This is a genomic window from Streptomyces sp. NPDC052301, from assembly GCF_044593395.1.
Classification (GTDB): Bacteria; Actinomycetota; Actinomycetes; order Streptomycetales; family Streptomycetaceae; genus Streptomyces.
Genome location: NZ_JBIUBE010000008.1, coordinates 384,482 through 438,812 on the forward strand (window position 1 = coordinate 384,482; position 54,331 = coordinate 438,812).

A 54,331-nucleotide genomic window follows, 5' to 3' on the forward strand; every position below is an offset into this window, starting at 1 on the left:
GGCGTCGGTGTGTTTCAGCAGGAACCCGGACGCGCCGGCCCGCAGCGCCCCGAACACGTACTCGTCCAGGTCGAAGGTGGTCAGCACGAGCACGTCCGCGAGCCGCTCCGCGACGATCTGCCGGGTCGCCGACACCCCGTCCAGACGCGGCATCTGAACATCCATCAGCACCAGGTCCGGCCTCAGCTCGCGCACCAGCTCGACGGCCCGCACACCGTCCTCCGCCTCGCCCACCACCTCGATGTCGGGCGCACTGCGCAGGATCAGGACCAGTCCGGCGCGCACGGCGGACTGGTCCTCGGCGACCAGGACACGGATCACAGGGCATCTCCTTCGGTTCCGGTGAGGGGAAGCGTGGCGCGAACGCTCCACAGGCCGGCAACGGGCCCGGCCGTGAAGTCACCGCCGAGCAGCGCCACGCGCTCCCGCATCCCGGCGAGCCCGGAGCCCGAGCCGGGGGCGCGCGGGGCGTCGCCGGGCAGGTAGGGGCTGGTGACCTGGACGTGCAGGGTGTCTTCGGCCTGCCGCAGACGTACCCGCACGGCCCCCGGCGCCGCGTGCTTGAGCGCGTTCGTCAGCGACTCCTGCACGATCCGGTAGGCGGCCAGCCCGACCGGCTCGGGCATGGGACCGTGGTCGGCGTCGAGGCGGACGGCCAGGCCGTTGGTGCGGGCACCCTCGACCAGGGCGCTCAGGCCGTCGAGGGTGGGCGTGGCGGTCGGTTCCAGATCGCCGCTGCTGTCCCGCAGGATTCCGATGAGCCGTCGCATCTCGGCCAGCCCCGCCACGCTGTTCTCCCGGATCACGGTCAGGGCGTCCCGCGAGGTCCGGGGATCGTCGATCGACAGCGCGGCCGTGGAGTGGATGGCGATCGCCGAGAGGTGGTTGGCGACCATGTCGTGCAACTCCCTCGCCATGCGCGCCCGTTCGGCAGTGACGGCTTGCGTCCGGTCGATCTCGGCCAGCAGCGCGGTCTGTTCGGCGCGCAGCCGGGCGGCCTCGGCGGCGTCACGATGGTCCCGCACCACCCAGCCGGTCGCGGCGGGCGCCAGCGCGACGACACCGATGCCCACACCGATCAGCAGCGCCGCCGGGTCGCGCCAGAGTGCGGCCGGTACGACACCGCCGAGCACCGTCAGCAGTCCGGTGATCCACGGGATGCGGCGGGCGGAGGCCGGGGTGCCGTACAGGACGGCCGCGTACATGAGGTCGGTGTACAGCACCACGGTGGCGATGTTGCCGACCGTCACCGTGTCCGCGGTCAGCGCGAGCGTGCCGACCAGCAGTGCGAAGCGGGGCCGGGTGCGGCGCAGCGGCTCGCACGCGGCCGTCACCGCCAGCGGCACCAAGGGAGCCCAGTTCGCCGCGCACAGCACCACGGGGGCCGAGGGGGCGCGCGGGTGGAGGCCGAGCGCCCACAGCAGCACCCCGCCGAGCAGTCCGCCCACGGCGATGCGTATGTCGTCACGGTGCGGGCGGGGGAGCGCGAGAGCCATTCCCCCATCCAACACGCCCTCCGCGCGGCCCGCGTGCTCCCCGGGCACGGTCCGGGACTGCACCTTTCGTTTACCGCGGACTCGCCCGCGCCGACGACGCCCCGCGCGCCGGCCGTCGCGAGCCTTGAGGGACGAGCGAGGGGAGCGAACCGTGATCGTCGGACTGGTCGTCGCCTGCGAGGTGGCGTTTTGGGTGCTGCTGGCGGCCGGACTGGCCTTCCGGTACGCCCTGCGGATGCCGCGCACCGGGCTGGCGCTGCTGCTGTGCGAGCCGCTGCTGGAGGCCGTGCTCCTCGTCGTGACCGCGGTCGACCTGAGGAACGGCGCGCAGCCGGACTGGCGGCACGGCCTGGCCGCCGTCTACATCGGCTTCACCGTCGGCCTCGGGCCCTCCACGATCAAGTGGGCGGACGCCTGGACGGCCCACCGCTTCGCCGGCGGCCCGCCGCCCCCGAAGCCCCCGAAGTACGGCGCCGCCCGTACCGTCCACGAGTGGAAGGTTGCCGCTCGCTGGATACTGGCCTGCGCGGTCGGCACCGCGCTGCTCCAGGCCGCCGTCTGGTACGCCGACGGCAGCCGGAGCACCGAGCCCCTGCGCGCCTGGCAGCTGCGACTGCTGGCGGTGCTCGGCATCAACGTGGTCATCGCGCTCAGCTACACGCTGTTCCCGAAACGGCAGCCGGCCGAGCGGCGCTGACGCCGGTCACCGCACTGCTGTGACGGCGGACTCGGCGCCCGCGGCCGCGAAAGCGAGCCGGCACCCGTGGCCCGGTCGGGCGGGGAGCGGTCGTACCCTGACCGGACGACGAGGAGGGGTGCATGGGTGACACGGCAGGTCCCGGAGCGGTCCTGATCGTCGACGACGACGACGCGATCCGCCGGGCCCTCGCCCGCGGGCTGCGCCTGAACGGCTTCGCCGTCCGTACCGCGGCCGACGGGCCCGAGGCGCTCGCCGCGATCGAACAGGCGCCACCGGACGTCCTGGTGCTCGACGTGTCGATGCCCGGCATGAGCGGCATCCAGGTGTGCACCCGGCTGCGCGCGGCGGGCCAGGACATGCCCGTCCTGATGCTCTCCGCGCTCGACGAGACCGCCGACCGGATCGCCGGGCTCCAGGCGGGCGGTGACGACTACCTGGTCAAGCCGTTCGCCCTGCAGGAACTGGTGCTGCGGCTGCACGCACTGCTGCGCCGCCGGCCCCCGGCGGAGCGGGCGGCGCTGCGGGTGGCGGGCCTGGTCATCGACCCGGCGGCCCGCACCGCCGAACGCGACGGCCATCCCCTGGAGTTGACCCGCCGCGAGTTCGAACTCCTCGAGACGCTCGCCCGCAACGCCGGACTGGTCCTCACCCGGGACCAGCTCCTGGAGCGGGTGTGGGGCTACGACGTCGACGTGCGCACCGACGCCGTCGACACCTTCGTCAGCTATCTGCGGCGCAAGCTCGAGGCGGACGGGCGCAGCCGGCTGATCCACACCGTGCGTGGAGTCGGCTTCGTGCTCAGGCAGACGCGGGAGACGCCATGAGACTCTCCACCCGCATCGGCCTCGCTGTCGGCTGCACCGTCCCGCTGCTGGTCCTGGCCGCCGGATGGCTGCTGCTCCACCTGGTCGCCCGCGACCTGCGCCACTCCGAGGACCAGCAGCTCCGGCAGCGTGCCACGGCCGTCGCCCCGGACGCCCGCTCCCTGCTGCGGGCCTCGCAGAACGGCCACCCCAAGGTCGCCGACACTCGAGAACGCCGCCTGTTCAGCGCGGCCCTCGATGTCGGCGTACGCGTCGTCGCACCCGGCGGGACCTTCAGCGGCGGTCCGCAGCCCGGCCCCTCGGTGGCCCTGCCCGCGGGCACCGCCGGGCCCGTCACCGTCGGCGACGGCGCCCGCAGTTGGCGGGCCCTGGCCCGGCCGGTCCGGGGCAGCACCGCCTCCGGCACACTGTGGATCTTCTCCCCCGACACCGCCGACCGCGCCCGGATCGGCCTCGTGCGCCGCCGTGTGCTGCTCACCGCCCTGCTTGCCGCACCCCTGTCCGGACTGCTCGCCTGGGGCCTGGCCGCCGGTACCAGCGCACCCCTGCGCCGCCTCACCCGCCGCACCGCCGGCCTCGACCCGCGCATCAGCAGCGCCCGGCTCGACCACCGGCCGACCGGGGTGACGGAGGTCGACGAACTGGCGGTGACGCTGCGGACCGTCCTCGCCCGCTACGACGAACAGGCGGCCCGCACCGCCGAGGCCCTGGACACCGCCCGCTCCTTCTCCTCGGCAGCCGCGCACGAACTGCGCACCCCCCTGATGAGCATGGGCACCAACCTCGACATCCTGGCCGGCCACCCCGGTCTGCCCGAATCCGACCGCACCGAGGTCCTCGCCGACCTCCGGCACGAGCACGCCCGGCTGCTGGGCCTGCTGGTGATGCTGCGCGAACTGGGACGCGGAGACCTGGTGGAGACGGAGGCGCTGCGCACCGTCGACCTGGCCGAGGTGGCCGAGGCGGCCGTCGCCGAGGCCCGCCGCCGTACTCCGGACGCGGAGTTCACCCTGGACACCGAGCCCGGCCGCACCGTGCACGGCTGGGAGCCGGGCCTCAGACTCCTGCTGGACAACCTGCTCGGCAACGCGTCGACCCACGGCCGGGATCCGCGCGGCCGGGCCCGGGTGGCGGTCGGGGTGCACTCCGCTGGGGACCAGGTCGTGGTCACCGTGACCGACGGGGGGCCCGGTGTACCCGCCGATGCCCGCGAGCGGATCTTCGAGCGGTTCCGGCGGGGCTCGGACAGCGCCGGTTCCGGGCTCGGCCTCACCCTGGTCGCCCAGCAGGCGGCGCTGCACCGGGGGAGCGTCACGGTCACGGACAGCCCGGGCGGGCCCGGCGCGCGCTTCGAGGTACGGCTGCCCTCGGTCGGCGGGGAGCTGCCCGGCGGACGGAACTGGCTGATCGGGACAGCCGGGACGAACCGGTCACAGGGTTTCCCCAAAGACTCTTCCTAGCCTCCGTCCAGGAACCGACCGAGGGAAACGGAGAGAGTCATGAACGGACGACGAGGTACGCGCACCCTGCTCGCCGGGGTCGCCGTGGCGGCCGTACTGGCGGGCGGTACCGGGGCCGCGGCGGCCGACAGCACCCCGAAGCCGACACCCACCTCGGACGGGGCGCAGGCGCTGTGCAAGCGGGTGCCCAAGCTGGACCGCCGGATCGGACGGGCCCTGAAGCGGCTGGACGCGGGGGCCGGGACCCGCGGCTCGGTGGCCCGGCTGCAGCAGCGCGTGGACAACGCGAAGAAGGCGGGCCACACCCAGATAGCCACCTACCTCCAGGACCGGCTGGACTTCCGCAAGTCCCTGGTGACCACCCTCAAGCAGCGGCAGACGGACCTGACGGCCGTCAAGAGCTGGTGCCAGGACAACGACGGCGGGAAGGCGGCGAGCTGATGCAGCCACGGCGGCACGGACCGCTGCTCGCGGTCCCGGCGGCGGCGCTGCTCGTCGCCCTCACCGCGGGCTGCGCCCACCCCCAGGGTGCCGCCCCGAAGGCCACGTCCGGCACCGGCGCCTCGGGCGCGGCGCAGTCCGCCGGGCCCTCGGGACTCGCGGAGATGCGGAAGAAGGTGGACGCGGCCGAGTCCGCGGCCGCGGCGGCCGACCGGGACGCGTCGAGCGACGCGGACCGGTGACCGACGTGGACCGGTGCCCGCGGCGGGGAGCGTCGCTCAGCGCTCCCCGCCCGGCACCCACAGCACGTCCCCGACCTCCTTGTTCGCCGTGCGGGCCAGGATGAACAGCAGGTCCGACAGGCGGTTCAGATAGGTCGCGGTCAGGGGGTTCATCGTGTCGCCGTGGGCCTCCAGGGCCGCCCAGGTCGAGCGCTCGGCCCGCCGTGCGACCGTGCAGGCCTGGTGGAGCAGGGCCGCGCCCGCGGTGCCGCCGGGCAGGATGAAGGACCGCAGCTTCTCCAGCCGCTCGTTGAAGCGGTCGCAGTCCGCCTCCAGCTTGTCGATGTAGAACTGCTCCACCCTGAGCGGCGGGAACTCCGGGTTCTCCACCACCGGAGTGGACAGATCCGCACCCACGTCGAACAGGTCGTTCTGGACCCGGGTGAGGACCTTCACGACGTCCTCGTCCAGGCCCCCCAGCGCGATCGCGGTGCCGATCACCGCGTTGGCCTCGTTGGCGTCCGCGTAGGCGGAGATCCTGAGGTCCGTCTTGGGTACCCGGCTCATGTCGCCGAGGTTGGTGGTGCCCTTGTCGCCGGTCCTGGTGTAGATGCGCGTCAGATTGACCATGTGACCAGCGTAGTTACGCCCCGGCCCGGCGGAACACGCGTGTGCCCACTGTCACGGTGAGTCCCGCGAGAGCGAGGGCGACGAGGACGCCGTAGAGCATGTGCGCCGTGGCGTACCGGCCGACGTACGCGTCCCGCACCGCGTCCACCAGGTAGCGGAACGGCACGAAGTGCGAGAGCACGTCCAGCCAGCCCGGTGCGAGGCTCATCGGGAGCATCAGCCCGGACAGCAGCATCGACGGCATCGACACCATGTTGATCAGCGGTCCGAACTCCTGCGGGGTGCGCACCCGCATCCCGACCGCGTACGACAGCGAGGCCAGGGAGAGGGTGAGCAGGGCGACGAAGGCGAACCCGATCAGGATGCCGCCGACCGGTGCGCGCAGCCCCATCACCAGCGCGGCCAGCACCAGCAGCACCGCCTGGAAGACGAACACCGTGGCGTCGCGCAGCACCCGGCCGAGCAGCAGGGCGAGCCGGCTGACCGGGGTCACCCGCATCCGCTCCAGCACCCCCTGCCCGTTCTCGACGATGATGGTGAACCCGGCGAACAGTGCCCCGAACAGGCCGAGTTGCAGCAGCAGGCCGGGCACCAGCACCTGCCAGGAGCTGCCCCCGCCGCCCAGCGGCAGGCCGGTGAGCAGGGGGCCGAACAGGACCAGGTAGAGCAGGGGCGTCAGCACCCCGAAGAGCAGGGCGAAGCGGGAGCGCAGCGACTGGCGCAGGTAGCGGCCGTAGACGAGGCCCGTGTCGTGAAGAAGCATCTGTCGTCCGTGTCCTGAGTGTCTTATACGGCTACGGGGGCGGAGTCGGCCGGGGCCGGCCCGCGTCCGGTGACGGCGAGGAAGGTGTCCTGGAGCGTGGCGTCGAGCGAGCCGCCGTACGCCAGCTTCAGCGCGCCCGGCGTGCCCTCGGCGGCGACCGTGCCGCGGTCGACGATCACCAGGCGGTCGGCGAGGGCGTCGGCCTCGTCCAGGTAGTGGGTGGTCAGGAAGACCGTGGTGCCGTGCTCGTCGCGCAGCCGGCGGACCAGTGTCCACAGGTCGGCACGGCTGCCGGGGTCGAGGCCGGTCGTCGGCTCGTCCAGGAACAGCACCTTCGGGCGGTGGGTGAGCGCCATCGCGATGTCGAGCCGGCGCCGCTGGCCACCGGAGAGGCCGCCGGTCCTGCGGTCGAGCAGACCGGCGAGATCCAGCTCGACGGCCAGCTCCTCGGCGCGCCGGACCGCCTCGGCCTTCGACAGGCGGTACATCCGGCCCTGGGTGACCAGTTCCTCCCGCACGGTGATCTGCGGATCGACCCCGCCGGACTGGGCGACGTACCCGCTCACCGCGCGCACGCCCGCCGGGTCCGTCGCCAGATCGTGCCCGGCGACGGTGGCCGCGCCGCCGGTCGGCGTCAGCAGGGTGGTGAGCATCCGCAGGGTGGTCGTCTTGCCGGCGCCGTTGGGTCCGAGGAAGCCGAGGATCTCGCCTTCCCGGACCCGGAGGTCGATCCCGCGCACGGCCTCGGCGGGCCCGGTTTTCGTCTGGAAGGTGCGGGCGAGTCCTGCCGCACTGATGACTGCTGCCATGCCGACCAGAAAAGCAGAGTCCCTGAAATTTTGCAACGACCCCAAGTTTTCATCGGCCACAGCGAAGATAGGATGGGGGCATGGCAGAGGGGCTCAGGGAACGGAAGAAGCGGCAGACCCGGCAGTACATCTCGGATGTCGCCACGGGGCTGTTCCTGGAGCGTGGCTTCGAGGCGGTGACGGTCGCGGAGATCGCCGAGGCGGCGAACGTCTCCGTCAACACCGTCTACAACTACTTCCCGGCCAAGGAGGACCTCTTCTTCGACCGCTCGGCCGGCGTCGTCGACCGCCTCGCCCGCTGGGTCCGGGGCCGCCCCTCGGGGGAGTCCGCCGCCGCCGCGGTCCTGCGCGAACTGCGCGAGGAGGTCACGGCCGTCTCCCCGCGGGTCGGCCTGATGCCCGGCTACGCCCGGTTCCATCAGGTCATCGAGGAGACCCCCGCCCTGCGCTCCCGCCTGTGGGCCCTCGCCCAGGAGGCCCAGGCCAACCTGGAACAGGCGCTGCGCGAGGAGACCGGAGCGGAGGAGACCGACAACCTGCCCCACCTGATGGCCGGTCAGCTCGGCTGGGTGCACGGCACGGTCATGACCGTCATCGCCCGCGAGATGGTCAAGGGCCGCGATCCGGGCGAGGTCTCCCGCGAGGTGCTCGCCCTGCTGGACGACATCGAGGACCTGCTGAGCGAGCGGGTCCTCGGCTATGCGGTGCGCACGGGCTAGCGGAGGGCTCCGCTGCGGACGGCGGTGACGAACGACGCCCACGAACTGTTCGCGATGAGCAGGACAGGGCCAGAGGGGGTCTTGCTGTCACGGACGGGGACGGCGGTGGGGACGGTGTCGCAGACCTCGACACAATCCCCGCCGCTCGTGTTGCTGTAGCTGCTCTTGCGCCACGTCACGCCGCTCAGGTCGATGGCTCGCATGGCACTTCCTCCAACGTCCGCAGGATGAACTTCCGCGACTCGGCAGGGCTCAGCGCGAGGTCGCGCATCGCATCGTACCTACGCTGCAACTCCTCAACTGGGGCGCTGTCCTCCACCAGTTCACCACGCAGGTCGTTCTCGGTGTAGGCCACTGTCCGGCCGTCCGTCAGCCGCAAGAACTTCACGGCGGTGTTCATCAGACCATGGGGCCCGGCGCTGAACGGCAGCACCTGGAGGGTGATGTTCGGGCGCTCGGACGCCTCCACCAAGTGCTCCAACTGCTCACGCCACGCTCCCGTGTCGCGCAGCGCCGTGCGCAGCACCGCCTCGGAGAGGATGACGCGGAACAGCGGAGGGTGCTCGGCCTCCAGCAGCTGACGCCGCCCGAGGCGCGCCTCGACCTGCTGGTCCAGCTCATCCTCCTTGATCCAGCCTGCCGCGAGCGCCTCGCGGGCGTACCCGGCCGTCTGGAGCAGGCCCGGCGGCGCGCTCACCGAGTAGTGCCACAGGCTCACCGCCTCGGACTCCAGGACCATGTACCGCCGGTACTGCTCCTTGAACTGCGTGGGATCCCCCACGGCCAGCTCCCACATCGCCAGCAGCAGTCCAGGCGTGCCGTAGTACCGGTCCAGCGCCTCGGCGACCTCGGGGCTGCCCGAAGTCTCCCCGCTCTCCAGTTTCCTGAAGAGGGAGGGATCCCAGCCCACGGCGTCGGCCAGCGCACGCAGGCTCAACCCATGGGAGGTGCGCAGCCGGCGCAGCTCCTCCGCGTACCGCCGCCGCGGCTCCTGGCTGCGTCCCGTGACCACCCTTCGCGCCGGCATGGCTCCCCCTCCAGGGTCGATGTGTAGCGGAGTGGACACGCAGCGTATCGGGGCCGTCATGGGCGCCGCAGGCCCTCGAGGGTGGCGCGCGCGTAACGGGCGAGGGACAGGCAGCGGGCCCGGCTCTGGCCGGTGACGTACGGGATCGTTTCCGCAAGGTCCAGGCCGCACAGTTCGTCCAGGACCACGACGTCCCTCTCGTCGGGGTCCAGGCGGGCGATGGCGTCCAGGCGGTTCACCAGGTCGGGCAGGACGACGACGTGGCCCGGGACGCTCTCGTGGGCGTCGCCGGAGGAGAAGGCCGCGGTGCGCAGGTCCGGGTAGCCGTCGCGGTGGTTCGCGCGGACCAGTACGCGGGAGCGCAGCAGGTGCCAGGCGTGGCGCCGGAGGTTCTCGCCGCCGGCCGCGGTCTCCCAGGACAGCCACAGCAGGTCGAAGGTCTCGTCGACCGCGCCGCGGGCGTCTTCGCCGGCCGGCAGGAAGGTGCGCGCGTAGGCGTGGTAGGCGGCGCGCACGTTCTCCCTGAAGGCCCGGAGGGCGACGGGCGGTGTCTCGGGTTCCCGGGCGACCTGCTGGATGTGGTGCCGGATCCAGCCGGGCTCCTTGTCCGCCTCGCACGCCGCCGCGATCCACAGGTGGAGCAACGGCTGGACCGGCAGCCCGAGTACGCGGATCACGCTGAAGGTGATCTCCCAGGGCTGGTAGTACCCGTTGCCGCGCAGGAGTTCGCTGATCCGGGTCTTGGAGTAACCGGAGCGGACCGCGAGGTCGTCCAGCGTGAGGCCCCGGAGGCGGACGGCCTCGCGCACCGGCTCCAGCCAGGCCCGGTGCGTGAGCCCGGCGGACTCGGAGATCGGACCCGGCTTGCGGCCCCGCCGGCCGACGGTCCGCGGGGCGAGCGGCCGGCCGACGCCGACGGCCCGGGTCATCGCGGCGGCTCCTCACCGCCGGTGCCGGTCGGGGCGGGGCCGTCGGGCGTGCGGGAGCCGTCGGACCCGGTGAGCGCCTGGACGATCTGCTGCACGAGCAGGCCCAGGGACGGGATCAGGGTGGCCATGGCCGCGACCTGTCCCAGCACGGTCATCACCGTGCTCCACGTGAGGACCGTCACCAGGACGGCGACGGTCACCACCTTCTTACTCGTCATCTCACATCGATTCCGTGAGCAGAGAAACTCCAACTTCCGTCCTGAGGAGCGGTGTTAAGGCCCCATCAGGACGGGACGTCAGGATGACCCGGCCACGGCTCGCCACGCCACGTGATCACGGTGTTACGGAACAATGGGCGCAAAGAGCCAGGGCTCGCTACCCCGCGCCATCCCGTGAGCGGGGCGCGAGCCGCCGCCGGGTCAACCCATTGGGGGAAAAAGGGACTACACGGACACCGGCCGAACGGCGCCGGAAAGGCGCCCAATTGGGTGGCCGTTACCGCTGCCGGTGTGATGTCCGTCAGATGAGACGTGACGCGCGTTACTTACCGCTCACACAGCCGCTCCGGAGCGCTATGGTCCGCCGAAGAAGCAGACTTGGAGAGCGTTCAAGGGAGTCGTCAGTGGCACGGAAGCTGGCCGTCATCGGCGCCGGTCTCATGGGGTCCGGTATCGCTCAGGTCGCCGCGCAGGCGGGCTGGGACGTCGTCCTGCGGGACGTCACCGACGAGGCACTGAGGCGTGGCACCGACGGCATCAAGGCGTCGTACGACAAGTTCGTGGGCAAGGGGAAGCTGGCGGCCGACGACGCCGAGGCCGCCCTCGCTCGCATCACCGCGACCACCGACCTGGACGCCGCCGCCGACGCCGACATCGTCGTCGAGGCGGTCTTCGAGAAGCTGGAGGTCAAGCACGAGATCTTCCGCACGCTCGACAAGATCGTGCGCGAGGACACCGTGCTCGCCTCCAACACCTCCGCCATCCCGATCACCAAGATCGCGGCGGCCACCGAGCACCCCGAGCGGGTCGTCGGTGTGCACTTCTTCTCGCCGGTACCGATGATGCAGCTCGTCGAGCTGGTCCGCGGCTACAAGACCAGCGACGAAACCCTCGCCACCGCGCGGGCGTTCGCCGAGTCCGTCGGCAAGACCTGCATCGTCGTCAACCGGGACGTCGCGGGCTTCGTGACCACCCGCCTCATCTCCGCCCTCGTGGTGGAGGCGACCAAGCTGTACGAGTCCGGCGTCGCCACGGCCGAGGACATCGACCTCGCCTGCAAGCTGGGCTTCGGCCACGCCATGGGCCCGCTCGCCACCGCCGACCTGACCGGCGTGGACATCCTGCTGCACGCCACCGGCAACATCTACACCGAGTCCCAGGACGAGAAGTTCGCCCCGCCGGAGCTGATGCGCCGGATGGTGGACGCCGGTGACATCGGCCGCAAGAGCGGGCAGGGCTTCTACACGTACTGAGAACCACCCGTACGTACATACGCCGGACATTCACCCCGGGGGTATCACTCTCAGGGGTGAATTCGGTATCGGTTCGCTTACAAGCAGCAACCGCACCGGCACTCACACAGTCAGACGTTGCACAGCACCGTCACGGAGTACGCCAACCGCACTCAACGGGGAGCGCATATGTACATCAGGGGCGACCAAGCCGAGCTGGTCGTCGGGGGCCGCCTCGACGTCCGCAGCGCGGCGGACGCCCGTACGGCCCTGCACTCGGCCGTCGACACCGGAGTCGGCGACCTGGTGCTCGACCTGTCCGAACTGGACTCCTGGGACGCCACCGGACTCGGTGTGATCATGGGGGCCCACCGGCGGGCCGGCCGCTGCGGTCGCCGTCTGGTGCTGCGCGGCGTCCCGCCGCAGATGCAGCGCCTGCTGGTGGCCACCCGGCTGCACCGCATCCTCGCCATCGAGGGCGGCATCGGAGTGGAGTCCCTCCCCAGGGTGTGACGCCCGGGCGGGACGCCGGGGTGCAACGCCGCGATCAGGTGTGAACCGGGCGACGGGGGAGACCCGGGCGCAGCCGTCGTACCGCCCGTGGAGGGCAATCCTCACCGGACTGTGACGTCTCGGGCCGCACGGCACCCCACCCTGTCGGAGATACTGAGCGAAGGTTTAGGGTTCGGTCGCCCGCTGCCTCGCAACCCTCGAGAGCGGGCCCGGACCAGAAGCGACAGCGCGGTGTGCGACAAGGCCGGGAGGGGCCGGAACATGGGCACACGACGCTTTTGGGGGGCTTGAACCTATGGACCCGATCAACCCGGGACCCGAGGAGCACGGCCAGGCGCACAGCCGCCGCCCGCCCCGGGAATCCCTGACCTCCGACTTCGGCCACGCCGCGCCCGCGGTCGCCCGCACGGCGCAGCTCGTCTCCGACGACCTCCTGCTGACGGTCAATCCCGTGGACGGCAGCGAGATAGAGCTCTGCCCGCCGGCCGAGCGTCCGGGCAGGCCCCGTAAGCGCACCGCGGCCGAGCGCGCCGGCACCGAGCGGGCCGCCCGGCCGCCCGTGCCGCCCGGCCCCGCCCAGCCGGCGCCGTCCCTGCTGGAACGCCAGGACGAACGCGAGCGCCTGGTCCGGCTGCTGGCCCGGGGCCGCTCCGTGCGGCTGACCGGTCCCGGCGGGTCCGGCCGCACCGCCCTGCTCGACCTGGTCGCCGAGGACTGCCTGGACCTCGCCCCCGACGGCGTGGTGCGCCTGAGCGGCTTCCACCGGACCGTGGGCGACGTGCTGCACGACCTCTTCCACGCCGTCCACGACGCCCCGCACCACCGCCCGGGACGGGACGAACTGCTCGGCCGCGTCGGGGAGATCGGCGCGGTCGTCGTCCTGGACGACCTCGAGTTCGGCGGCGCCGCCCTGGACGAGCTGCTCGACGCCACCCCCGAGTGCGCCTTCCTGCTCGCCGTCACCCCGGACGTCCCCGCGCCCTCCGCCGACGCGGACGTGGAGGAGGTCTTCCTCGGCGGCCTCGACCGGGCGGCCGGCGTGGAGATCCTGGAGCGGACCGTAGGCCGGGTCCTGACCGAGGAGGAGGCCAACTGGGCCGGCGACCTGTGGTTCGAGTCCGAGGGGCTGCCGCTCAGGTTCGTCCAGGCCGGTGCCCTGCTGCGGCAGCGCGACGAGCTGCGGGCCGGTGCCGGGGCGGTGGACGAGTACGGCGTCTTCGAGGACGTACGGCCGCCCGTCGAGCTGCCCGTCGACTCCGTGGACGAGGTGCCGCTGCCCTCCCTCGGTGAGGCCGCCGCGCCCGCCCCGCTGCTCGCCTCCCGGCTCAGCGGCTCCGCCCGGGCCACCCTGCGCTTCGCGGTCGCCCTCGGTGGCGAGGTGCCGCACCAGGCGCATCTGCCCGCGCTCGTCGGCGACACCCACGCGGACGCCGCCCTCGGCGAGCTGGCGGGCTGTGGACTGGTCTCCCCGGTCGGCTCCCGCTACCGGCTCGCGGCCGGTGTCCTGGCGCAGCTGGAGGCCGCGGGGTACGCCGACGACGCCGAGGACCAGGCCCGTACCGCCGGCCGGCACTACGCCTGGTGGGCCGGTCATCCCTCGGTCACCCCGGAGCGGGTGTGCGCGGAGGCCGACGCGGTACTGGCCGCGCTCACCGGCATCCTCCCCGGGACGGTGCCGCCGGTCGAGGGCGAGGAGGCCGACGCGGTACGGCTGGCCCGTACGGCCGCGCCCGCGTTCGCCGCGGGGCTGAACTGGGGCGCCTGGGAACGGTGCCTGCGCTTCGGTGCGGAGGCCGCGCGCCTGGCCGGCGAAGTGCATGAACAGGCCTATTTCCACCACGAGTTGGGTGTCCTCGCGCTGTGCGGCGGACAGCTCGACCGGGCCCGGGCCGAGTTGGAGGCGTCCATCGGACTGCGCGGAGCCCTCGCCGACAAGCGGGGCACCGTCGCCGGACGCCGCGCCCTGGCGCTGGTCGCCGACCGCGCGGGCGAGGTGCCCGGGCCGCCCGCGACGGCGGGGGAGGAGCTGCCGGAGGTACGGCACGAGGAGTCGGCCCCGCCGCCGTACGCGCCGCTCGGCGAGAGCGTCGTCACCCAGGTGGTCCCCGCGGCCGCACAGCGGGTCGGGTTCCGCCGGCTGGCCCGCCGGAACATGGTGGCGGCCGGCTCGGGGGCGCTGCTGGCCGCCGTTCTGGGCACGGTCGTCACGCTCGGCATGACGTCCCAGGAGAACGCGGACCGGAACCCGGCGAGCAAGGTCGACGTCAACCCGTCGGCGAGCCAGGGCACGGACGACGGCAGTCTGGGGGCGGACCCGAAGAAGGACACGGGCGGGAACGGCACCGGCTCGGGCAGGGTCGTCCCCGCTGCGACCGGCCCGGGGCCCGACGGCACCTACGGCACGACGGACGACCCGACCCCGCCGGCCACCGCGGGGCCTTCCGCCGGCCCGAGCGGCACGAAGCACCCGGGTGGTGGGCACACGTCGCCGGCCCCGTCCGGATCGAAGCCCACGAAGCCGACGAAGTCGCCGTCCCCGACGCCGTCCAAGTCGCCGTCGTCGAGCCCGTCGTCCGACCCCTCGCCGTCCCCGGACCCGTCGTCCAGCTCCCCGTCGTCCGGAACGTCCTCGTCCCCGGCCACGACGGACACGGCGAGCGGCCCGGCGTCCTCCAGCAGCTCCGCGGCGGCACCGCAGAGCAGCGGAGCGGGGTCACCGCAGAGCAGCGGGGCGGGGTCACCGGGCACCCCCGGCACGCTGATGTGACGGCCCCCTGACAGCAGGTCGCCCCGCTCGAAGCAGTGCCGAGCGGGGCGCCGAAGCGATGGGGAAGGCTCAGAACAGGCGCAGCTTGTCGTCCTCGATGCCGCGCAGCGCGTCGTAGTCCAGGACCTGGCAGTTGATGCCCCGGTCCGTGGCGAGGACGCGGGCCTGGGGCTTGATCTCCTGGGCCGCGAAGACGCCGCGGACCGGGGCCAGGTGCGGGTCTCGGTTCAACAGCTCCAGGTAGCGGGTGAGTTGCTCGACGCCGTCGATCTCGCCCCGGCGCTTGATCTCGACCGCCACCGTCCCGCCGTCGGCGTCCCGGCACAGGATGTCCACCGGCCCGATCGCGGTCATGTACTCGCGGCGGATGAGGGTGTATCCGTCGCCGAGCGTCTCGATGCGGTCGGCGAGCAGCTCCTGGAGGTGCGCTTCCACGCCGTCCTTGATCAGCCCGGGATCCACGCCCAGTTCGTGCGAGGAGTCGTGGAGGATCTCCTCCATCGTGATGATCAGTTTCTCGCCCGCTTTGTTGACGACGGTCCAGACGCCCTCGTCCTCGCCCGTGCCCTCCTTCAGCGTGCAGGGCGGAGACATCCAGTTGAGGGGCTTGTAGGCCCGGTCGTCGGCGTGGATGGAGACGCTGCCGTCCGCCTTGACCAGGATCAGGCGCGGCGCCGAGGGCAGGTGGGCGGTGAGCCGGCCGGCGTAGTCGACCGAGCATCGGGCAATGACGAGACGCATGGTCGGCAACGCTACTCGACGCGCCGCGGTGCGCGCGATTCGCCCGTCCCGCTCCCCGGGGATCGCCCCAATTGTCCCTGGAAACTCTTGTTCATCCCTGGCCGATTGTGGGCGTAACGGGACCGTTCCATATACGCATTCTGCTGGTGTGGTCACCGACCGTTGCCTACCGTAGAGAACGGGAGGTTGCGGTCCCTGTACGGAGCGTGTTCGAAATCGCGAACTCCCCTATCTGTCCGGCAACCCCTGCTCTTCGGGGGTGCGAGAGGAGAACCCATGTCGCTCGACGTCTCACCGGCCCTACTCGAACAGGCCGAGCGAGGCGAGGTCGACGAAGCAGCATTCGTCGACTGCGTCCGGACCTCCCTGCCCTACGCATGGGAGATGATCAGCTCCCTGGTGGCCCAGCTGAAGGTCGACGGCGGCCCCTTCGCCGACAACCAGACGCCTCCGCCCGACGAGCAGGCACGTGGTCAGCTGCTGCGTGCGCTGGCGAGTGACGCCATCCGCGGCGCGCTGCAGCGGCACTTCGGCGTGCGGCTGGCCTTCCAGAACTGCCACCGGGTGGCGGTGTTCCCGCCGGACGCCTCGGTGGACGAGACGTTGGCCCGCTTCACGTCGGTGCGCAGTCAGTTGCTGAACCAGTCGCCGGAGCTCCGGGACTGCTGACGCGCTGCCCGTCGGTGCTGCCGATGAGCCGCTTGCTTGCCGCTCCACCCGGGGGAGGTGCATCCAGTACTGGGGCGGCAAGCCCCTCAGGCGGCTTGCCGCCGCGGCGGATCAACACACCTGGGGCAGTACCTCCGCGCCCAGGCGCCGCAGGTTCTCCTCCGTGGCGGCGAGATCGCCCGAGCCCTCCGTGAGCAGGGCGAAGCGGGTGATGCCGGTGCGCTCGGAGGTGGCCGCGAGCCGGTCGGCCGCCAGTCGCGGGGTGCCGACCGGGTGCAGCCCGCAGAGCAGTTCGGTGTAGGCGTGCGGGTCGCGCATCGACCGCGTCCGGCCGTCGACCGTCACATGGGCCTCCAGGCCCTGTTTGAACCAGCCCGGCATCGCCTTCATCAGGGTCTCCACCGCGTCCGTGCGCCGGTCGGCGAGCTGGCAGACCCCGGCCGAGACATGGGCGGCGCCCACGATCTCCTCGGCCGGCCGGCCCGCCGCGCGGGCGTGCCGCCGCCACAGGGCGACCATCTCGGCCTTCTCCTCGTCCCCGACATGCATCCCGAGCAGCATCGGCAGCCCGCGCTCGGCGGCCAGCCGCACGCTCGCCGGGGAGGTGCAGGCGACGACGACCTCGGGTCCCGGGGCGTCCGTCAGCGCCTCCGACGGGCGGGGTACGACGGGCACTTCGCGGAACGAGAACCGCTCGCCGTCGGCGGCCACGGACGGCTCGCGCAGCCAGCGCAGCAGCAGATCGAGTGACTCCGGGAATCCGTGTTCGTAAGCCTCCAGTCCCGCGCCGAACACCTCCAGGTCCACCCACGGCCCGCCGCGCCCCACACCCAGCGTGAACCGCCCGCCGCTCGTCAGGTGCAGCAGCGCGGCCTGCTCGCCGAGGGCGACCGGGTGCGCCGTGGGCAGTACGCTGACCGCCGTACCCACCCGGAGGCGGCGGGTGCGGCCGAGCAGAAGGGCGGCCAGGGTGACCGCCGACGGACAGGTGCCGTACGGCACGAAGTGGTGCTCGGCCAGCCACGCCGAGTCCAGTCCGGCCTCCTCGGCGACCTCGGCCGAGCGGACCGCCCGGTGCAGGGCCTCCGCGGGGCCCTGGCCCGGGAACTGGGCGGCCAGCACAAAACTTCCTAGGTACATCGCATTTCCTGCTTCCTCGGCTCCGACCCGGAGCTCCCCCACCCCGCATAACCGTCTGACACGTGCCCAGGACACGGCCTGGCGGAGAGATTTGCGGATTGTCTGCAGAATGGGGCGCCCTCGAGGGCGACTTGTGCGGGTTGGTTCCCTACGCCTACCCCTCCCGGCGGCGCGTAGGCTGGAAGCAGCCCGTGCTCCCTGTAGAGACCCGAGAGGTGCCCCGTGTCCCCGCGCCGCAACCGACCGAAGGCAGCCGGATCGTCGGACCGGAGCGCCGAGGCCGATCGTGCCGGCCGGTACGGTGGCTGGCAGTCGACCGAGGCCTGGCAGGGCGAGGAGTGGAGCGTGCGCCACGTCGCCGGGGCAAGCGCGCAGGGCAAGACCTACCGCTGCCCGGGCTGCGACCAGATGATCCCCTCCGGTGTCCCGCACGTGGTGGCCTGGCCGGAGCACGCGGGCGTCGACGACCGCCGGCACTGGCACAAGGCGTGCTGGAACGCGAAGGACCGCCGCACCACGCGGGTGCAGCGGTCCCGTAACGCGCCGAGGTTCTGAGCGGCCGCCGAGCGGCTACACGTCCCGCTTCTGCAGGAGCGCGAAGGCACCGGCGTACGCGGCGGCCGTCAGGCCGAGCATGATCCACAGCGGGTCCCAGCCCGTGGGGCCGGAGTGGGAGAGCGTGTTGTCGTAGAAGACGCTCATCTGGCTCGGGATGGAGTACTCCAGCAGCCACTCCCGCACCTTCGACAGCGACTCCGAGGCCATGAACAGGGCGATCACCAGCGGGGCCAGCACCGCGCCGATCATGATGGTGATGGCGCCCGCGGAGTGCCGGATGATCGAGCCGATGACCAGCGAGAACAGTCCGAGCAGCGCGATGTAGAGGCTGATCCCGACGGTCGCCTTCATCCACTCGCCGCCCGACGGTGTCTCGGCGCCGCCGACCCCGTCCAGCATGGACACCTGGACCATGGCCACCAGGCCGGACGTGACCAGCGTGACCGCGAAGGCCAGCGCGAAGAACACGATCGACTTGGCGGCGAGCACCCGCGCCCGGCTCGGGCACGCGGTCATCGTGGTACGGATCATGCCGGTGCCGTACTCGGAGGCCGTGGTGAGCACGCCGAGCGTGATGATGCACATGCTGCCGAGGAGCAGGCCGAAGAAGCCGAGCTGGAGCGGGGTCTGGCCGGACATGCTCTCCGAGGAGCTGTGGGCCTTGACCACCGAGCTGGCGAGCAGGCCGATGCCGAAGACCAGGAACACGAACACGCCGAGGGTCCACATCGTCGACCGCACCGACTTGATCTTCGTCCACTCGGAGGCCAGCGCGTGCCCGAGGTGGGTGCGCACGACCGGGATCGGCGAGGTGTAGCCGGGGTACGAACCGCCGGGCGCCGCCTGCCAGTCGGGCGCGGCCGGTGCCTGCGGCATCGGGGGCTGGTGGGTGCTCATCGGGCGTCCTCGGGCTTGGTCAGGTCGGCGGGGGCGGAAGTGGCGGCCGGGGCCGGGGGAGCGGCGGCGGGCGCGTGCTGCGGGGCGGCCGGAGCCGCCGGTGCCTGCGGAGCAGGGGCAGCCTGCGGGGCGGCGGGAGCCTGCTGGGCGTACGGGTTGGCGGCGCCCGGCGCGGCGTGCGCACCCGGAGCCGCAGGGGCACCGGAGGCGGCCTGGGCGCCGTACGGGCCTGCCTGCGGGGCACCGCCGTACGGCCCCGCGGGCGCCTGCGGCATCGCGAACGGCTGCCCGCCCTGCTGGGGCGGCGGCGGGGCGTACCAGCCGGGCTGGCCCTGACCGGGCACCGGCACGGGCGGCTGGGCGCCGGCCGGCAGCGGCAGCTGCAGGCCCGCCTTCTGGTCGACGGTGGAGCGGTAGTCGACGGCGCCCTGCGTCATCCGCATGTACGCCTCCTCCAGCGAGGCCTGGTGCGGCGACAGCTCCCACAGCCGGATGCCCGCGTCGTGCGCGAGGTCGCTGATGCGGGGCAGCGGCAGCCCGGTCACCCGCAGCGCGCCGTCCTGCTCCGGCAGGACGTGACCGCCCGCCTCGGTGAGCGCGGAGGACAGCTTCTCGCGCAGCTGCGGCTCGGTCTCCGGGACGCGCACGCGCGCGAAGTCGGCGGAGTTGGCCGAGATGAAGTCCTTCACGCTCATGTCGGCGAGCAGCTGGCCGCGCCCGATGACGATGAGGTGGTCGGCGGTCAGCGCCATCTCGCTCATCAGGTGCGAGGAGACGAAGACCGTACGGCCCTCGGCCGCGAGCGCCCTCATCAGGTTGCGGACCCAGAGGATGCCCTCGGGGTCGAGACCGTTGACCGGCTCGTCGAACAGCAGCACCTGCGGGTCGCCGAGCAGTGCGGCGGCGATGCCGAGGCGCTGGCCCATGCCGAGCGAGAAGCCCTTGGACCGCTTCTTCGCCACGTCCTGCAGGCCGACCACGCCGAGCACCTCGTCCACGCGCCGGGCCGGGATGCCCGACAGCTGGGCGAGGCTCAGCAGGTGGTTCCGGGCGCTCCGGCCGCCGTGCACGGCCTTGGCGTCGAGCAGCGCGCCGACCTGGCGGGGGGCGTTGGGCAGCTTGCGGTACGGGTAGCCGCCGATGGTGACCGAGCCGGACGTGGGGTTGTCCAACCCCAGGATCATCCGCATGGTCGTCGACTTGCCCGAGCCGTTCGGCCCGAGGAAGCCGGTGACGGCACCCGGCCGCACGTGGAAGGAAAGGTTGTACACGGCGGTCTTGTCGCCGTAGCGCTTGGTCAGGCCGACAGCCTCGATCATGCTCCGCACCCATCGAAAGGTTCAGGACAGCGGGGCACACGCCCCCGTAAGGGTTAGGAGGATATCGAGGCGCTGACGGTTCCGCCCAAGAGGAAGTAAAGCTATGCGTCCCGCTTCCTGAGCACCGCGTAACCGCCGGCGAGCGCCGCGGCCACCCACAGGGCCATGATCCCGAGCCCGCCCCAGGGGCCGTACGGGGTGTCGTCGCCGAGCCCCGGCACCACCTGCATGATGCGGCTGCCGGCCTGGTCGGGCAGGTACCGGCCGATCCGCTTCGTCGCGTCGACGTTGCCGAGGATGTTGGAGATCAGGAAGAAGAACGGCATCAGGATGCCGAGCGAGAGCATCGGCGAGCGCAGCATCGCGGCGACGCCCATGGAGAACATCGCGATGAGCGTCATGTAGAGGCCGCCGCCGATCACCGCGCGCAGCACACCGGGATCACCGATCCGGGCCCCGAGGGAGCCGAGCATCGCCTGCCCGAGGAAGAACGTGGCGAAGCTCGTGGCCATGCCGACGACCAGGGCGAGCGCGCCGGCCACGGCGATCTTGGTGAAGAGGAAGGTGGCGCGCCGCGGTACGGCGGCCAGCGAGACCCGGATCATGCCGGTGCTGTACTCGTTCGAGACGACCAGCACCCCGAACACGATCAGCGCGAGCTGGCCGAGGGTCATGCCGGCGAAGCTGACGACCGTGGGGTCGAAGGTGAGCCGCTCCCGCAGGGGCATGTCGCCGAACTGGCGCCTCGTCAGCGCGGACAGGAGCGTGCCCAGGGCGATGGTGACGACCACCGCCAGCGACAGCGTCCAGACGGTGGACGCCACGGACCGGATCTTGGTCCACTCGGACCGGATCACCTGCACGGCAGCCATCCCTCAGGCCTCCTTCCAGCCGGCGCCCCAGTCCTGCCGGTCCGGCGCGGGCCCGGCGTGGGCGTGGTACTCCACCGACTCCGCCGTCAGCTGCATGAACGCCTCCTCCAGCGAGGCCTGCTGCGGGCTCAGCTCGTGCAGCACGATCCCGTTCCGTGCGGCCAGCTCACCGATGTGCTCGGCCTTGCCGCCCTCCACCTCCAGCGACCCGCCGCCGGTCTCGACGACGGTGATGCCGTCCGCGTGCAGCACGTCCAGGAACCGCTCCCGCTGCGGGGTGCGGATCCGCACGTACGACCGCGCGTTCTGCCGGATGAAGTCGGCCATGGAGGTGTCCGACAGCAGCCGCCCCTGTCCGATGACCACCAGGTGGTCGGCGGTCAGTGCCATCTCGCTCATGAGATGGCTGGAGACGAACACGGTCCGCCCCTGCGCGGCCAGCGACTTCATCAGGTTCCGGATCCAGTGGATGCCCTCCGGGTCGAGCCCGTTGACCGGCTCGTCGAACATCAGGATCCGCGGATCACCCAGCAGCGCCCCGGCGATCCCGAGCCGCTGCCCCATGCCGTACGAGAATCCCTTGGCCTTCTTCCGTGCCACGGTGGTGAGGCCGACGGTCTCCAGCACTTCGTCCACCCGGCGGGGCGGGATCCCGTTGCTCTGCGCGAGACAGAGCAGGTGGTTGTAGGCGCTCCGGCCGCCGTGCACGGCCTTGGCGTCCAGCAGGGCCCCCACGTACGTCAGCGGGTCCTTCAGCTGGTCGTAGTGCCTGCCGTCGATCCGGACGTCACCGGCGGTGGGATGGTCGAGCCCGAGGATCATCCGCATGGTGGTGGACTTCCCGGCCCCGTTGGGCCCGAGGAACCCGGTCACGACGCCGGGCCGCACGGAGAAGGTGAGGCCGTCGACCGCCACCTTCTCGCCGTACCGCTTGGTCAGCCCCTCCAGCTCGATCATGCGGCCACGCTAGGACCGCCCGACGGCGTCTGCCACTCGGGGCGGTCGGCTCGGGGTACGACCGTACGGGGGCCGCCGGGCAGGGCCAGGCCTTGGGAGGGACCGGCGGGCAGGGGGCGGCGGTGGGGGGCGTCGGGGCGAGGCCCTGGCGGGGGAGGGATCAGTGGGCCGGGCGGCGGATACGGATGGGGCCGTGGGCTTCGGCGGGGTCGACGGGAGTGCCCCGCCGGGTGATCTCCACCTGACCTCCGGCCGCGAGCCGGGCCGCGGCCCGGCGCACGGGTTCCATCAGCTCTCGCCAGCCCTCGTCCGCACGCCGGTGCACCGCCCGGGCCACGTCCGAGGGACAGACGGAAGCGCCCGGCGCCCTCCGGTCGAGCAGATCGAGGATGGCGTCTTCGAGGGACCGGCCGGTGACGGACATACGGACCACCTTCCCGGGCCGGCGCTCCGGACGCAGGGGACGGCCCGCGCGGACGGGTTCCTCGGCGTTCGCGTCCGTACACACGAAGGGGGGCGGTGGGACCAGGCCCACCGCCCCTCTCGGCGTCGTTCGACCAGCGGAACCTAGCGGGACTGCTGCGCCGGGACGCCCCGGGAGATGGGCTCGTCCTCGCCCGTCGTACCCGCGGCAGCCACAGCCGCACCGGTCAGCGTCGCCAGCATCTCGCGGACGTTCGTCAGCTGGGCGTTGATCGAGTCGCGGCGGTTGGTCAGCGCGGCGAGCTCGCGCTCGGATTCCGAACGGATGCGGTCGGCCTTGGCGTTGGCGTCGGCGACGATGTCCTCGGCCTGGCGCTGGGCCGTCTCCACCGTCTGGCGGGCGCGGCGCTCGGCGTCCGTGCGCAGCTTCTCCGCCTCCAGGCGGAGCTGCTCGGCGCGGTGCTCGATCTCGGCGAGGCGCTTCTCGGCCTTCTGCTGACGCGAGGCCAGGTCGCGCTCGGACTGCTCGCGGCGCTTGGCGAGGTTCGTCTCGAAGTCGGCGGCGGCCTGCGCGGCCTTGGCGCGGGTCTCCTCGAAGAGGGCGTCCGCCTCCTCGCGCTTGGACTGCGCGTCCTTCTGCGCCTCGGCACGCAGCTGGGAGGCCTCGCCCTTGGCCTTCTCGACGATCCGGACGCCCTCGTCCTCGGCCTTGGACTTGCGCTCGGCCGCGTACGCCTCGGCGTCGTTGCGAACCTGCTGGGCCGCCGACTCGGCGAGGTCGCGGTGCTGCTCGGCCGCCCGCCGGGCCTCCTCACGCAGCTCCTTGGCCTCTTCCTCGGCCAGGCGCAGGATCTTCTCGACCCGCGCGCCGAGACCCGCGTACGACGGCTCCGCGTCGGTGACCTGTGCCTGGGCGTTCTGCGTTTCGAGGTGCAACTCCTCGATGCGCTTCTCCAGGGCGGTGATCCGGGTGAGGGCGCTGTCACGGTCGGAGACGAGCTTGGAGATACGTTCGTCCACCTGAGCGCGGTCGTACCCACGCCGCACAAGCTCGAAGCCGTAGGGGGAAGTGTCGCTCATGGGGTTCCTGTCGAAAGAGACCGGTGAGGTGATAAGGGGAATCCTAGGGGCCGAAGCGGTGTGTCATCGAGCGGATACGGTTTTGATCTGGAGAATGGCACCTCTTTTGAGTGGCTGACCGGCGGACGGCTTGCCAATTACTCGGGCAAAGCCCCCCAGAAGACCCCGGAACGCCGCCCGCTCGCTAGCCGTCCGACGACTTGCCACCCGATCGGGGGGCGCCCACGGTCGCGCCCGCCTTGACTCCGCCGTCCTTGCCGGCGCCGGGGGCCTCGAAGGACTCCAGCGCCTCCAGCACGTCCTGGACCCGGGAGATCTCGGCGTTGATGTCCTCGCGCCGGCGCACCAGGACCTCCAGCTCGCGCTTGCCCTCCTCGACCGTGCGCCGGGCCTCCCGGATCGCCTCGGCCTTCAGCTCCTCGGCCTCCTTGATCAGGGAGGCCTTCTTCTGCTCGGCCTCCTTCAGCAGCCCCTCGGCCTTCTTGACGGCGGCGATCCGGACCTTGCCCGCCTCGGAGTCGGCGTCCGAGAGGACCTCCTTGGCCTTCGCCTGCGCCTTGGCCAGCTGCTCCTCGGCGGCCTTGATCAGCGCGTCGCACCGGTCACCGGTGGACTTCATCGTCTCGGCGGCCTCGCGGCGGGCCCGCTCGTGCAGCTCCTCGATCTCGGTGGTGATCCGCTCGCGCAGCTCCTCCGCGCGCTCCCGGATCGCCGTCGCGTCCCGGCGGGCGCCGACCAGCAGCTCGTCGGCGTCCGTACGGGCCTTCTCCACCGAGGAGTTGCCCTCGATCGTCGCCTCGGAGACGATCCGCTCGGCCTCGGCACGGGCCGCGCCGACCATCGTGTCGGCCTGCGCCTCGGCGTCCGCCGTGGTCTTCAGCGCCTGTGCCTGTGCCTCGGTGAGCAGCTTGTCGGCCTCGGCCGTGGTCTCCGTGATGAGCGTGTCGACCTGCTCGGCCGCCTCCGAGCGCCGCTTGTTGGCCTCCTTGCGGGCCTCGTCCAGGGTCCGCTCGGCCTCCTCGCGCGCGGAGGTGACGAGCCGTTCGGCCTCCGCCTCCGCGTCCGCCTTGAGCCGCTCGGCGTCGGACCGCATCCGCTCGGCGTGCTGCTGGGCCGAGCCCACGGTCTCGGCGGCCTCGGCACGCAGCCGTTCGGCGTCGCCGGTGGCCTCCCCGACGAGCTGCTCGGCGGCCGCCAGAGCCTCCGCGCGGACCCGGTCCGCCTCGGCGAGGGACTCCGTGCGCACCCGCTCGGCCTCGGCGACGGTCTCCGTCTGGAGCCGCTCCGCCTCGGTGAGCGCCTCGGTGCGCACCCGGTCGGCCTCCGCGGCCGTCTCGGTCTGCAGCCGCTCGGCCTCGTTACGGGCCTCGGTGATGAGGGTGTCCGCCTGGGTCGCGGCGTCGGAGCGGATGCGGTTGGCGTCCTCGCGGGCGTCGGCCCGGGTGCGGGCGGCTGCCTGGTCGGCCTCGGCGAGCGCGTCGGAGGCCTCCGTGCGCACCCGCTGGGCGTACTCGGAGGCGTCCGAACGCAGCCGCTCGGCCTCCGCGATGGCCTCGCCGACGGTCCGCTCGGCCAGCGCCTTGGCGGCCTCGGTCTCCTCGTTGGCCTCGCGCCGGATCCGCGAGGCGTCCTCGCTCGCCCGCTCCCGCTCGGCGTAGGCGTCGGCGCGGACCCGGTCCGCCTCCTCCTCGGCCTCCCGCCTCGTACGGTCCGCCGCGTGCTCGGCGGCCGAGCGCAGCCCGGCGATCTCCTCCTGCGCCTGCTCGTGCAGCCCGGCGACGGAGTCCCGCACCTGCTGGGCGTGCTGCTCGGCGGCGGAGACCATCTCGCCGGCGCGCCGGTCGGCCTCCTCGACCAGCCGGACCGCCTCGGCCTGCGCCTCCTCGACCCGCTTGCGGGCGGAGGCCAGCAGCTCCTCGCTCTGCTCGCGGGCCCGCTCGCGCTCCTGGTCGGCCTCGGCCCGCGCGGCACCGAGGGTCTCCTCGGCCTCGCGGCGGCGCCGGACGGCCTCCTCCTGGGCGGCGGCCAGCGTCTCGGACGCCTCGGTGCCGAGCCGCTCGGCGGCGGCCTGGGCCTCCGCGCGGACCCGGTCGGCGGTCTCCTGCGCCTCGGTCCTCAGCCGCTCCGCCTCGGCGGCGGCCTCACTGCGCAGCCGTACGGCGATGGCCTCGCCCTCGGCGCGGGACGCGGACGCGTCGGACGCGGCCTCGTCGCGCAGCCGTTCGGCCTCGGTCTCGGCCTGCTGCTGGAGCGTACGGATCCGCTCGGCGGCCTCCGCACGCAGCCGTTCGCTCTCCTCGGCGGTCTCCCGGCGGATCCGGGCGGCCTCCTCGCGGGCGTCGGTCAGCGCCTGCTCGGCGGCCGTGAGGCGGTCCTGCGCGTCCGTCTGGAGGCGGGTCAGCTCCTCGGCGGCTTCGGCCCGGCGGGCCTCGACGGCCTTCTCGGTCTCCTCGCGCAGCTCGCGCGCGGCCTTCTCGGCGTCCGCCCGGACCGCCTCGGCCCGTTCGTCGGCCTCGGCGCGCAGCCGCTCGGCCTCCTTGCGGGTGCGGTCCAGGGTCTCCTCGGCCTGCCGGCGCAGGCCGGTGGCCCGCTCGATGGCCTCGGTGCGCACCTTCTCGCTGTCCGACGTGGCCTTCTGCCGCAGCTCGTCGGCGTCCGCCTTGGCCTTGGCCAGCAGCTCCTCGGCGGACCTGGCCGCCTCCTCGATCTGCGCGACCGCCTCGCGGCGGGCCTCGGCGCGGATCGACTCGCCCTCGGCGACCGCGTCGGCGCGCAGCTGCTCGGCCTCGCCGCGCAGCCGGCGGGCCTCCTCCTGCAGCTCGACCGTCTTGGCGCGGTACTCCTTGGTGTCGTCCTTCGCCGCGCCCTTGAGCTGCTCGGCGATGTCGTGCGCCTCGGCGCGCAGCCGGTCCGCCTCGGCCTCGGCCTCCGAACGGATCCGCTCGGCCTCCTCGGCGGCGGCCCGGGTGGTCTTCTGGGCGTCCTCCGACGCCTTGTTCAGCACGTCCTCGGCGGTCTTGGCCGCCTTGGACAGCTGGGTGGCCGTCTCCTCGGCGGTGATCGAGCGGGCCTTCTCGGAGGCCTCGGTGACGATCCGCTCGGCCTCGGTGCGGGCGTCCGCGACCAGCTGCTCGGCCTCGGTCCTGGTGTTCTCGGCCTCCTTGGTGGCCTCTTCCACCAGCCGGGCGACCTGCTCCTTGGCGGTCCGGGTCCGTGCCTCGCCCGCCGCCTCGGCGCTCGCGAGGGCCTTGGCGGCGGCCTCCTTGGCCTCCGTCTGCACCTTCTCGGCCTCGGCCTGCGCCTTGCGCAGCGCCTCCTCGGCCGCCGTCATCCGCTCCTCGGCGGCCCGGCTCAGCTCGGCGGCCTGCCGGCGCGCGGCGTCCGACTCGCTGGCCGTCGACGTGCGCAGCTGCTCGGCGTGCTCGGTGGCCTCCTGCGCCTGCGTGGAGGCGGCGTTCAGCAGCCGCTCGGCGTCCGTGCGGGCACGGCGCAGCAGCTGCTCGGCCTCGGCGCGGGCGGACTCGGCATCGGCCCGCAGCCGCTCCCGGGCCTCCCGGGTCAGCCGCTCGGCCTCCGCGCGGGCCGCGGCCATGGCCTGCTCGGCCTCCGCGCGGGACTCGTCCAGCAGCCGGCGGGCCTGCTGCTCGGTGCGGGCGCGCAGCTGCTCCGCCCAGGCCACGTTCTCGTTGACGTGCGACTCGACGGTGGCGCGGCGCTCGGCCAGCTCCTGGTCCAGCTGCTGGCGCCGGGTGACCGCCTCCTGGTGCAGCTCCGCCTGGAGCCGGGCGGCCTGCTCGGCGTGCTCCTGCAGGATGCGCTGGGTCTGCGCCCGGGCCTGGCTCAGCTCGCGCTCGGCGTCCTGGCGCAGCTGATCGGCCTGCACCTGGGCATTACGGAGCAACTGCTCGGCCTGATAGCCGATGTCACCGCCGTCGAAGGCGGGCCGGGTCATCAGGGTGCGGCGCGCCTCGTGCAGCTTGGCGCGCAGCACCTCGACCTGGTAGCCGAGGTCCTCGGCGTGCTGGATCGCCTTTTCCCGCTCGGTCTTCAGCCGCTTCATCTCGGCCTCGAACCGAGAGAGGTGGTCGACGTCAGCCGCCGGCTCTCGCTCCTGGCTCTCGTAGCCCCGCACTGCGCGGTCCCATCCGTCCCCTGGTCAGCTTCTCCAACGAGCTCCGTCCATCGGCCGAACGGGGCCCCCGGGGAATGGTGTCAGATCAACGGCGGAGCACGGGCTGCTGCCCCGACGCTCGTCCCCCGAAACCCGGACCCCGGCATGCGGTCGTCCCTGATTCGGGGACGACCGCCCCCAACCCTACCGGCCCTTATGTACGGGGGTCAGTGCTCGGGCGACTCAACAGGGGCCGAAGTGACCAGTTCTGTCAGGACTCCGTGGCAATCCTTGGGGTGCAGGAAGGTGATCCGCGACCCCATGGAACCGCGCCGAGGCTCGTCGTACAGGACGCGTACGCCCTTCTCGCGGATGTCCGCGGACTCGGCGTCCACATCCGCCGTACCGAAGGCGATGTGGTGGACGCCCTCGCCGTTCTTCGCGAGCCACTTGGCGACGGTGGAGTCCTCGCGGGTCGGTTCCAGCAGCTGGAGGTAGGAGGCGCCGCCGTCCGAGGTCTCGTTGATCTTGAGCATGGCCTCGCGCACGCCCTGCTCCTCGTTGACCTCGGTGTGGAACACCTCGAAGCCGTACGTGGTCCGGTAGAACTCGACGGTGGCGTCGAGGTCGTGGCAGGCGATCCCGATGTGGTCGATTCGCGTCAGCATGGATTCAGTGCAGCGCTCATCCGATGGTTACGCAACGTGCGCGCGATCACACCGACGGGCCGATGACGGCACGGAGTGCCATCAGTACATTCGAAGTAAACCCTCGTTCACTCCTCGGCCTGGGCAGGCCGGTAAGGGGATCGCAGCTCATGCCTTCTGGAACGAACAGCTCGGTGATCGTCGCGGGCGCGCGTACGCCCATGGGGCGACTCCTGGGCTCCCTCAAGTCCTTCTCCGGAGCCGACCTCGGCGGCTTCGCGATCAAGGCCGCCCTCGACCGTGCGGGGATCGGCGGCGACCAGGTGCAGTACGTGATCATGGGCCAGGTGCTGCAGGCCGGCGCGGGCCAGATCCCGGCGCGCCAGGCGGCGGTCAAGGCCGGCATCCCGATGAGCGTCCCGGCGCTCACCATCAACAAGGTGTGTCTGTCCGGCCTCGACGCCATCGCGCTGGCCGACCAGCTGATCCGCGCCGGTGAGTTCGACATCGTCGTGGCGGGCGGGCAGGAGTCCATGACCAACGCCCCGCACCTGCTGCCGAAGTCCCGCGACGGCTTCAAGTACGGCGCGGTGCAGATGCTCGACGCGATGGCCCACGACGGCCTGACCGACTCCTTCGAGGGCATCGCCATGGGCGAGTCCACGGAGAAGCACAACACCCGCCTCGGCATCAACCGTGCCGAGCAGGACGAGATCGCGGCCCTGTCCCACCAGCGGGCCGCCGCCGCGCAGAAGAACGGCCTGTTCGAGGCCGAGATCACCCCGGTGGAGATCCCGCAGCGCAAGGGCGACCCGGTGCTGTTCAGCAAGGACGAGGGCATCCGCGGCGACACCACCGCCGAGTCCCTGGGCAAGCTCCGTCCGGCCTTCGCCAAGGACGGCACGATCACCGCCGGCTCCTCCTCGCAGATCTCCGACGGCGCCGCGGCCGTGGTCGTCATGAGCAAGGCCAAGGCCGAGGAACTGGGCCTGGAGTGGCTCGCCGAGATCGGCGCGCACGGCAATGTGGCCGGCCCGGACAACAGCCTGCAGTCCCAGCCGTCCAACGCCATCCGGCACGCCCTGAAGAAGGACGGCCTGGAGGTCTCCGACCTGGACCTCATCGAGATCAACGAGGCCTTCGCGGCGGTCGCCGTGCAGTCGATGAAGGACCTCGGCGTGTCCACCGAAAAGGTGAACGTGAACGGCGGTGCCATCGCGCTGGGCCACCCGATCGGCATGTCCGGCGCGCGTCTCGTGCTCCACTTGGCGCTCGAGCTCAAGCGGCGCGGCGGCGGGGTCGGCGCGGCCGCGCTGTGCGGTGGCGGCGGCCAGGGTGACGCCCTGATCGTGCGGGTACCGAAGGCCTGAACCCTACTTTTCGCGAGCGAACGGAGCTGTGATGCAGGACGTCTCCTCTCTGGTGGACCAGGCCAGGGAAGGCCGGCCGCGGGCCGTGGCCCGGCTGATCTCCCTCGTGGAGGGGGCGTCACCGCAGCTCAGGGAGGTTATGGCGGCGCTGGCCCCGCTGACCGGCAACGCCTATGTGGTCGGTCTGACGGGCTCGCCGGGCGTCGGCAAGTCGACCTCCACCTCCGCGCTCGTCACCGCGTATCGCAAACAGGGCAAACGGGTCGGCGTCCTGGCCGTCGACCCGTCGTCCCCCTTCTCGGGGGGCGCCCTGCTCGGCGACCGGGTCCGCATGTCGGACCATGCCTCCGACCCCGGCGTCTACATCCGTTCGATGGCCACCCGGGGACACCTGGGCGGCCTCGCCTGGGCGGCGCCCCAGGCCATCCGCGTCCTCGACGCGGCGGGCTGCGACGTGGTCCTGGTGGAGACCGTCGGCGTGGGCCAGTCGGAGGTCGAGATCGCCTCGCAGGCCGACACCTCCGTCGTCCTGCTGGCCCCCGGCATGGGCGACGGCATCCAGGCGGCCAAGGCGGGCATCCTGGAGATCGGCGACGTGTACGTCGTCAACAAGGCCGACCGGGACGGCGCCGACGCCACGGCCCGCGAGCTCAACCACATGCTGGGCCTCGGCGAGTCCCGCGGCCCGGGCGACTGGCGCCCGCCGATCGTGAAGACGGTCGCGGCCCGCGCCGAAGGCGTCGACGAGGTCGTGGAGGCGCTGGAGAAGCACCGCGCCTGGATGGAGGAGCGCGGCGTCCTCGCCGAGCGCCGCCGGGCCCGGGCGGCCCGCGAGGTGGAGACCATCGCGGTCACGGCGCTGCGCGAGCGCATCGGCGACCTGCACGGCGACCGCCGCCTCAGCGCGCTCGCGGAGCGGATCGTCGCCGGCGGGCTCGACCCGTACCGGGCGGCGGACGAACTGGTCACGGGCCTTGTGGAGGGCTGAGGGCTCGCCGGACCGGCGCGCACGCCGCTAGTTCGACCGGCATGTTCCTCTCCATGGCGGAGAGCGCACACCGGACGCGAGGCCGACGACAGGCCCTCGCGTCCTTCGGTGTCCCCTCTTCCGCCTCACCCAGAGGAACATTCCGCATGTCCACGCATTCCGCATGTCCACGCATGCCCCTGGGCGGCCCTCGTACGCCGCCGTCCTGCGCCTGCCGCACGCGCGCCGCACCTTCGCCTCCGCCCTGACCGCACGGCTGTCCTACGGCACGGTCTCGCTCGCCGTGCTGCTGTCCGTCACCCGGGCCACCGGGTCCTATGCCGTCGCCGGCACCGTGATGTCCCTGTTCGGGGCCACGACGGTCTTCCTGAGCCGGTCAGGGCCTCGCCGATCGACCTCCACGGCCCCGCCGCGCGCTGCTGCCCATGGCGGCCCTCCACGGCGCCCTGCTGTGCGCCCTGGCCGCGCTGACCTGGGGTCCCGGGGCGCCACCGGTGGCCCTCGCCGCCGCGGTGGCCCTCGCCGGGGCCTGTGCGCCGCCGCTGGGCCCGACCGTGCGCGCCCTGTGGGCCGAACTGGCTCCGAGCCGGGCATGTCGGCCCGCGCCCACAGCCTGGACGGCGTCGTCGAGGAACTGCTGTACGTCTCCGGCCGGGTCCTCGTCGGCGCCCTGCTCGGTTTCGCGCCGCCGGCCTCCGGCATCCTGCTGAGCGGGTCGTCGGTGGCTGGTCGCGCGGTTCCCCGCGCCGCCGGGCAGCCGCGGTGCCGGCGCCTCCGAGGCGCCGGCACATCAGGCTCAGGGGCGTCCCCGCTGCCCTCTCAGGTGCTCGGCGATCGGCTTCAGCGCCTTGTCCAGCTCTGTCAGAGCCTCCGGCGACAACAGATCGATGAAGTGCCGCCGCACCGATGCCACGTGGTGCGGCGCGACCTTCTGCATCGTCTCCATGCCGTGATCGGTCAGCACGGCGTACAGCCCGCGCCGGTCCGACTCGCAGTTCTCGCGGCGCACCAGGTTCGCGTTCTCCATCCGCGTGATCTGGTGCGAGAGCCGGCTCTTGGACTGCAGGGTCGCGGAAGCGAGGTCGCTCATCCGCATCCGGAAGTCCTCCGACTCGGACAAGTTAACGAGGATCTCGTAGTCGTTCATAGTCAGGCCGAACGGCTGCAGATCCTTCTCGAGCTGGTACGTCAACAGCCTGTTGACCTCCAGGTGGGTGCGCCAGGCGCACTGCTCCGCATCGGTCAGCCAGCGCGTGGCCGTCTCGGTCTCCATGAATGAAGTCTACCTAAGAAGTTGAATGGCGAACTACTTCGGATGGTGTGACTGTGCGCACGCGTTCGATGTCACACTCCGCAGACTACCGCTCACAGCCCGAAGCGACGCTGGAGGTCTCCCAGCTGTCCGGGAAGGCGCGGTGCGCCCGACGATTGCGGACCGTGTCCGAACGGTCTCGTTCCGCCACCGCCCGGCACCCCCGGCTCCGCCGGAATCGTCCCCGTGTCCGGCTCGGCCATCAGGGTCTCCGTCGACTGCAGCAGTACGGTCCCGGCGCCCACGAACTCGAACTGGTGCTCCTCCCCGGAGACCCCGCCGAGGCCCGTCATCGCACGTAGACCGCCCAGTACACCCGTCAGGTACCCGTGGTCGTAGTGATGGCACGGTGACGGGCAGTCGGCCCACCCGACGAGCGCCTGAGGGTCGACCCGGATCGGAGGTTCCATGAACACCACCGGACCGTTAGATGCGGCCACAAACTTTCCGGTTCCGATAAGGGTCAGAAAACCCGGCACGATCGATTGCTTCAGCGCGAGACTTGGCTGAAAAGCGAGCAGATTGCCCGCGCGAATGGTCAAGTTCCCGTCGTCCAGGTCATAGGAATTGACGTCGAAGGCCCGGTCGGCGAGCAGCATCTTGCCCGAGCCGGCCGCCACGACCCAGTCGCTCGCGTGCAGTGGCGAATGGAACGAGGTACGGACAAGTCGGTCGAGTCGGCCGTGCCCGATGCCGTTGAACTCGATCGCCCCGTAGTAGGCGATCATCTTCCCCTTCTGCAGGAACCACTCCCCGCCCTTGAGCTCCACGCAGAACGTGTACTTGTTCACGTTGTCGTCGGCGGGCAGGGTCATCGGGTCGTGCACCACCGGGCCGCCCGGCGCTCCGTAGGTGCCTGCGTACGCGCTCACAGCTTCTCCTCCGACGCCTGGACGTACACCGTGCCGCTGCCGCTCAGCTCGAGCTGGAAGGCCTCGCCGGAGCCGCGGCCCACCATGTCCCGCCAGCCGAGCGCGCTGGACAGCCGGTTGCGGACGTCGCCGTGGTGGGCGACGTAGGCCTGGGGGTCGACATGGACCGGCCGCTGGGCGGTGATCGGGATCTCGAAGACGCCGCCGTGCGCCATCACGGCGACGGAGCCGTGGCCCTGGAGCGTGGTGGTGAACAGCCCCTGCCCGGTGACCTGGCCCCGGACCAGGCCCATGACCCCGCCCTGCGAGCCCATGAACATCGTGCCCTGCCGCAGCGTGCCCTCGAAGGCGAGCAGGCGGTCGGCCTCCACGTAGAGGGTGTCGCCGGAGAGCTCGATGACATGGATGTGATGGCCGCCGTGCCCGAAGAAGACGGTGCCGCTGCCCTCGACGGTCATCAGCGGGGTCGCCTCGCCCGCCACCCGGCGCCCGATCATGGACATCAGCCCGCCCTGACCGCCCTGGACGCTGGGCGTGAAGGACACGTCCCCCCGGTAGGCGAGCATGGCCCCCCGCTGACTGAACAGCCGCTGCCCCGGCACCACGGCCGCCTCGACCATTTTGGAATTGATCTCCCGGAACGCCATCCCTACAGATCCCCCGCGATCGTGTTCCGCTCGCTCGGCTGCACGTAGACCAGTCCGTCCCCCTCGAAGCGGATCTGGAAGGCCTCACCACCGCCCTCCCCGAAGAAGGTGCGGAACGTCACACCGGACTGGAAGGACTGCCGGACATCTCCCTGGTGGGCGATGTAGGCACCCGGGTCGACGATCAGCGGGTACTGCGGGCTGACCCTGAGCACCACCGCCGGCCCGTCGGACATGATCGCCGCCTGCCCGTGCCCCTCGACCGTCGTCGTGAACAGCCCGTTGCCCTGCGAGGCGCCGCGCAGCCCGGTGAACGTCGTGCCCGTTCTCAGCCCCGCGTCCGTCGCGAGCAGGTTGCTCGACTCGACGTAGAGCTTGTCCCCCCGGAGGGCGACCAGGTTGATCTCGGACGCCCGGTCCGCGAACCAGCAGGTCCCCTGCCCCTTCACCTCCATCACCGTCATCTGCTCACCGGTGAGCCGCCGGGTCACCATCCCGCGCAGCCCCTCGCCGCCGCCGCTCAGCTTCTTGAAGGCCATCTGCCCGTCGTACGCGACCATCGAGCCGTTCTTCGCCTTCACGGCGTCCCCGGTCATGTCGACGGCGAGCACCTTGCTGCCCTGGAGTCGGAACATCGCCACGCAGCGAAAGTAGCGGCGCAGCGGGTGGACCGAACAGGGTCCGTGGGTGGAGAGCGACCCTGAGCAGACCCCTACGGGCATCGTTTGCCACAATGGCGGGGCGTTTGTGCTTCCGTTCACAAAGCGGATCACACACCGATCGCGCCGTCAGCGACTCTCCCACCGAAGGTGACCCGTGGACCTCAAGACAGCCTCCGCCATCCGCCGCCTGCGCCTGATCTCCGTGCCGGAGGGCATCTCCTGGATCATCCTCGCGGCCTGCACCTTCATCAAATACGTGATCGACCCGAGCGTCGACGTGGCCCGGGTGCTGGGTCCGATCCACGGCGTGCTGTTCATCCTCTACGTGCTCTTCTGGGCGGACGCCTGGAACCGGACCAAGTGGGCCAAGGGCAAGGCCGCGCTCTACTTCGCGTACTCGATCATTCCCGGCGGCGGCTTCGTCATCGAGCGCACGCTGCGCCGCGAGGCCGAGGACGCGGTCATCGCGGCCCGCGCCCGTAAGGAAGGGGTCGTGAACGCATGATCGTCGCCTTCTCCGTGACTCCCCTCGGCGTCGGCGAGGACGTGGGGGAGTACGTCGCCGACGCCGTCCGCGTGGTCCGCGAGTCCGGCCTGCCCCACCGCACCGACGCGATGTTCACCTCGATCGAGGGCGAGTCCTGGGACGAGGTCATGGACGTCGTCAAGCGTGCCGTCGCCGCGGTGGAGAAGCGTGCGCCGCGCGTGTCCCTCGTCCTCAAGGCGGACATCCGCCCCGGCGTGAGCGACGGGCTCACCTCCAAGGTGGAGACGGTCGAGCGGCATCTGGCGCGGTAGCCGTCCGGCCGGGCGGTCCCTCAGGTCGGCTGCCCCGCCGTCAGCGCCATACCCAGCGGTGTCCTCTCGTACAGCACCTGGTGGCCGTACCGGCGGGCCGTGAGCAGGCCCGCCTCGCGCAGGACCGTCAGGTGGGCCGAGACCGAGGACGGGGCGAGGGCCAGGCGGTGCGCCAGTGCCGTCGTGGTCGCCGGCTCGTCCAGCGCGGCCAGCACCGTCGCCCGGTTGCGGCCCAGCAGCCGTACCAGCGGCTCCGGAGTCCTGGCGCCCGGCTCGGTCCACAGACCGGCGATGCCCCGGGCCGGGTAGACCACCGTCGGCTGCCACGGGGGCTCGAAGCCGGTGATCACCTCGGGCCACGAGAACACGCTCGGCATCAGCACCAGACCCTGGCCGCCGAGGTCGCGCACGTACTCGATCCCCAGCGCGAGCGTCAGCGTCCGGCCGTCCCAGGACAGCCGCCGGTCCAGCTCCGGCAGCAGGGTGCCGAGGCCCACCTCGGCCAGCCGCCGCGAGTGGTAGGCCACGTCCGCCTCCAGCAGGGCCCGCAGCCGGTGCCACTCCGGCTCGACCAGCACCCGCCACGCCTCCTCCATGGCGTCCGCCAGCTCCCGCACCATCCGCGCCGGGTCCGCCAGCCACGCCCGCCCGTGCTCCGACTCCAGCGCCCCCGGCGTGCAGGCCAGCGACTGGGCGGTGTCCTCGCGGGCCGCCTCCGGGTCCGACGCCCGCACGGCCGCGATCTCCTCCTCGAAGGTCGCGGCCGGCCCGATCGGCGGCGGACCCAGCCAGTCCGGCGAGTGCCCCCGCCGCGGCATCAGCAGCCACAGCGGCGTCAGGTCCAGCGTCGTCGCCGCGTCCCGGATCCGCCGCAGCCATGGCACGTGATACCCGTGCCGGTCCGGCCGTTTCAGGGTGCGCACCGCCTCCTGCGTCTCCCAGATCGGCGAGACGGCGAACCGGCAGCGCAGGAAGTCGTCGTCACCGAAGCGCAGACGCGACGGCATGCGCACCTCCCGGAAGACCTGCGGAACAGGAGACCGGCCGGAGACCGGCGAAGATTCGGCTGGAGCCGAAACTCTACGGCCCACCGTCCGACCACGGGCACGCTGCCTGGCATGTCCGCACCGCCCAAGGTCCCGGCGTCCGCCGGTTACGGCCGCCTCTTCGCCGTGCCCGAGTTCCGGGCCGTCTTCGCCGCCCACCTGATGTCCATGCTCGGCGTGATCGTCAGCGAGATCGCGCTGTCCGTGCTCGTCTACGACCTCACCGGCTCACCCCTGCTCAGCGCGCTCACCTTCGCGCTGGGCTTCCTGCCGTACGCCGTCGGCGGCACTCTGCTCAGCCCGGTCGCCGACCGCTTCCCGGCCCGGCGGGTGCTGGTCTGCTGCGACCTGGTGTGCGCGGGCTGTGTGGCGCTGATGACGGTTCCCGGCACGGGCATGGGCGTCCTGCTGGCCCTGCGCGCCGGCCTCGCCGTCGTCTCGCCGGTGTTCGCCGGCACCCGCATGGCCACCCTCGCCGACGTGCTCGGCGACGGGGACCTGTTCGTGCTCGGCCGCTCCCTGCTGCGGATCGTCGCCCAGAGCGCCCTGCTCGTCGGCTACGGCCTCGGCGGGCTGCTCCTGACGGCCGTCACCCCGCGCCACGCCCTGCTGATCACCGTCTGCACCTTCCTCGCCTCGGCCACCCTGCTGCGCTGGGGCACCCGGCACCGGCCCGCCCGCGCCCGGGACCGCGCGGACGCCCCGGCCGGCCTCCGGCAGCTGTTCGCCGACCGGCGCATCCGCGTCCTGCTGTTGCTGTTCTGGGTCCCGGCCGCGTTCGCCGTCGTCCCCGAGGCGCTGGCCGCGCCGTACGCCGACCGGCTCGGCGGCGGCTCCACCGGTCTCGGCCTGCTGATGTGCGCCCTGCCCGTCGGCACGGTGGCCGGCGAGCTGTTCGCCGGGGCCCGGCTCGGGCCCGCCGCCCGCGAACGCATCGCGCTCCCCCTGCTCTGTCTGATCGTGCTGCCGTACCTCGGCTACGCCCTGCGCCCCGGCCTCCCCGCGTCGCTGCTGCTCCTGCTCGTGTCCGGGGCTTGCTCGGCGTACACGCTGGGCCTGGACCAGTGGTTCGTGCGGGCGGTGCCGGAGGAGCTGCGGGGGCGGGCCATGACCGTGCTGACCGCGGGGCTGATGACCGTCCAGGGCGTGGGCATGGCGCTGGCGGGGGCGGCGGCCCAGGTCACCGGGGTGCGTACGGCCGTCGTGGGCGCCGGGTTCCTGGGCACGCTGTGCTGCTGCGGGCTCGCGCTCGCGGCCCGGGCGACCGGGAGGCCGCGGGAGAGCCGCCCCGCGACCGGGAAGCCGCGCGGAAGCGACCCGGTGACCGAAAGCCGAGACGGGGCTGACCGGCATATGACCGGCCGGTAGGGTCTCATGACGTGCCCAAGCCTCTCAGCCTCCCGTTCGACCCCATCGCACGCGCCGACGAGCTCTGGAAGCAGCGCTGGGGAAACGTGCCGTCCATGGCCGCGATCACCTCGATCATGCGGGCCCAGCAGATCCTGCTCGCCGAGGTGGACGCGGTGGTCAAGCCGTACGGGCTGACGTTCGCCCGCTACGAGGCACTGGTGCTACTCACCTTCTCCAAGGCCGGTGAGCTGCCCATGTCCAAGATCGGGGAGCGGCTGATGGTGCACCCCACCTCGGTGACGAACACCGTGGACCGGCTGGTGCGGTCCGGGCTGGTCGCCAAGCGGCCCAACCCCAACGACGGGCGCGGCACGCTCGCCGTCATCACCGACAAGGGCCGCGAGGTGGTCGACGCGGCCACCCGGGACCTGATGGCCATGGACTTCGGGCTCGGGGTGTACGACGCGGAGGAGTGCGCGGAGATCTTCGCGATGCTGCGTCCGCTGCGGATCGCGGCACACGACTTCGACGAGGACTGACCCGGTCCAAGATCTGCCGGAACGGGTGGTTACGCTCATCGGCATGAAAAAGAGCGTGCTGACCCGCTACCGCGTCATGGCCTACACCACCGGTGTCCTGCTGGTGCTGCTGTGCCTGAGCATGATCGCGAAGTACGGGCTCCACATCGACGGCGCGGCGGACTTCACCCGGGTCGTCGCCATCGCCCACGGCTGGCTCTACGTGATCTACCTGGTCTTCGCCTTCGACCTGGGCTCCAAGGCGAAATGGCCGGTCGGCAAGCAGCTGTGGGTGCTGCTCGCGGGCACGATCCCGACCGCCGCCTTCTTCGTCGAGCGGAAGATCAGCCACGAGCTGGACGCCAGGGCCGCCGACCAGGCCCCGGCCGTCGCCAAGGCCTGAGGCTCCACCGCCGTACGGACGCCGTACGGCGGTCTGCCATCGACATTTACTAGGACGTCCAAGTAAATTCGAGGGTATGGACGCTCACGCCATCGAGGAAGGCCGCCGTCGCTGGCAGGCCCGCTACGACGCCGCGCGCAAGCGCGACGCAGATTTCACCACGCTCTCCGGCGATCCCGTGGAGCCGGTGTACGGTCCCCGGCCGGGTGACACGTACGAGGGATTCGAGCGGATCGGCTGGCCCGGGGAGTACCCCTTCACGCGCGGGCTCCATCCGACCGGCTACCGCGGGCGCACCTGGACCATCCGCCAGTTCGCCGGATTCGGCAACGCCGAGCAGACCAACGAGCGGTACAAGATGATCCTCGCCGCCGGTGGCGGGGGTCTGTCCGTGGCCTTCGACATGCCGACGCTGATGGGCCGCGACTCCGACGACCCGCGCTCGCTCGGCGAGGTCGGGCACTGCGGTGTCGCCATCGACTCGGCCGCCGACATGGAGGTCCTGTTCAAGGACATCCCGCTCGGCGACGTCACCACCTCCATGACCATCAGCGGGCCCGCCGTCCCCGTCTTCTGCATGTACCTGGTCGCCGCCGAGCGGCAGGGCGTGGACCCGTCGGTCCTCAACGGCACCCTGCAGACCGACATCTTCAAGGAGTACATCGCCCAGAAGGAGTGGCTCTTCCAGCCCGAGCCGCACCTGCGCCTGATCGGCGACCTGATGGAGTACTGCGCGGCCGGCATCCCCGCGTACAAGCCGCTGTCGGTCTCCGGGTACCACATCCGGGAGGCGGGGGCGACGGCCGCGCAGGAGCTGGCGTACACGCTGGCGGACGGCTTCGGCTACGTCGAGCTGGGGCTCTCGCGCGGGCTGGACGTGGACGTCTTCGCGCCCGGCCTGTCCTTCTTCTTCGACGCGCACGTCGACTTCTTCGAGGAGATCGCCAAGTTCCGGGCGGCCCGCAGGATCTGGGCCCGCTGGATGCGGGACGTCTACGGCGCCACGTCCGACAAGGCGCAGTGGCTGCGCTTCCACACCCAGACCGCCGGTGTCTCGCTGACGGCCCAGCAGCCGTACAACAACGTGGTGCGTACGGCCGTGGAGGCGCTGGCCGCCGTGCTCGGCGGGACCAACTCGCTGCACACCAACGCGCTCGACGAGACCCTCGCGCTGCCCAGCGAGCAGGCCGCCGAGATCGCGCTGCGCACCCAGCAGGTGCTGATGGAGGAGACCGGGGTCGCCAACGTGGCCGACCCGCTGGGCGGGTCCTGGTACATCGAGCAGCTGACGGACCGGATCGAGGCCGACGCCGAGAAGATCTTCGAGCAGATCAAGGAGCGGGGCCTGCGGGCCCACCCGGACGGGCAGCACCCGATCGGGCCGATCACCTCCGGGATCCTGCGCGGCATCGAGGACGGCTGGTTCACGGGCGAGATCGCGGAGTCCGCCTTCCGCTACCAGCAGTCCCTGGAGAAGGGCGACAAGAGGGTCGTCGGCGTCAACGTCAACACCGGGTCCGTCACGGGGGACCTGGAGATCCTGCGGGTCAGCCACGAGGTGGAGCGGGAGCAGGTCCGCGTCCTCGCGGAGCGCAAGACCGCCCGCGACGAGACGGCCGTGCGCACCGCGCTCGACGCCATGCTCGCCGCCGCCCGCGACGGCTCCAACATGATCGAGCCCATGCTGGACGCCGTCCGCGCCGAGGCGACCCTGGGCGAGATCTGCGGGGTGCTGCGGGACGAGTGGGGCGTGTACACGGAGCCGGCGGGCTTCTGAGCGGGCGTACCCGTACCGCGTCTCGGGCCCGCCCGCACGGGGCGGCGGACCCGGCCCCACCGGTCCCGAGTCCGGCCGCGCTGGACGCCGGGGCTGCCCGCGCCGGGTACCGAGTCTTGCCGCACCGGGCACCGGGCCCGCCGCACGGGACGCCGGGCTTGGTCGCACCGGGCATCGGGGCCGCCCGCACCGGGCGCCGGGTCCGGCCTCGTACCGGGCGCCGGGCTCGGCCGCACCGGACATCAGGCTCGTCCGCATGAGATCCCGGGCTCGGCCGGACCGGACATCGGGATCGTCCGCATGAGATCCCGGGCCCGCCCGCACCGGACACCGGGGCCGCGCGACCCGGCTAGGGCTGCGTGCCCCCGAGTCCGCCCAGCAGGACCTCCGTGAAGCGGCGCACCCACTCCTCGTCCGCCGGCTGGCCGCTGACCAGCGTGCGGTGCACCACCGCGCCGGCCACCACGTCGAAGATGAGGTCGATCGTGCGGGCGGCCTCCTGCGGGTCGGGCTCGGGCGGCAGTTCGCCGCGCGTCTGGGCCCGCGCCCTGCCCTCCAGAACGAGCCGTTTCTGACGCTCCACGACCGAGGCGCGGACGCGCTCGCGCAGGGCGTCGTCACGGGTCGACTCGGCGACCACCGCCATCAGCCCGCTCTTGCACTCGGGGCGGGCCAGGATGGCGGCGAACTGCAGCACCACGCCCTCGATGTCGGCGGCGAGGCTGCCCCGGTCGGGGAGTTCGAGCTCGTCGAACAACTCCGCCACCGCGTCCACGACCAGCTCGTTCTTCCCGGCCCAGCGGCGGTACAGAGTCGTCTTCGCAACCCCGGCCCGCGTCGCCACGTCTCCCAGCGTGAGCTTGGACCAGCCCAGTTCCACCAGCGCCTGCCGCGTAGCGGCCAGGATCGCGGTGTCCGCGGCGGCGCTGCGCGGGCGGCCGGTCCGGCCGGCGGGGGTGCGGCTCTGCATCCCTCGACCATAACCGGCGGGATCTGTGCCGTCGTGAGAGAGATCACCGGGGCGTGGTGTCGCGCGGGGTCCCGCTGGCATTACGCTACGAGTCGTAGCGAAAGCTCGTGAGGGACGTACACGGGCGACGACCACGCGGCGCGGGTGGGGACCCGGCGCCCACACACGGAGCTTTTTCCTTCAGACGCGGGAACGGGGGAGGATAGACGCATGCAGCCACGGAACATGTCCATGAGCGGCGTCGTCGACCTCGCCGCGGTGAAGGCGGCCCAGGAGGCCAAGGCCAAGGCCGAACAGACGCGCGCCGAAGCCGCCCGGCACGGCGGCACGGGAGCCGTCTCCCCGGCCGATCTCGTCATCGACGTCGATGAGGCGGGCTTCGAGCGCGAAGTCCTGCAGCGGTCCGCCGAAGTCCCGGTCGTCATCGACTTCTGGGCCGAATGGTGTCAGCCCTGCAAGCAGCTGAGCCCGGTCCTGGAGCGGCTGGCCGTCGAGTACAACGGGCGCTTCCTCCTCGCCAAGATCGACGTCGACGCCAACCAGATGCTGATGCAGCAGTTCGGGGTGCAGGGCATCCCGGCGGTCTTCGCCGTCGTCGCGGGCCAGGCGCTGCCGCTGTTCCAGGGGGCGGCCGGCGAGCAGCAGATCCGGGAGACCCTGGACCAGCTGGTGCAGGTCGCCGAGCAGCGCTTCGGGCTGACCGGTCTGACCGTCGACCCGGACGCGCAGCCGGGCCGGGCGGGGCAGGCGGCCGAGCAGGCCCCGGCGGGCCCGTACGAGGCGCTCCTGAACGCCGCCGCCGAGGCGCTGGACGCCGGCGACCTGGGCGGTGCCGTCCAGGCCTACAAGAACGTGCTGGCCGACGACCCGGCCCACCCGGAGGCGAAACTGGGCCTGGCACAGGCCGAGTTGCTGCAGCGGGTGCAGGGCATGGACCCGCAGAAGGTGCGCCAGGAGGCGGCCGAGAAGCCGTCCGACGCCACGGCGCAGATCGCCGCCGCCGACCTGGATCTGGTGGGCGGCCATGTCGAGGACGCATTCGGACGTCTGATCGAAACCGTGCGGCGTACGGTGGGTGACGACCGGAACGCGGTACGGCTGCGGCTGCTGGAGCTGTTCGAGGTCGTCGGGTCCGAGGATCCGCGCGTGGTGGGGGCGCGCAGGGCGCTGGCGCGCGCTCTGTTCTGACCAGTCGCTAAACGCCTCGGCTTGTGATGTCGAGGTGAAAGATTTGCCGACGAGGCGTCAGGGCGGCTGCGCTTTACCAAATCTTGGTAATCGCGGCCGCTGTTACTCCGAGTAAATCAAGGCCGTTGATCTGTCTGGATTCGTCCAGAGATCAACGGCTTTGCTCTGCCCCGTATTGCCACCCAGCGTCGCGCTCCGAGACCAGCGGGTCGTCGCTCGGTTATCCGCCCGTTACTAGCCAGTAACGAACCCCCTTGTGCCCGGCGCGAGAATGCACCACGATCGGCGACGCTCGGTCCATTCCCGCACCCCGACAGCCGGTCGGGTCACGGGAGAATCTGGGTCCCCACCGAGCAGAACCGACGGCAGTGGCGCCGGTTCTAGGGCAGGGGGGTCTTCGTCCACCCGGCGAAGCCTGTCCAGCAAGGTTGTGCGTGATGCGTGTCAGGCGCGACCAGTGGTTGTCGCTCGGGGGTGATCGCCGGTAGTTCGGGCGCGGTTCGCGCCTCCGAGCGCGGGCGCTCTCCTTCCCGAGGACGTAGCACTTCTCCCATCCCTGCCCGGCTGAGCCGCCGACTGGGGCGAGCCCGGGCCAGGAGATGTACGTCCGAGAAGGAGGAAATATGGAGTCCCAGGTGCGTGGCGGGACCAGATGGAAGCGGTTCGCTGTGGTCATGGTGCCCAGCGTGGCCGCCACGGCGTGCATAGGTGTCGCCCTCGCGCAGGGCGCTCTCGCCGCGTCGTTCAGCGTGTCGGGCCAGTCCTTCAAGGTCTCGGCCGACAAGCTGGTCGGTCAAGGCTTCGAGCAGTACGGCGCCATCGACAGCGGGTACACCCTGAGCGGTCAGCAGACCGCCCACCCCGTCGCGGTGTCGGCCTTCAAGAAGGCCAGCATCAACAACATGTGCCAGTCCGTCGTCACGCCGGACATTCCGGTACTGGGCTCGGTGAGCCTGGTCCTGAAGGCCGGGGCGGACAAGCCGGTCGAGGCCGACAACCTCTACATCGACGTCGCCGACCTGAACGCCGACGCCACCTTCAACAACATCGACATCGGTGTGGCCGGCAAGGACGCCTCCAAGGGTCCCGGCATGAAGGGTGGCAAGGAGCAGGCCAACCCGTACGGCTTCGCCCAGCAGGCCGACTCGGCCACGCTGACCGACGTGAAGCAGACGGCCTGGGCGACCACGGCCGGTACCTTCAAGCTCAGCGGCCTTCACATGTCGCTGCAGACGGGTACGCACGAGTGCTACTAGGCACTCGCTGACGGGCGGGGGAGCCGGTGGCGCCCCCGCCCGTCCACACCCCGGCCGTGTTTCACACGCGGCCCACATCACCACCACAGCAACGCCGCACCAGGGAGCTGTTTTCCATGAGCGCCGAGACCTCTGCCGCCGCACCCGGCCAGTTCACCCGCCGCAGGCAGCAGTTCCGCGCCTGGCGGGGCACGCGTCCGTTCTGGGCCGGTCTTTTCGTCTTGCTCGGCGGCTTTCCGATCATGTACTTCCCGTACGCCCACCTCCAGCTCGGGCATCTGACGCTGGCGATGTCGACGACCGCGGGAGCCGGATCCCTGATCATCGGCGTGCTGCTCATCGTCCTGGGCATCAGCCTCTGGTTCCAGAAGCACGTACGCGTCTTCGCGGGCGTCGCCGCGATCCTGCTGGCGCTGGTGTCCATCCCCGTGTCCAACTTCGGCGGCTTCGTCGTGGGCTTTCTCTTCGCCCTCATCGGCGGAGCGATGGCCGTGGCCTGGGCGCCGGGCGCGTCTTCCCAGCCGCAGCCGCCGGCCGGGGCCGCACCGGGCGTGGGCGGTGCTCCCGCGACTGTCCCGCTGCCCCCTCAGGGCACGGACCCGGTGAGCAAGAACGACCTGTCAGGAACGAGCCCGGCCAACGGGGCGAACGGGAGGCACAGTGCCGGCTGACGAGGTGACCTGCGGGACCGAGGTGGACGAGTCCCGTACGAGAACCGGGCCCCGCCACGCGGCACCCAAGAAGCCGCTGTTCACCAGGTTCCACATGCCGGCCGGGAAGGCGATCGCCTCCGTGGCGATGCCGACCGCGGTCCTCATGGGCATGGGCTTCACATCCACGCTCGCCCTCGCCGACAGCGGCGGCAGCCCGTCGTCGTCGACCACGGCCAAGAGCCTGACGGCCGACGAGTACAAGGACTGCGTCAAGGCGCTGGACGGCTCCAAGGACGCGTCGGCCTCGCCGTCGCCGTCCGCCTCGGAGAGCAAGGACGACACCGCCACGCCGACCCCCTCGGCGAGCGACAGCGCCAAGGGCGGCCAGGACACCAAGGGTTCGGACACGACCCCTTCGTCGGATTCAGGTTCCGGCGACGAGGCCACTCCGAAGCCGACCGCCACCTCCGGGACGGGCTCCGGTTCGTCCGACTCGGGTGCGGGCTCCGGGGACACGGCCACGCCCACCCCGTCCGCGTCCCAGAGCAGCGGCAAGAGCGGCGGCCTGCTGGACACCATCGGCGACACGCTCGGCGGCATCCTCGGCGGCGGCAAGGACTCCGGTACCTCGTCCGCGAGTCCGACGTCCTCGGCGTCCCCGTCGGCGAGCGCGTCCCCGGACGCCTCGAAGTCCACGTCCCCGACCGGGTCCACGGTGTCGGACACCGTCAAGGACACCGTGTCCAAGACCGGCAAGACGGTCTCGGACACGGTGAAGAACACCACCGGCACGGTGTCCAAGACGGTCGACGACACGGCGAAGGCGGCCGAGGACGCGGCCGGCTCGGTCACCCCGAGCCCCTCCGCGAGCTCGTCCACCGCGCCGGACGACTGCCCGGCGGCCACGGACGACGTGAGCGGCGTCGACAACAAGGTGCCGGTGGCGGACGACCCCTGGTACCTGAACGCCAGCTCCCTGCTGCTCAAGGGCGCCGACTACCAGGGCATCGTGGAGGTGAAGACGGCGAGCGGCACCACCAAGAAGGTGCTGAAGTACGTCATCTCCGGCGGCACGGACATCGGTGACCTGCACCAGACGGTGAAGGACAAGCAGTCCGGGAAGACCTACCACGTGCAGGCGTCCAAGGGCTCGACGTCCACCATCCGGGGCGGCGACACCGTGATGTACACGGAGAGCATCTCGGGCAACCTGCTCGGGCTGATCCCGGTCACGTTCAGCCCCGACAGCCCGCCCCCGCTGAACATCCCGCTGATCTACTTCACCCATGTGAAGGTGACCCAGGCGGCCCAGTTCGGCGGCAACCTGCACGTGCCCGGCATGCACGTGTACACGACCGACTGACCGGTCCCACAAGCCCGTTCGGGAGCCGCACACAGCTGAGGGGCGCCCCCTGCTCGCAGGGGGCGCCCCTCAGCGCCGTACAGGGCCCTTACCGGGCGTGTCAGTTGCCCTGGGTGCCGAGGTGGTGGACCCGGAGCATGTTGGTGGTGCCGGGGACGCCGGGGGGCGAGCCGGCGGTGATGATGACCGTGTCGCCGGCGTCGAAGCGGCCCAGCTTGGCGACCTCCTGGTCGACCAGGTCGACCATCTCGTCGGTCGTGTTCACGAACGGCACCACATGCGGCTCCACGCCCCAGCTCAGGGTGAGCTGGTTGCGGGTGGACTCCTCCGTGGTGAAGGCGATGATCGGCTGGGTCGCGCGGTAGCGGGACAGACGGCGCGCGGTGTCACCGGACTGGGTGAAGGCGATCAGGCCCCGGCCGCCGAGGAAGTCGGCGATCTCGCAGGCCGCGCGGGCCACCGAACCGCCCTGGGTGCGCGGCTTCTTGCCCGGCACCAGCGGCTGCAGGCCCTTGGAGAGCAGCTCCTGCTCGGCCGCGGCGACGATCTTCGACATGGTCTTGACCGTCTCGACCGGGTAGGCGCCCACGCTCGACTCGGCGGACAGCATGACCGCGTCGGCGCCGTCCAGGATGGCGTTGGCCACGTCGGAGGCCTCGGCGCGGGTCGGACGGGAGTTGGTGATCATCGACTCCATCATCTGGGTCGCCACGATCACCGGCTTGGCGTTGCGCCGGCACAGCTCGATCAGGCGCTTCTGCACCATGGGGACCTTCTCGAGCGGGTACTCGACGGCGAGGTCGCCACGGGCCACCATCACGGCGTCGAACGCCGCGACGACGGCGTCCATGTTCTCCACCGCCTGCGGCTTCTCCACCTTGGCGATGACCGGGACCCGGCGGCCCTCCTCGTCCATCACGCGGTGGACGTCGGCGACGTCCTTGGCGTCCCGGACGAAGGACAGCGCGACCATGTCGCAGCCCATGCGGAGGGCGAAGCGCAGGTCCTCGACGTCCTTCTCGCTCAGCGCGGGCACGTTGACGGCCGCGCCGGGCAGGTTGATGCCCTTGTGGTCGGAGACGACACCGCCCTCGATGACGATGGTCCTCACCCGCGGTCCCTCGACGTCCAGGACCTTCAGCTCGACGTTGCCGTCGTTGATCAGCACCTGGTCACCGCGCGAGACGTCGCCCGGCAGCCCCTTGTACGTCGTACCGCAGATCTGCTTGTCGCCCGGCACGTCCTCGGTCGTGATGACGAACTCGTCACCGCGCTCGAGCTCGACCGGACCTTCGGCGAAGGTCTCCAGGCGGATCTTCGGGCCCTGCAGGTCGGCGAGGACACCGATGGGCCGGCCGGTCTCCTTGGACGCGGCCCGGACGCGGTCGTACCGCGCCTGGTGCTCGGCGTGGGAGCCGTGGCTGAAGTTGAACCGGGCCACATTCATGCCCGCCTCGATCATGGCGACGAGCTTCTCATGGGTGTCGACCGCGGGGCCGAGAGTACAGACGATTTTCGAACGGCGCATGGGGCGATCCTATCGGTTTGTTTCGCTACGGAATATTCCGTCTGGCGGAAGATACAAATGAGTGCCGCACCGCTCAGGTGCTGCTATTTCAGTTGTTCTTTCCGACCAGTGCGTAGGTCTGCGTCGCGATCTCCAGTTCTTCATCCGTCGGCACCACCGCCACCGCCACCCGCGCGGAGTCCGGCGAGATCAGCCGGGGCTCGCCGCCGCGCACCGCGTTCCGCTCCGGGTCCACCGCGAGGCCCAGCGTCTCCAGGCCCGCGATCGCCGCCTCCCGCACGGGCGCCGCGTTCTCGCCGACCCCGGCCGTGAAGGCGACCGCGTCGACCTTCCCGAGGACGGCGTAATAGGCGCCGATGTACTTCCTCAACCGGTGAATGTAAATGTCGAACGCGAGAGCGGCCTCTTCGTCGCCCTCGTCGATCCGGCGGCGGATCTCCCGCATGTCGTTGTCCCCGCACAGACCGAACAGTCCGCTCCTCTTGTTGAGGAGAGTGTCGATCTCATCCATGGACATTCCGCCAACACGCGCCAAATGGAAGATGACGGCCGGATCCAGATCGCCGGATCGCGTACCCATCACCAGCCCCTCCAAAGGCGTCAGCCCCATGGAGGTGTCCACGCACCGGCCCCCCTGGACGGCGGACGCCGAGGCGCCGTTGCCCAGGTGCAGCACGATCACGTTGACCTCGGACGGGTCCTTGCCGAGCAGCCGTGCCGTCTCCCGGGAGACGTAGGCGTGCGAGGTGCCGTGGAAGCCGTAGCGGCGGATGCGGTGCCGGTCTGCGATCTTCGGGTCGATCGCGTAGCGCGCCGCGGACTCCGGCATCGTCGTGTGGAACGCGGTGTCGAAGACGGCGACCTGGGGCAGGTCGGGGCGCAGCGCCCGGGCGGTGCGGATGCCGGTGAGGTTGGCCGGGTTGTGCAGCGGGGCGACCGGGATCAGCCGCTCGACCTCGGAGAGTACCTCGTCGTCGATGACGGTGGGCTCGGTGAAGAACATCCCGCCGTGCACCACCCGGTGACCGATCGCGGCCAGCTCCGGGGAGTCCAGCCCCAGCCCGTCCCGGCTCAGCTCCTCGGCGACCGCCTTGAGCGCGGCGTCGTGGTCGGCGATCGGGCCGGTGTGCTCGCGGGTGTCGCCGGAGGTGAGGCAGGTGTGCTTGAGCCGGGAGGTCTGCTCGCCGATCCGCTCCACCAGGCCGACCGCAAGCCGGCTCCGGTCGCTCATGTCGAGCAGCTGGTACTTCACCGACGAGGAGCCGGAGTTGAGGACGAGGACGCGGTTCGCCGCGCGGGTCTCTGCCACGGTGTTCGAAAGCTCTCTCTGTGACGTCAGTTGGCGGGCGTCTGGGCCTGGATCGCCGTGATGGCGACGGTGTTGACGATGTCCTGGACGAGCGCGCCCCGGGACAGGTCGTTGACCGGCTTGCGCAGTCCCTGCAGGACCGGTCCGACGGCGATCGCGCCGGCCGAGCGCTGCACGGCCTTGTAGGTGTTGTTGCCGGTGTTGAGGTCGGGGAAGATCAGCACGCTGGCCTGGCCGGCGACCTCGGAGCCGGGCAGCTTGGTGGCGGCGACGGACGGCTCCACGGCCGCGTCGTACTGGATCGGCCCCTCGATCTTCAGGTCGGTCCGGCGGGCGCGCGCCAGCTCGGTGGCCTCGCGCACCTTCTCGACGTCGGCGCCCGAACCGGACGTGCCCGTGGAGTACGACAGCATCGCGATCCGCGGCTCGACCCCGAACTGCGCGGCCGTACCGGCCGACTGGACGGCGATGTCCGCGAGCGCCTGCGCGTCCGGGTCGGGGTTGACCGCGCAGTCGCCGTAGACCAGCACCTTGTCGGCCAGGCACATGAAGAACACCGACGAGACGATCGAGGAGTCCGGCCGGGTCTTGATGATCTCGAAGGCCGGGCGGATGGTGGCCGCCGTGGAGTGCACCGACCCGGAGACCATGCCGTCGGCCAGGCCCTCCTCGACCATCAGGGTGCCGAAGTAGTTCACGTCGGAGACGACGTCGTAGGCCTGCTCGACGGTGACGCCCCTGTGGGCCCGGAGCCGGGCGTACTTCTCGGCGAAGGCGTCGCGCAGCTCGGAGGTGGCCGGGTCGATCAGCTGGGTGTCGCCGAGGTCGATGCCGAGGTCGGCGGCCTTCTTGCGGATCTGGTCCTCGGGCCCGAGCAGGGTCAGGTCGCACACACCCCGGCGCAGCAGCACCTCGGCCGCGTGCAGCACCCGCTCCTCGGTGCCCTCCGGCAGGACGACCCGGCGCTTGTCGGAGCGGGCCTGCTCCAGCAGCTTGTGCTCGAACATCATCGGCGTGACCCGGTCGCTGCTCGGCGCCGAGACCCGGCGGGCCAGGTCGGCGGTGTCCGCGTACCGCTCGAACAGGCCGAGCGCGGTCTCCGCCTTGCGCGGGGTGGCCGCGTTCAGCTTGCCCTCCAGGGAGAACAGCCGCTCGGCGGTGGGGAAGCTGTTGCCGGTCACGGAGAGGACCGGGGTGCCCGGGGCGAGGCGGGCGGCGAGGGTGAGGATCTCGTCGCTCGGTACCTCGTTCAGGGTGAGCAGCACACCGGCTATCGGCGGGGTGCCGGCGCTGTGCGCGGCCAGCGAGCCGACGACCAGGTCGGCGCGGTCGCCGGGGGTGATGACCAGACAGCCCGGCGTCAGGGCGCCGAGCAGGTTCGGCAGCATGGCACCGCCGAAGACGAAGCCGAGCGCGTCCCGGGCGAGCCCGGAGTCGTCGCCGAGCAGCACCTTGGCGTCGAGGGTCTGGGCGATCTGGGCGACGGTCGGCGCGGACAGCGCGGGTTCGTCGGGCACCACGTAGCAGGGCACCGGCAGCCGGGAGGCGACCCGCTCGGCGATCTCGTCGCGGTCCTCGCGGTCCACCCGGTTGGCGACCATGGCGAGCACGTCGCAGCCGAGGCCGTCGTAGGCGCGGTAGGCGTTGCGGGTCTCGGCGAGCACGGCCTCGGTGGTCTGCCCGCGACCGCCGACCACCGGGATCACGGACGCGCCGAACTCGTTGGCCAGGCGGGCGTTCAGGGACAGCTCGTCCGGCAGCTGGGTGGCGGCGAAGTCGGTGCCGAGGACCAGGACGACGTCGTAGTCCCGGGCCACCAGGTGGAAGCGGTCGACCAGCGCGGAGACCAGCTCGTCGGTGCCCTGCTCGGCCTGGAGCGCGGACGCCTCGTGGTAGTCCATGCCGTAGACGGTCGCGGGGTCCTGGGACAGGCGGTAGCGCGACCGCAGCAACTCGAACAGGCGATCGGGTCCGTCGTGGACGAGGGGCCGGAAGACCCCCACCCGGTCGACCTGCCGGGTCAGGAGCTCCATGACCCCCAGCTCCACGACCTGGCGGCCGTCACCGCGGTCGATCCCGGTCACGTACACGCTGCGCGTCACGTGTCCCACTCCGTTCCTCGTCGGCTTGCTCATCGGCTTGGCATAAAAATCGCTCACCGAGGTGAGCAGAACCCTCTTGACAATACCCCTGGCTCCGGATAAAGCGCCCGTCAAGTGCCTCACTGCCCCGGTGGACGTGAAACAATCGACACCGGCTCACCGGAACACCACAGCGAGCAGGAGACACAGCACGATGCGCATCGGAGTTCTCACCGCAGGCGGCGACTGCCCCGGCCTGAACGCCGTGATCCGGTCGGTCGTGCACCGCGCGGTGGCGCAGTACGGCGACGAGGTCATCGGCTTCGAGGACGGCTACCGGGGTCTGCTCGACCGTCACCACCGCACCCTCGACCTGGACGCCGTCAGCGGCATCCTGGCCCGCGGCGGCACCATCCTCGGCTCCTCCCGGCTGCAGCGCGACCGGCTGCGCGAGGCCTGCGAGGGGGCCGCGGACATGGTCGAGGAGTTCGGCATCGACGCGCTGATCCCGATCGGCGGCGAGGGCACCCTGACCGCGGCCCGCATGCTCTCCGACGCCGGCCTGCCGGTCGTCGGCGTGCCGAAGACGATCGACAACGACATCTCCTCCACCGACCGCACCTTCGGCTTCGACACCGCCGTCGGCGTCGCGACCGAGGCGATGGACCGCCTGAAGACGACCGCCGAGTCCCACCAGCGCGTGATGGTCGTGGAGGTCATGGGCCGGCACGCCGGCTGGATCGCCCTGGAGTCCGGCATGGCCGCCGGCGCGCACGGCATCTGCCTGCCCGAGCGCCCCTTCGACCCCGCCGACCTGGTCAAGATGGTCGAGGAGCGCTTCGCCCGCGGCAAGAAGTTCGCCGTCATCTGCGTCGCCGAGGGCGCCCACCCCGCCGAGGGCTCCATGGACTACGGCAAGGGCGACATCGACCAGTACGGCCACGAGCGCTTCCAGGGCATCGGCACCGCGCTCGCCTACGAGCTGGAGCGGCGCCTCGGCAAGGAGGCCAAGCCGGTCATCCTCGGCCACGTCCAGCGCGGCGGCGTACCCACCCCCTACGACCGCGTCCTCGCCACCCGCTTCGGCTGGCACGCCGTCGAGGCCGCGCACCGCGGCGAGTTCGGCCGGATGACCGCGCTGCGCGGCACCGACATCGTGATGGTGCCGCTCGCGGAGGCGGTCACCGAGCTGAAGACGGTACCGAAGGACCGGATGGACGAGGCGGAGTCGGTCTTCTAGGACCGGCCGCTCCGGCGCTACGGCGTGCGGTGCTCGATCCGGTCCCAGAAGTCCTCCACGATCTGCCCCAGGAACTCCCGGCCGGCGTCGCTCGAGGCGCTGGCCGCGCTGTTCCCGCCCCAGCTGAGGCTGGCCACCATCTGGCCCTGGTAGTCCTGGTGCAGTTCCTGGAGCACCTCCTCCAGACGCTCCCGCGGCACCGGCGCGATCTTCCCCACCGGTCGGACATAGGCCTGCCAGCGTGTGGTGACCGCGCTGCGCAGCAGTTCGGCGAGTTGGTCCTCGCGGCCCGTGACGGCCACGAAGTCGGGCAGCGACAGATCGAGGATCTCCGCGAGCGCGGCGGCCTGACGGTCGTTGCCCCGCCAGGTGCCGCTCTCCTCCATCCGCAGGTACGAGCGCAGGTCCAGCCCGATGGTACGGGCGACGTCCTCGGGCGCGAGCGCACGGGCGATGCGGTGCTCGCGCAGCGTCCGCGGCCGGCCGATGAGTTCTCCCGCCGAACACCACAACACGCCCGCGAGCGCGGTGAGTTCGGGGTTGCTGGGGGTGACGGTGCCGCGTTCCCAGGCGGTCACGAGATCGGGGGTGACGTACGGCAGCCCGTACGAGGCACGCATACCGTAGGCGACGTGCTCGGGCCCCATGCCGAGCGCGGCACGGATCCTGCGGGCGGCGGGGGCGTTGAACGGGGGAGCCGAGGGGTTCGGCTGGGGAGAGGGTGGGCGCACCCGGCACAACGTAGGGGTGCCCGGCATCGCTGACTACGGTCCGTTCGAACGAGATCACGGATCGTAGATTCGTACGTCTTGATCCCACGCCCGGCGGTGGCACGCGGTGTCACCGCTGTCACCTGGGGTTACTCCACGTCACCCCTTCACCGCCCCGCCCAGCGCGAAACCGCCGCCCAGTCTGCGTGCCACCAGGACGTAGAGCAGGATCACGGGCGTGGAGTAGATGACGGAGAACGCGGCCAGCTGCCCGTACGCCACCATGCCCCGGTTGCCGAAGAAGTCGTTGATGCTGACCGAGGCCGGCATCTGGTCCGGGGTGAGCAGCAGCATGAAGGGCACGAAGAAGTTTCCCCACATCATCACGAACGAGAACACGGTGACGACGGCGAGCCCCGGCCCCATCAGCGGCAGCACGATCCGGACCAGGGACTGCAGCGAGGACGCCCCGTCCGTCCAGGCAGCCTCCTCCAGCTCCTTGGGCACCCCGTCCATGAAGTTCTTCATCAGCCAGATGGCGAAGGGCAGCTGGGAGGCGGCGAAGAAGAAGACCGTGCCCTGCAGGGTGTCGATCAGGTTCACCCGGACGAACAGCGCGTACACCGGCACCATGATCGCCGTGATCGGCAGGCTCGTCGCGAACAGGATCGTCAGCAGGAACGGCCGGTTGAGCCGGGAGCGGAACCGGGACAGCGGATACGCGGCGAGGGCGGCGCAGACGACGGTCAGCGCCGTGCCGCCCCCGCACAGGACGAGGCTGTTGAGCAGCGGGGTGTAGGTGATGTCGGGGGTCAGGATCGCGTGGAAGTTGTCCAGGGTGAGCCCGTCCGGGACCCTGACCCGCAGGTCGGCGTGCGGGTCCACGGACGACAGCACCACCCAGGCCAGCGGCAGTGCGAAGGCGACGGCCACGACCAGCAGGGAGACATCGGCGGCGAACCGCCGGGCGGCGCGTGTGCGGGGCATCGTCTGTGTCACACCTCCGTCCGCAGCAGACGCAGATAGACGACGGAGAACAGCGAGCCGACGACCAGCAGGAGCAGGGCGACCGCCGTGCCGTACCCGATCATGCTGTTCTGGAAGGCCTGCTCGTACATGAACAGGGGCAGCGTCTGGCTCCTGTTCCCGGGGCCGCCCCGGGTCATCACCCAGACCAGCCCGAAGACGGAGAGCGTCTGCAGGGTGTTGAGCATGAGGTTCGTGCCGATGGAGCGCCGGATCATCGGCAGGGTGATGTGCCACATCCGCCGCCACCCGCCGGCCCCGTCCACCTCGGCGGCCTCCGTGATCTCGCTCGGTATCTCGTCCAGCGCGGCGGAGTACACGAGCATCGAGAACGCCGTGCCGCGCCAGACATTGGCGAACGACACGGCGAGCACGGGCAGCGTGAACAGCCAGTTCTGGCGCGGCAGATGCAGCCAGTCGAGGATCGCGTTCAGCGTCCCCTCCCGCCGGAAGAACGCGTACAGCAGGAACCCGGCGACGACCTCCGGCAGCACCCAGGCGGTGACGACGACCCCGCCGGTGACCGTGCGCACCGGCTTCGAGGCCCGCTTCATGAGCGCGGCCAGGGCGAGCCCCAGGGTGTTCTGCCCGACGAGCGAGGACAGCACGGTGAACACCAGCGTCAGCCAGACGGCGTTCAGGAACGCGTCGTCGTGGAAGGCCCTGCGGAAGTTGGCGAAGCCCACGAAGGAGGAGTGGGCCTGGCCGGTCAGCTGCAGGTCGGTGAAGGCGATGTAGACGCAGTAGGCGATGGGCCCGGCGAGGAAGAGGAACAGCAGGACGAGGGCCGGGGAGAGGGGGAGGAGGCGGGGAAGGGCGTGGGTGCCCCGGCTCCGGCGCCTCACTTCTGGATCACTCGGTCGCCGGTGACGTCCTTGAGGGTGGAGTCGTAGCCGCTCGCCGCCTTCTCCACCGACTCGTCGCCGGTCGTCACGCCCTCCATGGCCTCCTGGATCGCGGTCGACACCTTCGGGTACGCCGGGTACGCGGGCCGGTAGTGCGTGACGGACACCAGGTCGGTGAAGAACTTGATGCCGGGCTGGGCGCCGACGTAGGCCGGGTCGGCGGCGACGTCCTTGCGCACGGCGATGCCGGAGTTGG

General features: G+C 71.6%; 56 protein-coding genes (2 of these 56 cut by a window edge). 24 read left to right on the forward strand and 32 right to left on the reverse strand.

Annotated features, from left to right (window positions below; genetic code table 11):
* Together ACIHEJ_RS24595 and ACIHEJ_RS24600 are read right to left on the reverse strand one after the other, a co-directional pair.
* Positions 1-321, reverse strand: the start of a protein-coding gene (locus ACIHEJ_RS24595) for a response regulator (RefSeq protein WP_400138752.1). It extends 321 nt beyond the left edge of the window; only the first 321 of its 642 coding nucleotides appear in the window; its start codon is at positions 319-321; the stop codon falls past the left edge of the window.
* Positions 318-1,496: a sensor histidine kinase gene (locus ACIHEJ_RS24600; RefSeq protein ID WP_400138753.1), complete on the reverse strand. Its 1,179-nt coding sequence runs from the start codon at positions 1,494-1,496 to the stop codon at positions 318-320. Before ACIHEJ_RS24600 ends, ACIHEJ_RS24595 begins: the two co-directional genes overlap by 4 nt.
* Before the next feature lie 151 nt (positions 1,497-1,647).
* Here ACIHEJ_RS24600 and ACIHEJ_RS24605 point away from each other — a divergent pair, with 151 nt between their 5' ends.
* The 5 genes from ACIHEJ_RS24605 to ACIHEJ_RS24625 all read left to right on the forward strand — a co-directional run bounded on the left by ACIHEJ_RS24605 (position 1,648) and on the right by ACIHEJ_RS24625 (position 5,163).
* Positions 1,648-2,193 (forward strand): hypothetical protein, encoded by a 546-nt coding sequence (locus ACIHEJ_RS24605; protein ID WP_400138755.1) that lies wholly within the window; start codon positions 1,648-1,650, stop codon positions 2,191-2,193.
* A gap of 122 nt (positions 2,194-2,315) precedes the next feature.
* Positions 2,316-3,020 (forward strand): response regulator transcription factor, encoded by a 705-nt coding sequence (locus ACIHEJ_RS24610; protein WP_400138757.1) that lies wholly within the window; start codon positions 2,316-2,318, stop codon positions 3,018-3,020.
* A complete protein-coding gene (locus ACIHEJ_RS24615) occupies positions 3,017-4,480 on the forward strand; it encodes an ATP-binding protein (RefSeq protein ID WP_400138759.1) in 1,464 nt (487 codons plus the stop codon). The genes ACIHEJ_RS24610 and ACIHEJ_RS24615 overlap by 4 nt, the downstream gene beginning before the upstream one ends.
* Positions 4,481-4,519: 39 nt before the next feature.
* On the forward strand, positions 4,520-4,921 hold the full coding sequence (locus tag ACIHEJ_RS24620) for a hypothetical protein (protein WP_400138761.1): 402 nt from the start codon (positions 4,520-4,522) through the stop codon (positions 4,919-4,921).
* Complete coding sequence (locus ACIHEJ_RS24625; protein WP_400138763.1) at positions 4,921-5,163, forward strand: hypothetical protein; 243 nt, start codon at positions 4,921-4,923, stop codon at positions 5,161-5,163. The genes ACIHEJ_RS24620 and ACIHEJ_RS24625 overlap by 1 nt, the downstream gene beginning before the upstream one ends.
* 36 nt (positions 5,164-5,199) lie before the next feature.
* On the opposite strand, the gene ACIHEJ_RS24630 is transcribed toward ACIHEJ_RS24625, so the two are convergent.
* Genes ACIHEJ_RS24630 through ACIHEJ_RS24640 form a run of 3 tightly spaced genes read right to left on the reverse strand, consistent with a single transcriptional unit; the run spans position 5,200 to position 7,344 of the window.
* Positions 5,200-5,772 carry a cob(I)yrinic acid a,c-diamide adenosyltransferase gene (locus tag ACIHEJ_RS24630; RefSeq protein ID WP_400138765.1) on the reverse strand — a complete coding sequence of 191 codons (573 nt, stop codon included), beginning with the start codon at positions 5,770-5,772 and terminating at the stop codon, positions 5,200-5,202.
* 13 nt (positions 5,773-5,785) lie between these two features.
* A complete protein-coding gene (locus tag ACIHEJ_RS24635; protein WP_400138767.1) occupies positions 5,786-6,535 on the reverse strand; it encodes an ABC transporter permease in 750 nt (249 codons plus the stop codon).
* Positions 6,536-6,558: 23 nt separating this feature from the next.
* On the reverse strand, positions 6,559-7,344 hold the full coding sequence (locus tag ACIHEJ_RS24640) for an ABC transporter ATP-binding protein (RefSeq protein ID WP_400138769.1): 786 nt from the start codon (positions 7,342-7,344) through the stop codon (positions 6,559-6,561).
* Positions 7,345-7,424: 80 nt separating this feature from the next.
* Between ACIHEJ_RS24640 and ACIHEJ_RS24645 the strand changes: the two genes are divergently transcribed.
* Positions 7,425-8,063 (forward strand): TetR/AcrR family transcriptional regulator, encoded by a 639-nt coding sequence (locus ACIHEJ_RS24645; protein ID WP_400138771.1) that lies wholly within the window; start codon positions 7,425-7,427, stop codon positions 8,061-8,063.
* On the opposite strand, the gene ACIHEJ_RS24650 is transcribed toward ACIHEJ_RS24645, so the two are convergent.
* From ACIHEJ_RS24650 to ACIHEJ_RS24665, 4 genes are read right to left on the reverse strand one after another with little or no spacing between them, the layout of a single operon-like run.
* Positions 8,060-8,266: a DUF397 domain-containing protein gene (locus ACIHEJ_RS24650; protein WP_400138773.1), complete on the reverse strand. Its 207-nt coding sequence runs from the start codon at positions 8,264-8,266 to the stop codon at positions 8,060-8,062. The genes ACIHEJ_RS24645 and ACIHEJ_RS24650 overlap by 4 nt on opposite strands.
* Positions 8,248-9,090, reverse strand: coding sequence for a helix-turn-helix domain-containing protein (locus ACIHEJ_RS24655; RefSeq protein ID WP_400138775.1), 843 nt, complete (start codon positions 9,088-9,090; stop codon positions 8,248-8,250). The genes ACIHEJ_RS24650 and ACIHEJ_RS24655 overlap by 19 nt, the downstream gene beginning before the upstream one ends.
* Positions 9,091-9,146: 56 nt before the next feature.
* On the reverse strand, positions 9,147-10,019 hold the full coding sequence (locus ACIHEJ_RS24660) for an XRE family transcriptional regulator (protein ID WP_400138777.1): 873 nt from the start codon (positions 10,017-10,019) through the stop codon (positions 9,147-9,149).
* Positions 10,016-10,237 (reverse strand): hypothetical protein, encoded by a 222-nt coding sequence (locus ACIHEJ_RS24665; protein WP_400138779.1) that lies wholly within the window; start codon positions 10,235-10,237, stop codon positions 10,016-10,018. The genes ACIHEJ_RS24660 and ACIHEJ_RS24665 overlap by 4 nt, the downstream gene beginning before the upstream one ends.
* A gap of 404 nt (positions 10,238-10,641) precedes the next feature.
* Here ACIHEJ_RS24665 and ACIHEJ_RS24670 point away from each other — a divergent pair, with 404 nt between their 5' ends.
* The 3 genes from ACIHEJ_RS24670 (at position 10,642) to ACIHEJ_RS24680 (ending at position 14,749) form a co-directional block, all read left to right on the forward strand.
* Complete coding sequence (locus tag ACIHEJ_RS24670) at positions 10,642-11,490, forward strand: 3-hydroxyacyl-CoA dehydrogenase family protein (protein ID WP_400138780.1); 849 nt, start codon at positions 10,642-10,644, stop codon at positions 11,488-11,490.
* 168 nt (positions 11,491-11,658) lie between these two features.
* Positions 11,659-11,982 (forward strand): STAS domain-containing protein, encoded by a 324-nt coding sequence (locus tag ACIHEJ_RS24675; RefSeq protein ID WP_400138782.1) that lies wholly within the window; start codon positions 11,659-11,661, stop codon positions 11,980-11,982.
* A gap of 295 nt (positions 11,983-12,277) precedes the next feature.
* Positions 12,278-14,749: an ATP-binding protein gene (locus ACIHEJ_RS24680; RefSeq protein WP_400138784.1), complete on the forward strand. Its 2,472-nt coding sequence runs from the start codon at positions 12,278-12,280 to the stop codon at positions 14,747-14,749.
* Positions 14,750-14,818: 69 nt separating this feature from the next.
* Here ACIHEJ_RS24680 and nucS read toward each other — a convergent pair whose 3' ends face one another.
* Positions 14,819-15,490 carry an endonuclease NucS gene (gene nucS / locus ACIHEJ_RS24685; RefSeq protein ID WP_400138786.1) on the reverse strand — a complete coding sequence of 224 codons (672 nt, stop codon included), beginning with the start codon at positions 15,488-15,490 and terminating at the stop codon, positions 14,819-14,821.
* Positions 15,491-15,766: 276 nt separating this feature from the next.
* Here nucS and ACIHEJ_RS24690 point away from each other — a divergent pair, with 276 nt between their 5' ends.
* Positions 15,767-16,159, forward strand: coding sequence for an SCO5389 family protein (locus tag ACIHEJ_RS24690; RefSeq protein ID WP_030339308.1), 393 nt, complete (start codon positions 15,767-15,769; stop codon positions 16,157-16,159).
* Positions 16,160-16,270: 111 nt separating this feature from the next.
* On the opposite strand, the gene ACIHEJ_RS24695 is transcribed toward ACIHEJ_RS24690, so the two are convergent.
* Entirely contained in the window at positions 16,271-17,299 is a 1,029-nt protein-coding gene (locus ACIHEJ_RS24695; RefSeq protein WP_400138789.1) for an LLM class flavin-dependent oxidoreductase, read from the reverse strand.
* Between the two features lie 222 nt (positions 17,300-17,521).
* Here ACIHEJ_RS24695 and ACIHEJ_RS24700 point away from each other — a divergent pair, with 222 nt between their 5' ends.
* Positions 17,522-17,854: an ATP/GTP-binding protein gene (locus ACIHEJ_RS24700; protein ID WP_400138791.1), complete on the forward strand. Its 333-nt coding sequence runs from the start codon at positions 17,522-17,524 to the stop codon at positions 17,852-17,854.
* A gap of 15 nt (positions 17,855-17,869) precedes the next feature.
* On the opposite strand, the gene ACIHEJ_RS24705 is transcribed toward ACIHEJ_RS24700, so the two are convergent.
* The 8 genes from ACIHEJ_RS24705 to mce form a co-directional block, all read right to left on the reverse strand.
* Entirely contained in the window at positions 17,870-18,754 is an 885-nt protein-coding gene (locus ACIHEJ_RS24705) for an ABC transporter permease (RefSeq protein WP_400138792.1), read from the reverse strand.
* Positions 18,751-20,073: an ABC transporter ATP-binding protein gene (locus tag ACIHEJ_RS24710; RefSeq protein WP_400138793.1), complete on the reverse strand. Its 1,323-nt coding sequence runs from the start codon at positions 20,071-20,073 to the stop codon at positions 18,751-18,753. Before ACIHEJ_RS24710 ends, ACIHEJ_RS24705 begins: the two co-directional genes overlap by 4 nt.
* Before the next feature lie 101 nt (positions 20,074-20,174).
* A complete protein-coding gene (locus tag ACIHEJ_RS24715; protein ID WP_400138795.1) occupies positions 20,175-20,945 on the reverse strand; it encodes an ABC transporter permease in 771 nt (256 codons plus the stop codon).
* Positions 20,946-20,948: 3 nt separating this feature from the next.
* Positions 20,949-21,902: an ABC transporter ATP-binding protein gene (locus ACIHEJ_RS24720; RefSeq protein WP_400138797.1), complete on the reverse strand. Its 954-nt coding sequence runs from the start codon at positions 21,900-21,902 to the stop codon at positions 20,949-20,951.
* A gap of 160 nt (positions 21,903-22,062) precedes the next feature.
* Entirely contained in the window at positions 22,063-22,326 is a 264-nt protein-coding gene (locus ACIHEJ_RS24725; protein ID WP_400138799.1) for a DUF3253 domain-containing protein, read from the reverse strand.
* Between the two features lie 143 nt (positions 22,327-22,469).
* Positions 22,470-23,405, reverse strand: coding sequence for a cellulose-binding protein (locus tag ACIHEJ_RS24730; protein WP_400138801.1), 936 nt, complete (start codon positions 23,403-23,405; stop codon positions 22,470-22,472).
* Positions 23,406-23,589: 184 nt separating this feature from the next.
* Positions 23,590-27,537, reverse strand: a complete 3,948-nt coding sequence (gene scy, locus ACIHEJ_RS24735) for a polarized growth protein Scy (protein WP_400138803.1) — start codon at positions 27,535-27,537, stop codon at positions 23,590-23,592.
* Positions 27,538-27,743: 206 nt separating this feature from the next.
* Positions 27,744-28,184 carry a methylmalonyl-CoA epimerase gene (gene mce, locus ACIHEJ_RS24740; protein ID WP_400138805.1) on the reverse strand — a complete coding sequence of 147 codons (441 nt, stop codon included), beginning with the start codon at positions 28,182-28,184 and terminating at the stop codon, positions 27,744-27,746.
* A gap of 149 nt (positions 28,185-28,333) precedes the next feature.
* On the opposite strand from mce, the gene ACIHEJ_RS24745 reads away from it, so the two are divergent.
* Together ACIHEJ_RS24745 and meaB are read left to right on the forward strand one after the other, a co-directional pair.
* Positions 28,334-29,533 carry an acetyl-CoA C-acetyltransferase gene (locus tag ACIHEJ_RS24745; RefSeq protein WP_400138807.1) on the forward strand — a complete coding sequence of 400 codons (1,200 nt, stop codon included), beginning with the start codon at positions 28,334-28,336 and terminating at the stop codon, positions 29,531-29,533.
* A gap of 31 nt (positions 29,534-29,564) precedes the next feature.
* Positions 29,565-30,521, forward strand: a complete 957-nt coding sequence (gene meaB, locus ACIHEJ_RS24750) for a methylmalonyl Co-A mutase-associated GTPase MeaB (RefSeq protein ID WP_400138809.1) — start codon at positions 29,565-29,567, stop codon at positions 30,519-30,521.
* A 796-nt stretch (positions 30,522-31,317) separates the two neighbouring features.
* Here meaB and ACIHEJ_RS24755 read toward each other — a convergent pair.
* The 4 genes from ACIHEJ_RS24755 to ACIHEJ_RS24770 all read right to left on the reverse strand — a co-directional run bounded on the left by ACIHEJ_RS24755 (position 31,318) and on the right by ACIHEJ_RS24770 (position 33,987).
* On the reverse strand, positions 31,318-31,794 hold the full coding sequence (locus ACIHEJ_RS24755) for a MarR family winged helix-turn-helix transcriptional regulator (RefSeq protein ID WP_400138811.1): 477 nt from the start codon (positions 31,792-31,794) through the stop codon (positions 31,318-31,320).
* A gap of 92 nt (positions 31,795-31,886) precedes the next feature.
* Positions 31,887-32,648: an AIM24 family protein gene (locus tag ACIHEJ_RS24760; protein WP_400138879.1), complete on the reverse strand. Its 762-nt coding sequence runs from the start codon at positions 32,646-32,648 to the stop codon at positions 31,887-31,889.
* A gap of 53 nt (positions 32,649-32,701) precedes the next feature.
* Positions 32,702-33,352, reverse strand: a complete 651-nt coding sequence (locus tag ACIHEJ_RS24765) for an AIM24 family protein (protein ID WP_400138813.1) — start codon at positions 33,350-33,352, stop codon at positions 32,702-32,704.
* Positions 33,353-33,354: 2 nt separating this feature from the next.
* Complete coding sequence (locus tag ACIHEJ_RS24770) at positions 33,355-33,987, reverse strand: AIM24 family protein (protein WP_400138880.1); 633 nt, start codon at positions 33,985-33,987, stop codon at positions 33,355-33,357.
* A 181-nt stretch (positions 33,988-34,168) separates the two neighbouring features.
* On the opposite strand from ACIHEJ_RS24770, the gene ACIHEJ_RS24775 reads away from it, so the two are divergent.
* Complete coding sequence (locus ACIHEJ_RS24775) at positions 34,169-34,519, forward strand: DUF3817 domain-containing protein (RefSeq protein WP_400138815.1); 351 nt, start codon at positions 34,169-34,171, stop codon at positions 34,517-34,519.
* Positions 34,516-34,812, forward strand: coding sequence for an MTH1187 family thiamine-binding protein (locus tag ACIHEJ_RS24780; protein ID WP_400138817.1), 297 nt, complete (start codon positions 34,516-34,518; stop codon positions 34,810-34,812). Before ACIHEJ_RS24775 ends, ACIHEJ_RS24780 begins: the two co-directional genes overlap by 4 nt.
* A gap of 20 nt (positions 34,813-34,832) precedes the next feature.
* On the opposite strand, the gene ACIHEJ_RS24785 is transcribed toward ACIHEJ_RS24780, so the two are convergent.
* Complete coding sequence (locus ACIHEJ_RS24785; RefSeq protein ID WP_400138819.1) at positions 34,833-35,819, reverse strand: DUF5937 family protein; 987 nt, start codon at positions 35,817-35,819, stop codon at positions 34,833-34,835.
* Positions 35,820-35,930: 111 nt separating this feature from the next.
* Here ACIHEJ_RS24785 and ACIHEJ_RS24790 point away from each other — a divergent pair, with 111 nt between their 5' ends.
* The 4 genes from ACIHEJ_RS24790 (at position 35,931) to ACIHEJ_RS24805 (ending at position 39,906) form a co-directional block, all read left to right on the forward strand.
* Positions 35,931-37,226 carry an MFS transporter gene (locus tag ACIHEJ_RS24790; RefSeq protein WP_400138821.1) on the forward strand — a complete coding sequence of 432 codons (1,296 nt, stop codon included), beginning with the start codon at positions 35,931-35,933 and terminating at the stop codon, positions 37,224-37,226.
* A gap of 11 nt (positions 37,227-37,237) precedes the next feature.
* Positions 37,238-37,747, forward strand: a complete 510-nt coding sequence (locus tag ACIHEJ_RS24795) for a MarR family transcriptional regulator (protein WP_351250160.1) — start codon at positions 37,238-37,240, stop codon at positions 37,745-37,747.
* A 43-nt stretch (positions 37,748-37,790) separates the two neighbouring features.
* Positions 37,791-38,129, forward strand: coding sequence for a DUF3817 domain-containing protein (locus ACIHEJ_RS24800; RefSeq protein ID WP_400138823.1), 339 nt, complete (start codon positions 37,791-37,793; stop codon positions 38,127-38,129).
* Positions 38,130-38,205: 76 nt separating this feature from the next.
* A complete protein-coding gene (locus ACIHEJ_RS24805) occupies positions 38,206-39,906 on the forward strand; it encodes a methylmalonyl-CoA mutase (RefSeq protein WP_400138825.1) in 1,701 nt (566 codons plus the stop codon).
* Positions 39,907-40,255: 349 nt separating this feature from the next.
* On the opposite strand, the gene ACIHEJ_RS24810 is transcribed toward ACIHEJ_RS24805, so the two are convergent.
* The gene (locus ACIHEJ_RS24810) at positions 40,256-40,876 is read right to left on the reverse strand and encodes a TetR/AcrR family transcriptional regulator (RefSeq protein WP_400138826.1); all 621 of its coding nucleotides are present in this window, start codon (positions 40,874-40,876) and stop codon (positions 40,256-40,258) included.
* A 210-nt stretch (positions 40,877-41,086) separates the two neighbouring features.
* Between ACIHEJ_RS24810 and ACIHEJ_RS24815 the strand changes: the two genes are divergently transcribed.
* The 4 genes from ACIHEJ_RS24815 to ACIHEJ_RS24830 all read left to right on the forward strand — a co-directional run bounded on the left by ACIHEJ_RS24815 (position 41,087) and on the right by ACIHEJ_RS24830 (position 45,336).
* The gene (locus ACIHEJ_RS24815) at positions 41,087-42,064 is read left to right on the forward strand and encodes a tetratricopeptide repeat protein (protein WP_400138828.1); all 978 of its coding nucleotides are present in this window, start codon (positions 41,087-41,089) and stop codon (positions 42,062-42,064) included.
* 623 nt (positions 42,065-42,687) lie between these two features.
* The gene (locus ACIHEJ_RS24820) at positions 42,688-43,320 is read left to right on the forward strand and encodes a DUF6230 family protein (protein WP_400138830.1); all 633 of its coding nucleotides are present in this window, start codon (positions 42,688-42,690) and stop codon (positions 43,318-43,320) included.
* Positions 43,321-43,436: 116 nt separating this feature from the next.
* Positions 43,437-43,991 carry a DUF6114 domain-containing protein gene (locus tag ACIHEJ_RS24825; RefSeq protein WP_400138832.1) on the forward strand — a complete coding sequence of 185 codons (555 nt, stop codon included), beginning with the start codon at positions 43,437-43,439 and terminating at the stop codon, positions 43,989-43,991.
* A complete protein-coding gene (locus ACIHEJ_RS24830; RefSeq protein WP_400138834.1) occupies positions 43,981-45,336 on the forward strand; it encodes a hypothetical protein in 1,356 nt (451 codons plus the stop codon). The genes ACIHEJ_RS24825 and ACIHEJ_RS24830 overlap by 11 nt, the downstream gene beginning before the upstream one ends.
* 100 nt (positions 45,337-45,436) lie before the next feature.
* On the opposite strand, the gene pyk is transcribed toward ACIHEJ_RS24830, so the two are convergent.
* The 3 genes from pyk to pta form a co-directional block, all read right to left on the reverse strand.
* A complete protein-coding gene (pyk, locus tag ACIHEJ_RS24835; protein ID WP_400138836.1) occupies positions 45,437-46,864 on the reverse strand; it encodes a pyruvate kinase in 1,428 nt (475 codons plus the stop codon).
* Between the two features lie 88 nt (positions 46,865-46,952).
* Complete coding sequence (locus ACIHEJ_RS24840) at positions 46,953-48,173, reverse strand: acetate kinase (protein WP_400138838.1); 1,221 nt, start codon at positions 48,171-48,173, stop codon at positions 46,953-46,955.
* Positions 48,174-48,199: 26 nt separating this feature from the next.
* Positions 48,200-50,275 (reverse strand): phosphate acetyltransferase, encoded by a 2,076-nt coding sequence (pta, locus tag ACIHEJ_RS24845; RefSeq protein WP_400138840.1) that lies wholly within the window; start codon positions 50,273-50,275, stop codon positions 48,200-48,202.
* Between the two features lie 193 nt (positions 50,276-50,468).
* Here pta and ACIHEJ_RS24850 point away from each other — a divergent pair, with 193 nt between their 5' ends.
* A complete protein-coding gene (locus ACIHEJ_RS24850) occupies positions 50,469-51,494 on the forward strand; it encodes an ATP-dependent 6-phosphofructokinase (protein ID WP_400138841.1) in 1,026 nt (341 codons plus the stop codon).
* A gap of 17 nt (positions 51,495-51,511) precedes the next feature.
* Here ACIHEJ_RS24850 and ACIHEJ_RS24855 read toward each other — a convergent pair whose 3' ends face one another.
* The 4 genes from ACIHEJ_RS24855 to ACIHEJ_RS24870 all read right to left on the reverse strand — a co-directional run.
* Positions 51,512-52,225, reverse strand: coding sequence for a helix-turn-helix domain-containing protein (locus ACIHEJ_RS24855; protein ID WP_400138842.1), 714 nt, complete (start codon positions 52,223-52,225; stop codon positions 51,512-51,514).
* A 138-nt stretch (positions 52,226-52,363) separates the two neighbouring features.
* Positions 52,364-53,191 carry a carbohydrate ABC transporter permease gene (locus tag ACIHEJ_RS24860; protein ID WP_400138843.1) on the reverse strand — a complete coding sequence of 276 codons (828 nt, stop codon included), beginning with the start codon at positions 53,189-53,191 and terminating at the stop codon, positions 52,364-52,366.
* 8 nt (positions 53,192-53,199) lie between these two features.
* On the reverse strand, positions 53,200-54,075 hold the full coding sequence (locus ACIHEJ_RS24865) for a carbohydrate ABC transporter permease (protein ID WP_400138844.1): 876 nt from the start codon (positions 54,073-54,075) through the stop codon (positions 53,200-53,202).
* A protein-coding gene (locus ACIHEJ_RS24870; protein WP_400138845.1) for an extracellular solute-binding protein crosses the window boundary here: on the reverse strand, positions 54,072-54,331 show its 3' portion. It continues 1,114 nt past the right edge of the window; the window shows 260 of its 1,374 coding nt (coding positions 1,115-1,374); the start codon falls outside the window, past its right edge — the gene reads right to left on this strand; the stop codon is at positions 54,072-54,074. Before ACIHEJ_RS24870 ends, ACIHEJ_RS24865 begins: the two co-directional genes overlap by 4 nt.

Coding starts and splice junctions, on each gene's coding strand:
- ACIHEJ_RS24745 (WP_400138807.1), top strand. CDS start 28,334: ATGCCTTCTGGAACGAACAGCTCGGTGATCGTCGCGGGCGCGCGTACG.
- ACIHEJ_RS24860 (WP_400138843.1), bottom strand. CDS start 53,191: ATGCCCCGCACACGCGCCGCCCGGCGGTTCGCCGCCGATGTCTCCCTG.
- ACIHEJ_RS24815 (WP_400138828.1), top strand. CDS start 41,087: ATGCAGCCACGGAACATGTCCATGAGCGGCGTCGTCGACCTCGCCGCG.
- ACIHEJ_RS24635 (WP_400138767.1), bottom strand. CDS start 6,535: ATGCTTCTTCACGACACGGGCCTCGTCTACGGCCGCTACCTGCGCCAG.
- nucS (WP_400138786.1), bottom strand. CDS start 15,490: ATGCGTCTCGTCATTGCCCGATGCTCGGTCGACTACGCCGGCCGGCTC.
- ACIHEJ_RS24690 (WP_030339308.1), top strand. CDS start 15,767: ATGTCGCTCGACGTCTCACCGGCCCTACTCGAACAGGCCGAGCGAGGC.
- meaB (WP_400138809.1), top strand. CDS start 29,565: ATGCAGGACGTCTCCTCTCTGGTGGACCAGGCCAGGGAAGGCCGGCCG.
- ACIHEJ_RS24730 (WP_400138801.1), bottom strand. CDS start 23,405: ATGAGCGACACTTCCCCCTACGGCTTCGAGCTTGTGCGGCGTGGGTAC.
- ACIHEJ_RS24620 (WP_400138761.1), top strand. CDS start 4,520: ATGAACGGACGACGAGGTACGCGCACCCTGCTCGCCGGGGTCGCCGTG.
- ACIHEJ_RS24675 (WP_400138782.1), top strand. CDS start 11,659: ATGTACATCAGGGGCGACCAAGCCGAGCTGGTCGTCGGGGGCCGCCTC.
- ACIHEJ_RS24695 (WP_400138789.1), bottom strand. CDS start 17,299: ATGTACCTAGGAAGTTTTGTGCTGGCCGCCCAGTTCCCGGGCCAGGGC.
- ACIHEJ_RS24770 (WP_400138880.1), bottom strand. CDS start 33,987: ATGTTCCGACTCCAGGGCAGCAAGGTGCTCGCCGTCGACATGACCGGG.
- ACIHEJ_RS24810 (WP_400138826.1), bottom strand. CDS start 40,876: ATGCAGAGCCGCACCCCCGCCGGCCGGACCGGCCGCCCGCGCAGCGCC.
- ACIHEJ_RS24625 (WP_400138763.1), top strand. CDS start 4,921: ATGCAGCCACGGCGGCACGGACCGCTGCTCGCGGTCCCGGCGGCGGCG.
- ACIHEJ_RS24785 (WP_400138819.1), bottom strand. CDS start 35,819: ATGCCGTCGCGTCTGCGCTTCGGTGACGACGACTTCCTGCGCTGCCGG.
- ACIHEJ_RS24755 (WP_400138811.1), bottom strand. CDS start 31,794: ATGGAGACCGAGACGGCCACGCGCTGGCTGACCGATGCGGAGCAGTGC.
- ACIHEJ_RS24790 (WP_400138821.1), top strand. CDS start 35,931: ATGTCCGCACCGCCCAAGGTCCCGGCGTCCGCCGGTTACGGCCGCCTC.
- ACIHEJ_RS24760 (WP_400138879.1), bottom strand. CDS start 32,648: ATGACCCTGCCCGCCGACGACAACGTGAACAAGTACACGTTCTGCGTG.
- ACIHEJ_RS24600 (WP_400138753.1), bottom strand. CDS start 1,496: ATGGCTCTCGCGCTCCCCCGCCCGCACCGTGACGACATACGCATCGCC.
- ACIHEJ_RS24610 (WP_400138757.1), top strand. CDS start 2,316: ATGGGTGACACGGCAGGTCCCGGAGCGGTCCTGATCGTCGACGACGAC.
- ACIHEJ_RS24800 (WP_400138823.1), top strand. CDS start 37,791: ATGAAAAAGAGCGTGCTGACCCGCTACCGCGTCATGGCCTACACCACC.
- ACIHEJ_RS24705 (WP_400138792.1), bottom strand. CDS start 18,754: ATGAGCACCCACCAGCCCCCGATGCCGCAGGCACCGGCCGCGCCCGAC.
- ACIHEJ_RS24715 (WP_400138795.1), bottom strand. CDS start 20,945: ATGGCTGCCGTGCAGGTGATCCGGTCCGAGTGGACCAAGATCCGGTCC.
- ACIHEJ_RS24720 (WP_400138797.1), bottom strand. CDS start 21,902: ATGATCGAGCTGGAGGGGCTGACCAAGCGGTACGGCGAGAAGGTGGCG.
- ACIHEJ_RS24665 (WP_400138779.1), bottom strand. CDS start 10,237: ATGACGAGTAAGAAGGTGGTGACCGTCGCCGTCCTGGTGACGGTCCTC.
- mce (WP_400138805.1), bottom strand. CDS start 28,184: ATGCTGACGCGAATCGACCACATCGGGATCGCCTGCCACGACCTCGAC.
- ACIHEJ_RS24820 (WP_400138830.1), top strand. CDS start 42,688: ATGGAGTCCCAGGTGCGTGGCGGGACCAGATGGAAGCGGTTCGCTGTG.
- ACIHEJ_RS24680 (WP_400138784.1), top strand. CDS start 12,278: ATGGACCCGATCAACCCGGGACCCGAGGAGCACGGCCAGGCGCACAGC.
- ACIHEJ_RS24850 (WP_400138841.1), top strand. CDS start 50,469: ATGCGCATCGGAGTTCTCACCGCAGGCGGCGACTGCCCCGGCCTGAAC.
- ACIHEJ_RS24650 (WP_400138773.1), bottom strand. CDS start 8,266: ATGCGAGCCATCGACCTGAGCGGCGTGACGTGGCGCAAGAGCAGCTAC.
- ACIHEJ_RS24765 (WP_400138813.1), bottom strand. CDS start 33,352: ATGGCGTTCCGGGAGATCAATTCCAAAATGGTCGAGGCGGCCGTGGTG.
- ACIHEJ_RS24825 (WP_400138832.1), top strand. CDS start 43,437: ATGAGCGCCGAGACCTCTGCCGCCGCACCCGGCCAGTTCACCCGCCGC.
- ACIHEJ_RS24660 (WP_400138777.1), bottom strand. CDS start 10,019: ATGACCCGGGCCGTCGGCGTCGGCCGGCCGCTCGCCCCGCGGACCGTC.
- ACIHEJ_RS24615 (WP_400138759.1), top strand. CDS start 3,017: ATGAGACTCTCCACCCGCATCGGCCTCGCTGTCGGCTGCACCGTCCCG.
- ACIHEJ_RS24640 (WP_400138769.1), bottom strand. CDS start 7,344: ATGGCAGCAGTCATCAGTGCGGCAGGACTCGCCCGCACCTTCCAGACG.
- ACIHEJ_RS24805 (WP_400138825.1), top strand. CDS start 38,206: ATGGACGCTCACGCCATCGAGGAAGGCCGCCGTCGCTGGCAGGCCCGC.
- ACIHEJ_RS24725 (WP_400138799.1), bottom strand. CDS start 22,326: ATGTCCGTCACCGGCCGGTCCCTCGAAGACGCCATCCTCGATCTGCTC.
- ACIHEJ_RS24710 (WP_400138793.1), bottom strand. CDS start 20,073: ATGATCGAGGCTGTCGGCCTGACCAAGCGCTACGGCGACAAGACCGCC.
- ACIHEJ_RS24630 (WP_400138765.1), bottom strand. CDS start 5,772: ATGGTCAATCTGACGCGCATCTACACCAGGACCGGCGACAAGGGCACC.
- pyk (WP_400138836.1), bottom strand. CDS start 46,864: ATGCGCCGTTCGAAAATCGTCTGTACTCTCGGCCCCGCGGTCGACACC.
- ACIHEJ_RS24780 (WP_400138817.1), top strand. CDS start 34,516: ATGATCGTCGCCTTCTCCGTGACTCCCCTCGGCGTCGGCGAGGACGTG.
- ACIHEJ_RS24655 (WP_400138775.1), bottom strand. CDS start 9,090: ATGCCGGCGCGAAGGGTGGTCACGGGACGCAGCCAGGAGCCGCGGCGG.
- ACIHEJ_RS24645 (WP_400138771.1), top strand. CDS start 7,425: ATGGCAGAGGGGCTCAGGGAACGGAAGAAGCGGCAGACCCGGCAGTAC.